Annotated in this window: 49 protein-coding genes and 4 pseudogenes; 25 read left to right on the top strand and 28 right to left on the bottom strand. The window is 57.1% G+C overall.

What is annotated here, in order from left to right:
• Positions 1-126 precede the first annotated feature (126 nt).
• From GV827_RS19795 to GV827_RS19770, 6 genes are all read right to left on the bottom strand, one after another.
• On the bottom strand, positions 127-798 hold the full coding sequence (locus tag GV827_RS19795; RefSeq protein WP_164355545.1) for an SDR family oxidoreductase: 672 nt from the start codon (positions 796-798) through the stop codon (positions 127-129).
• 10 nt (positions 799-808) lie between these two features.
• The gene (locus GV827_RS19790) at positions 809-1,144 is read right to left on the bottom strand and encodes an arsenate reductase family protein (protein WP_164355544.1); all 336 of its coding nucleotides are present in this window, start codon (positions 1,142-1,144) and stop codon (positions 809-811) included.
• Between the two features lie 82 nt (positions 1,145-1,226).
• Positions 1,227-2,279 carry a ribosome small subunit-dependent GTPase A gene (rsgA, locus tag GV827_RS19785; RefSeq protein WP_164355543.1) on the bottom strand — a complete coding sequence of 351 codons (1,053 nt, stop codon included), beginning with the start codon at positions 2,277-2,279 and terminating at the stop codon, positions 1,227-1,229.
• A 21-nt stretch (positions 2,280-2,300) separates the two neighbouring features.
• Entirely contained in the window at positions 2,301-3,731 is a 1,431-nt protein-coding gene (locus tag GV827_RS19780) for a DUF6880 family protein (RefSeq protein ID WP_164355542.1), read from the bottom strand.
• 629 nt (positions 3,732-4,360) lie between these two features.
• Positions 4,361-4,684 (bottom strand): hypothetical protein, encoded by a 324-nt coding sequence (locus GV827_RS19775; protein ID WP_164355541.1) that lies wholly within the window; start codon positions 4,682-4,684, stop codon positions 4,361-4,363.
• Between the two features lie 18 nt (positions 4,685-4,702).
• Positions 4,703-5,551 carry a VapE domain-containing protein gene (locus tag GV827_RS19770; RefSeq protein WP_268895767.1) on the bottom strand — a complete coding sequence of 283 codons (849 nt, stop codon included), beginning with the start codon at positions 5,549-5,551 and terminating at the stop codon, positions 4,703-4,705.
• A gap of 203 nt (positions 5,552-5,754) precedes the next feature.
• On the opposite strand from GV827_RS19770, the gene GV827_RS19765 reads away from it, so the two are divergent.
• Together GV827_RS19765 and GV827_RS19760 are read left to right on the top strand one after the other, a co-directional pair.
• The gene (locus tag GV827_RS19765; protein ID WP_204325990.1) at positions 5,755-6,222 is read left to right on the top strand and encodes a MaoC family dehydratase; all 468 of its coding nucleotides are present in this window, start codon (positions 5,755-5,757) and stop codon (positions 6,220-6,222) included.
• A gap of 116 nt (positions 6,223-6,338) precedes the next feature.
• Positions 6,339-6,815: a hypothetical protein gene (locus GV827_RS19760; protein WP_164355539.1), complete on the top strand. Its 477-nt coding sequence runs from the start codon at positions 6,339-6,341 to the stop codon at positions 6,813-6,815.
• Positions 6,816-7,032: 217 nt separating this feature from the next.
• Here the strand turns inward: GV827_RS19760 and GV827_RS19755 are convergent, their stop codons facing one another.
• From GV827_RS19755 to GV827_RS19735, 5 genes are all read right to left on the bottom strand, one after another.
• Positions 7,033-7,737: an IS6 family transposase gene (locus tag GV827_RS19755; protein ID WP_164355538.1), complete on the bottom strand. Its 705-nt coding sequence runs from the start codon at positions 7,735-7,737 to the stop codon at positions 7,033-7,035.
• A 128-nt stretch (positions 7,738-7,865) separates the two neighbouring features.
• Positions 7,866-8,150, bottom strand: coding sequence for a YciI family protein (locus GV827_RS19750; RefSeq protein ID WP_164355537.1), 285 nt, complete (start codon positions 8,148-8,150; stop codon positions 7,866-7,868).
• 9 nt (positions 8,151-8,159) lie between these two features.
• Positions 8,160-9,008 carry an MBL fold metallo-hydrolase gene (locus GV827_RS19745; RefSeq protein WP_164355536.1) on the bottom strand — a complete coding sequence of 283 codons (849 nt, stop codon included), beginning with the start codon at positions 9,006-9,008 and terminating at the stop codon, positions 8,160-8,162.
• Positions 9,005-10,438, bottom strand: coding sequence for a sulfatase-like hydrolase/transferase (locus GV827_RS19740; protein WP_164355535.1), 1,434 nt, complete (start codon positions 10,436-10,438; stop codon positions 9,005-9,007). The genes GV827_RS19745 and GV827_RS19740 overlap by 4 nt, the downstream gene beginning before the upstream one ends.
• Complete coding sequence (locus GV827_RS19735) at positions 10,435-10,899, bottom strand: MarR family winged helix-turn-helix transcriptional regulator (protein ID WP_164355534.1); 465 nt, start codon at positions 10,897-10,899, stop codon at positions 10,435-10,437. Before GV827_RS19735 ends, GV827_RS19740 begins: the two co-directional genes overlap by 4 nt.
• A gap of 82 nt (positions 10,900-10,981) precedes the next feature.
• Here GV827_RS19735 and GV827_RS19730 point away from each other — a divergent pair, with 82 nt between their 5' ends.
• From GV827_RS19730 to GV827_RS19700, 7 genes and pseudogenes are all read left to right on the top strand, one after another.
• Positions 10,982-11,932 carry a tripartite tricarboxylate transporter substrate-binding protein gene (locus GV827_RS19730; protein WP_164355533.1) on the top strand — a complete coding sequence of 317 codons (951 nt, stop codon included), beginning with the start codon at positions 10,982-10,984 and terminating at the stop codon, positions 11,930-11,932.
• A 28-nt stretch (positions 11,933-11,960) separates the two neighbouring features.
• Positions 11,961-12,500, top strand: coding sequence for a hypothetical protein (locus GV827_RS19725; RefSeq protein WP_164355532.1), 540 nt, complete (start codon positions 11,961-11,963; stop codon positions 12,498-12,500).
• Positions 12,500-14,077, top strand: a complete 1,578-nt coding sequence (locus tag GV827_RS19720; protein WP_164355531.1) for a tripartite tricarboxylate transporter permease — start codon at positions 12,500-12,502, stop codon at positions 14,075-14,077. The genes GV827_RS19725 and GV827_RS19720 overlap by 1 nt, the downstream gene beginning before the upstream one ends.
• Positions 14,074-15,600, top strand: coding sequence for a sulfatase-like hydrolase/transferase (locus GV827_RS19715; protein WP_164355530.1), 1,527 nt, complete (start codon positions 14,074-14,076; stop codon positions 15,598-15,600). The genes GV827_RS19720 and GV827_RS19715 overlap by 4 nt, the downstream gene beginning before the upstream one ends.
• Before the next feature lie 337 nt (positions 15,601-15,937).
• Positions 15,938-16,798 (top strand): annotated as a pseudogene (locus tag GV827_RS19710) (tyrosine-type recombinase/integrase).
• A 13-nt stretch (positions 16,799-16,811) separates the two neighbouring features.
• Positions 16,812-18,005, top strand: coding sequence for an IS91 family transposase (locus GV827_RS19705; protein WP_164355529.1), 1,194 nt, complete (start codon positions 16,812-16,814; stop codon positions 18,003-18,005).
• A gap of 470 nt (positions 18,006-18,475) precedes the next feature.
• Positions 18,476-20,047: an alpha/beta fold hydrolase gene (locus GV827_RS19700; protein ID WP_235930493.1), complete on the top strand. Its 1,572-nt coding sequence runs from the start codon at positions 18,476-18,478 to the stop codon at positions 20,045-20,047.
• 477 nt (positions 20,048-20,524) lie between these two features.
• Here GV827_RS19700 and GV827_RS19695 read toward each other — a convergent pair whose 3' ends face one another.
• Both GV827_RS19695 and GV827_RS19690 read right to left on the bottom strand, forming a co-directional pair.
• Positions 20,525-22,372, bottom strand: a complete 1,848-nt coding sequence (locus tag GV827_RS19695; protein ID WP_164355528.1) for an adenylate/guanylate cyclase domain-containing protein — start codon at positions 22,370-22,372, stop codon at positions 20,525-20,527.
• 66 nt (positions 22,373-22,438) lie between these two features.
• Positions 22,439-23,713, bottom strand: a complete 1,275-nt coding sequence (locus GV827_RS19690) for an adenylate/guanylate cyclase domain-containing protein (RefSeq protein WP_164355527.1) — start codon at positions 23,711-23,713, stop codon at positions 22,439-22,441.
• Between the two features lie 706 nt (positions 23,714-24,419).
• On the opposite strand from GV827_RS19690, the gene GV827_RS19685 reads away from it, so the two are divergent.
• A complete protein-coding gene (locus GV827_RS19685; protein ID WP_164355526.1) occupies positions 24,420-27,596 on the top strand; it encodes an ATP-binding protein in 3,177 nt (1,058 codons plus the stop codon).
• A 172-nt stretch (positions 27,597-27,768) separates the two neighbouring features.
• Positions 27,769-27,876 (top strand): annotated as a pseudogene (locus GV827_RS19680) (transposase); the annotation flags it as partial.
• Between the two features lie 2 nt (positions 27,877-27,878).
• On the opposite strand, the pseudogene GV827_RS19675 reads toward GV827_RS19680, so the two are convergent.
• Positions 27,879-28,094, bottom strand: a pseudogene (locus GV827_RS19675) (IS110 family transposase); the annotation flags it as partial.
• Positions 28,095-28,212: 118 nt separating this feature from the next.
• Here GV827_RS19675 and GV827_RS19670 point away from each other — a divergent pair.
• Complete coding sequence (locus GV827_RS19670; protein ID WP_164355525.1) at positions 28,213-28,602, top strand: nuclear transport factor 2 family protein; 390 nt, start codon at positions 28,213-28,215, stop codon at positions 28,600-28,602.
• 320 nt (positions 28,603-28,922) lie between these two features.
• Here GV827_RS19670 and GV827_RS19665 read toward each other — a convergent pair whose 3' ends face one another.
• The 5 genes from GV827_RS19665 to GV827_RS23715 form a co-directional block, all read right to left on the bottom strand.
• Positions 28,923-29,858: a homocysteine S-methyltransferase family protein gene (locus GV827_RS19665; RefSeq protein ID WP_164355524.1), complete on the bottom strand. Its 936-nt coding sequence runs from the start codon at positions 29,856-29,858 to the stop codon at positions 28,923-28,925.
• A gap of 605 nt (positions 29,859-30,463) precedes the next feature.
• Positions 30,464-30,688 (bottom strand): hypothetical protein, encoded by a 225-nt coding sequence (locus GV827_RS19660; protein ID WP_164355523.1) that lies wholly within the window; start codon positions 30,686-30,688, stop codon positions 30,464-30,466.
• The gene (locus GV827_RS19655; protein WP_164355522.1) at positions 30,663-31,547 is read right to left on the bottom strand and encodes a hypothetical protein; all 885 of its coding nucleotides are present in this window, start codon (positions 31,545-31,547) and stop codon (positions 30,663-30,665) included. Before GV827_RS19655 ends, GV827_RS19660 begins: the two co-directional genes overlap by 26 nt.
• A 142-nt stretch (positions 31,548-31,689) precedes the next feature.
• On the bottom strand, positions 31,690-32,136 hold the full coding sequence (locus GV827_RS19650; RefSeq protein ID WP_164355521.1) for a hypothetical protein: 447 nt from the start codon (positions 32,134-32,136) through the stop codon (positions 31,690-31,692).
• A gap of 241 nt (positions 32,137-32,377) precedes the next feature.
• Positions 32,378-33,013 carry a hypothetical protein gene (locus GV827_RS23715; protein ID WP_235930487.1) on the bottom strand — a complete coding sequence of 212 codons (636 nt, stop codon included), beginning with the start codon at positions 33,011-33,013 and terminating at the stop codon, positions 32,378-32,380.
• A gap of 96 nt (positions 33,014-33,109) precedes the next feature.
• Between GV827_RS23715 and GV827_RS19640 the strand changes: the two genes are divergently transcribed.
• Complete coding sequence (locus tag GV827_RS19640) at positions 33,110-34,114, top strand: hypothetical protein (protein ID WP_164355520.1); 1,005 nt, start codon at positions 33,110-33,112, stop codon at positions 34,112-34,114.
• 7 nt (positions 34,115-34,121) lie between these two features.
• Here the strand turns inward: GV827_RS19640 and GV827_RS19635 are convergent, their stop codons facing one another.
• A complete protein-coding gene (locus tag GV827_RS19635) occupies positions 34,122-34,703 on the bottom strand; it encodes a hypothetical protein (RefSeq protein WP_164355519.1) in 582 nt (193 codons plus the stop codon).
• A gap of 261 nt (positions 34,704-34,964) precedes the next feature.
• Between GV827_RS19635 and GV827_RS19630 the strand changes: the two genes are divergently transcribed.
• Positions 34,965-36,254, top strand: coding sequence for an O-acetylhomoserine aminocarboxypropyltransferase/cysteine synthase family protein (locus GV827_RS19630; RefSeq protein WP_164355518.1), 1,290 nt, complete (start codon positions 34,965-34,967; stop codon positions 36,252-36,254).
• A gap of 191 nt (positions 36,255-36,445) precedes the next feature.
• Positions 36,446-38,965 (top strand): hypothetical protein, encoded by a 2,520-nt coding sequence (locus GV827_RS19625; RefSeq protein WP_164355517.1) that lies wholly within the window; start codon positions 36,446-36,448, stop codon positions 38,963-38,965.
• A gap of 121 nt (positions 38,966-39,086) precedes the next feature.
• Here GV827_RS19625 and hppD read toward each other — a convergent pair whose 3' ends face one another.
• A complete protein-coding gene (gene hppD / locus GV827_RS19620) occupies positions 39,087-40,184 on the bottom strand; it encodes a 4-hydroxyphenylpyruvate dioxygenase (protein ID WP_164355516.1) in 1,098 nt (365 codons plus the stop codon).
• Between the two features lie 146 nt (positions 40,185-40,330).
• On the opposite strand from hppD, the gene GV827_RS19615 reads away from it, so the two are divergent.
• Positions 40,331-40,786, top strand: coding sequence for an Lrp/AsnC family transcriptional regulator (locus GV827_RS19615; RefSeq protein ID WP_164355515.1), 456 nt, complete (start codon positions 40,331-40,333; stop codon positions 40,784-40,786).
• A 32-nt stretch (positions 40,787-40,818) separates the two neighbouring features.
• On the top strand, positions 40,819-42,735 hold the full coding sequence (locus GV827_RS19610) for a cation:proton antiporter domain-containing protein (RefSeq protein ID WP_164355514.1): 1,917 nt from the start codon (positions 40,819-40,821) through the stop codon (positions 42,733-42,735).
• Between the two features lie 39 nt (positions 42,736-42,774).
• Here GV827_RS19610 and cobT read toward each other — a convergent pair whose 3' ends face one another.
• Positions 42,775-43,788 (bottom strand): nicotinate-nucleotide--dimethylbenzimidazole phosphoribosyltransferase, encoded by a 1,014-nt coding sequence (gene cobT / locus GV827_RS19605; RefSeq protein WP_164355513.1) that lies wholly within the window; start codon positions 43,786-43,788, stop codon positions 42,775-42,777.
• 81 nt (positions 43,789-43,869) lie between these two features.
• Between cobT and cobS the strand changes: the two genes are divergently transcribed.
• Positions 43,870-44,658: an adenosylcobinamide-GDP ribazoletransferase gene (gene cobS / locus GV827_RS19600; RefSeq protein ID WP_164355512.1), complete on the top strand. Its 789-nt coding sequence runs from the start codon at positions 43,870-43,872 to the stop codon at positions 44,656-44,658.
• Positions 44,659-44,712: 54 nt separating this feature from the next.
• Here cobS and GV827_RS19595 read toward each other — a convergent pair whose 3' ends face one another.
• The 5 genes from GV827_RS19595 to GV827_RS19575 all read right to left on the bottom strand — a co-directional run bounded on the left by GV827_RS19595 (position 44,713) and on the right by GV827_RS19575 (position 49,858).
• Positions 44,713-45,225: a CarD family transcriptional regulator gene (locus tag GV827_RS19595; protein ID WP_164355511.1), complete on the bottom strand. Its 513-nt coding sequence runs from the start codon at positions 45,223-45,225 to the stop codon at positions 44,713-44,715.
• A gap of 310 nt (positions 45,226-45,535) precedes the next feature.
• Positions 45,536-45,874, bottom strand: coding sequence for a ferredoxin FdxA (gene fdxA / locus GV827_RS19590; RefSeq protein ID WP_164355510.1), 339 nt, complete (start codon positions 45,872-45,874; stop codon positions 45,536-45,538).
• A gap of 51 nt (positions 45,875-45,925) precedes the next feature.
• Positions 45,926-46,312: an RNA-binding S4 domain-containing protein gene (locus tag GV827_RS19585; RefSeq protein WP_164355509.1), complete on the bottom strand. Its 387-nt coding sequence runs from the start codon at positions 46,310-46,312 to the stop codon at positions 45,926-45,928.
• Positions 46,313-49,288, bottom strand: a complete 2,976-nt coding sequence (locus GV827_RS19580) for a helicase-related protein (RefSeq protein WP_328823190.1) — start codon at positions 49,286-49,288, stop codon at positions 46,313-46,315. It lies immediately after the preceding gene.
• Positions 49,289-49,300: 12 nt separating this feature from the next.
• The gene (locus GV827_RS19575) at positions 49,301-49,858 is read right to left on the bottom strand and encodes a tetratricopeptide repeat protein (protein ID WP_164355508.1); all 558 of its coding nucleotides are present in this window, start codon (positions 49,856-49,858) and stop codon (positions 49,301-49,303) included.
• A 74-nt stretch (positions 49,859-49,932) separates the two neighbouring features.
• Here GV827_RS19575 and GV827_RS19570 point away from each other — a divergent pair, with 74 nt between their 5' ends.
• From GV827_RS19570 to GV827_RS19545, 6 genes are all read left to right on the top strand, one after another.
• Complete coding sequence (locus GV827_RS19570) at positions 49,933-50,223, top strand: SCP2 sterol-binding domain-containing protein (RefSeq protein WP_164355507.1); 291 nt, start codon at positions 49,933-49,935, stop codon at positions 50,221-50,223.
• Positions 50,223-51,170 carry an alpha/beta fold hydrolase gene (locus GV827_RS19565; RefSeq protein WP_164355506.1) on the top strand — a complete coding sequence of 316 codons (948 nt, stop codon included), beginning with the start codon at positions 50,223-50,225 and terminating at the stop codon, positions 51,168-51,170. The genes GV827_RS19570 and GV827_RS19565 overlap by 1 nt, the downstream gene beginning before the upstream one ends.
• 39 nt (positions 51,171-51,209) lie before the next feature.
• Positions 51,210-52,223: a ligase-associated DNA damage response exonuclease gene (locus GV827_RS19560; protein WP_164355505.1), complete on the top strand. Its 1,014-nt coding sequence runs from the start codon at positions 51,210-51,212 to the stop codon at positions 52,221-52,223.
• Entirely contained in the window at positions 52,220-53,818 is a 1,599-nt protein-coding gene (locus tag GV827_RS19555; RefSeq protein WP_164355504.1) for an ATP-dependent DNA ligase, read from the top strand. Before GV827_RS19560 ends, GV827_RS19555 begins: the two co-directional genes overlap by 4 nt.
• Before the next feature lie 59 nt (positions 53,819-53,877).
• On the top strand, positions 53,878-55,698 hold the full coding sequence (locus GV827_RS19550; RefSeq protein WP_164355503.1) for a M3 family oligoendopeptidase: 1,821 nt from the start codon (positions 53,878-53,880) through the stop codon (positions 55,696-55,698).
• Between the two features lie 61 nt (positions 55,699-55,759).
• Positions 55,760-56,218 carry a GNAT family N-acetyltransferase gene (locus GV827_RS19545; RefSeq protein ID WP_328823189.1) on the top strand — a complete coding sequence of 153 codons (459 nt, stop codon included), beginning with the start codon at positions 55,760-55,762 and terminating at the stop codon, positions 56,216-56,218.
• On the opposite strand, the gene GV827_RS19540 is transcribed toward GV827_RS19545, so the two are convergent.
• The gene (locus tag GV827_RS19540; RefSeq protein ID WP_164355502.1) at positions 56,166-57,194 is read right to left on the bottom strand and encodes a glycoside hydrolase domain-containing protein; all 1,029 of its coding nucleotides are present in this window, start codon (positions 57,192-57,194) and stop codon (positions 56,166-56,168) included. The two genes, GV827_RS19545 and GV827_RS19540, sit on opposite strands and share 53 nt — an antisense overlap.
• A 308-nt stretch (positions 57,195-57,502) precedes the next feature.
• Between GV827_RS19540 and GV827_RS23710 the strand changes: the two are divergent.
• Positions 57,503-57,671: pseudogene (locus GV827_RS23710) on the top strand (IS256 family transposase); the annotation flags it as partial.

Raw genomic sequence — 57,671 nt, 5'->3', positions numbered from 1 at the left:
TCAATCAAACTCCAGCAAATGCATGAGGTGCGAGGTTACGATGTAACTATGCCGGCGGGAGGGAAATGCATCTGCGTTTCTTCCCGCCGGTCAGACAGGTTTTCTCTGATGGGACCGGCGTAGAGCCTATTGTGTCGGCATCAGGAATATTTCGTTCACGGCACACCTCGGATCAGCGTTCAAAGCGTGCATCACCGCGTCAGCCACATCTTCGGGCTGGAGCTTGTCTGGTTTCGGCGTGTCGAAGAAGGGTGTGTCCACCATGCCGGGAGCCACCACGGTGCAACGCCCACCGAAAGACTTCATCTCCTCTGACAGGTTCCCACCGTAACCATGCACGAACCACTTAGAGGCGCCATAAACGGATCCCGATATATGGCGTCGTCCGGCAGCTGACCCTGTCAGCAGCAAGTGGCCCTTCCGTTCTTTGAGATACGGCATTGCTGCCTTCACGGTCCAGAGTACGCCGAGAATGTTGAGCCGGATCATCTGCTCCCATTCGCCGGGATCGCCTGCATCGGTCCCCGCCGCGGAAAGACCCATACCAGCGTTTGCGAAGGCCGCATCAATACCGCCAGTTTCATTGGCAAAGGTCTTCATCGCGCTATGCTGGCTGTCCAGATCAGTCGCATCACCCGGTAGGGCTGTTGCTTTGCTGCCCAGACTTTTTGCCAAAGCGTCCAGCTTGTCCTTGGAACGCGCAAAAAGACCTACCCGCCAGCTGGCGCTCACAGCTGCACGTGCCGTGGCTGCTCCAATGCCGCTTGAGGCGCCTGTGATGAAAAGTGTCTTATCCATGTGATTATCCTCATTCTCGTTGACGGGTTAAGGCTTTTTGAACTGCGTCGTCCCAACCTAAGTAAAACTCATCATGATCGCGTATCACGGGACGGGTCATCACCTTCGGCTGGGCGGATATCTGCGCTTCTGCCTCAGAGTTTTTAAGCCAGTCATTCAGCGCCCGATAGTCGTTCGAAGTTCGGTCTACCAAGCGATCTCCAAACTCAACAATCAACTCCGCAAGTTCTGCTTCGCTCAGAGGCTCCGCCCGAACATCGCGGAAACTGACGTCCCTCCCGGTTGCCTCCAACGCCTTCAAGCATCTTTGACAAACTGCGCAGGTCCTCAATCCGAAAATTATCACGCCTAAATCTCCTGTTCAGTGGTCTGAGATACTCTTCCACTTCATCGTTCATTCCGAACACAACCACAACGTTGCATCAGCTTCACCGCCGTTTACCGCGAGCCTTCGGGGGCTTGTTGCCGCGCGAACTAGAGCCAGATGGAGTGTTTTCGCGATCTTCTTCGCGAAGCTTCCTCCATCGGTCAAGTCGCGCCGGGTCGAGCATACCAGCTGCAACCGCGGCCTGAACTGCACAGCCCGGTTCGTACGCGTGGGTGCAATCTCTGAAGCGACACGTGGGTGCAAGTTCGCTGATCTCTGCAAACAGAATGTCCAGACCTGCGGCAACATCGCTGACATGAAGCGTCCGCATTCCCGGCGTATCAATTAGCCAACCGCCACCTTCAATAGCATGGAGCGAGCGCGACGTGGTTGTGTGGCGCCCCTTGGCGTCGTTCTCTCGAATGTCGCCTGTAAGCTGCGCTTCGTCAGGTGGCTTGGCAGCGAGTGTGTTCAGCAATGTTGATTTCCCCACCCCAGATGATCCGACAAGCGCAACGGTTTGCCCGGGTCTACACCAAAGAGCCAGAGCCGCTGCCGCTTCATGCGTTTTCGCGTTTAACGAAACAACAGCAATTCCGGATTGAAGGGCTGCTGCCTGCTGTTGATAGGACTCTACTTCAGTGACCTTATCTGCTTTCGTCAGAACGATCACCGGGGTTGTTCCGGCTTCATTTGCGAGGGCTAGATATCGCTCCAGCCTGGCCGGATTGAAATCATCATTGCAGGACGTCACGATGAAAAGCGTGTCCACGTTTGCGGCGATGAGCTGCTGGTTACGCGCACCCACGGTACGGCGCTGCAGAAGGGTGCGTCTTTCCAACCAACGAACAAGCATGCGGGTTTGAGGGTCGACCAGGACCCAATCCCCAACGGCAAAATCCGTCGTATTGGTTTGAGAAGGAAGGCTTAGCCTTACCGGACCTTCTTCGGATTCAGCTGTCACCCGGGACCGATGTACGGTTGCAATACGCATACGGGCATAATCTGCCTCGCCGGGTTCCAGTTGGACGGAAAAGAACTCCGACCATCCGAGGGCAGCCAAAGACCTTGAATTTTGATTGAATGAATGGGGCACGGTTGCTTGAATGCACATGGCATCAGATCGATGCAAGCCTTAGTGCACTCTCTGCCAAAAAGACGTCTTTCGGTCGTGCCGCGTGCGCAAGTTTTCCAGATAACTCAAATGCGGTACAAACGACCCGTAATCGCTGATTATGTCATCAACTGCCGCACAGTCCATCAGATGATCAGCTGCATGGCCATAGCGGGTTGAGCGACCCTCAGTGAGCGCATGATCAATCATGGCCCGCCACAGCAAAACCGCCGCCAAAGGATGCTTCTCTCGCAGGGCTTCAGCACCTGGGGTCAGGATGTGATAGAGATCCCCATCCAGTTCATCAGCACGGCTCTCGATCAGGCGCGCAGCACAGGTCAGGTCCGGCCAATCCAGAAAGAACATCAAAGCCAGGTGCAGGTTTTCAAAATCCAGAGCCTTGGCCTTTGCTTTGTCCTCCGCCTCAATATCATCAAAGTCGGGTAAGACCTTAAGATAGTCCCGCAAAAGGTCCGGATTAAGCGTGTCACTGAAGCGGGCCCAACGATGGGACTGAGCCTCATCAATCCGGTCAAGCGCGATCAGACAGGCAATATATGCCGCATCCCATTCCTTTTGGCCGAACGCGCGTCCGCTAAGGTCTGCGTCAGTCAGTGTTTTCAGCGCCTCCTTGACTTCACCCTGCGAAAGCAACAGTTGAGCAACCTCGGCAGCTATGTCAGGACGCGCTAAATCACGCGCTGAATACTGGGCAATATAGGCCGTTGTGTCGCCCTTCGCTTCTGCGATCTCCTGCAGGCACATCTTTATCAGGCGGTCTTTCTGATCGCTCACGTAGTTGCCGCTGTTGCTGCGCAGATCACGGAGAAAACGGAGCGCCTCATGATCGTCCTGCAACGCTTCTGCAGGCATCTCGCGATAGGCTTCGACCAAGTCTTTGAGGGCCTGTAGGCCGTCCTCTCTCAGTGTAGGCGCAAGAAGCCCGATGATCCCATCAAATTCGCCATAGCCGTTATCGCGCAGTGCATCCCACACGCGGGATGCCAAAGCTTTTGGATCGAGAAAAGCACGGGGCCCGATATCTTCAAATCGTGCCAGTGCTTTCCGGAAGACATCACCGACATCGCCACGGCTGTCATCCACCCGTTCATAGACTGACGGTGCAAGTTCGATGAACTGCCACAGCAAATCAAAGGCCTCTGTCGGCTCTTCAGGGGCTATCTTTTCGGTGATCATGTCAACTTGAGTGCGGAGGTCTTTGATAAGGGATTTGCGCTTGCGCCATCCCACAAAGCTGGTCGATTTGCGCAGCGACACGAGTCGCTTTCGTACGTCCCGTGCAAGCTCTGTCGCGCCAACATTGTGGCTCAGTTCAAGCCGCAGTCGACGCTTTATGTCGGCGCTGCCAGTGCTGACCTCGAGCAGTAAATCTGCCAGACGCTCTGCGCCCAGCTCGGTCAGGTTGTCCTTGTTGAGGGTCTTCTTTGACATGCCGTGTTTGTGACACCCGCCGTGGGGAATGAAAAGGATAGCTCAGCCAGGGGGCTGCGATCTCTGGGGACTGTGGTGCTGGGCAGATCCCTGTGCAGGGGTCGCTTGGGTCCTTCCCAGGGTACGGCCCCTCTCAGGGGGTGCGCTGAGCCTCGGTTCTCCGCAGTTTTTGGGGTATCCTGATACCACAACTTATTTTCCCTGTGAGGGGGATTTAATGCGCTGTGTGGGATCGAGATTACCCTGAGAGTGCTGCGGGGGGTTCTGAGAGCATCTAGTAGGGGGTAGTAGGGGTTTAGTAGCCCCCCTACTAGGGGTTTCGGCCATATAAACAAGGGGAATCTGAGAGTATTAGTAGGGTAGTAGGGGTATATAAGTTAAAAGTATATGATATATAGAGTGTGTATATAGGGGGGCGGGACAGGCCCACCCGGCCCGAAAAGCGCCGAAAAACCCGGAAATCTGCGTAGGTCTTTGAAGGCTTGCTACCCCCTACTACCCTACCAAACAGATAGTGTTTTTTTTCAAGGGGTTACAAAATTGACCCCCTACTACCCCCTACTACCCCCTACTAGACGAAAAATCCCCCTCACGGGGAGCCTGATACACTCAGATACACTGTGGGGGTGCTACAGGAGATCGTTATCCGGGACGGCCCTCAGATGGCGAGACCTTTTTTCCTCCCGGATGATCTCCACTTCGCCGTCATTCATCATCTGCAACATATGCTTTCTGGCCTCTATCTCGGCTGTTTCCTTGATGTTGCGAGCCATCTCGCAGACCCCCAACGAGTAGCGTGTGAACGAAAATTCGGTGAGCGACCCATCGTCCTTGAACAGTTCCCGGAAGTCAGCGAAGCTGAAAGAGGCGATCTTCAAGGCGGCGTCCTCCGTCACTTTGGTGCGGTGGGCGATCTCAGCGTTGGCCTGTTTCCATTTAGTCTTGCGTGTCATTGTAGTCTCCTGTCAGGGTTAAAGCAGGTCGTCGTAGTCGTCGTCGTCGGCAACTTGTGTGGACCCGGATTCGGGGGCCTGCGCCGGATTGCAAACACGGAACCCGCGCTTACGCTCTTCGTCTGTAATGTCGGGCCGGATCATCCACATCTTCTGCTTGCCGCCGATGGTTGCGCGGTTCCGGGTGGCTGGGACATTCTCTTTGCCTTTGCCGTGAATCCAGCCCTGCTCTTTCATCTTCGACACGACCTTGCTCCAAAACTGTTCGGCCTGTGCGGTGATGGGGGCATTGGCGTTCATCCCCAGGGCCTTCCGCATCGCATCCTGTTGGGAAAAGGCAACCCGGCACACCATCGCAGTGAGGGGGACTCCGTGGAACGTGTCGTCGCCATCGAGCAGCTTCTCCGTGTCGCGCTCTTGTCGGTTAAAGAGTTCTTGCAGCGTCAATCCTTCGTCCAACCATTCGATGATGGTCTCCATCCAGCCTTCCCATGCCTCGCTCTTACGGGCGCGCTCCTGCATCTGCTTGGCGGTCTCGGCAGCCTCGCCTTGGAGGAACAGCGGCAGGGTGCCGTAGGGCTGCTCTGCGCGCATCTCGTCGTAACCCAGTGCAGCGGCCTGCCAGATCGCGTCACGGTCGCGCTCGATGCGGTCCGTGTCGATCTGCTCGGCGGTCATCTCGACGATCAGGTAGCGGCGGCCACCAGTGGCGTCCCGGAGGTATTCCTTGTCGTTCGTGGTGCCCCAGATCACGCACTGGCGCGGGAAGCTGGTCCTGCTTCGGTCGTAGACCATCCGCACATCGTCCTGCTGCCGCGACATGAACGCCTTGGCGTCGTTGGCCTCGGACTTCGCCATGGCCGACAGTTCCGGCAGTTACTGAGTGATCTTTGCGATCGCTAGGCAATTGCGGCAAGTTGCTGGCGCTTGAGTGATGTCGAGTGCGCCTGATCGGCACATAAGGAGCCCTTGGGCGCTTTCTTGATCGATTGTGAGAAACCTGAACAGTGGGGCTCAACGGTGTCTATTTCGAGTGTTTGGCTAGATACAACAACCATGGAACCAGAAACGTGACTGAGAACTCCGCAAAGCTGAACTACATTCCTTTTGAGAGCTTCGAGGTTGGGCAAAAGCACACCTTTGGGGCATACGAGGTGACCGAAGAAGAGATCATCGAGTTTGCCCAGAAGTATGACGCACAGTTCTTCCATCTGGACCGTGAGGCAGCCAAAGACTCGCTGTTTGGAGGCCTTTGTGCCAGCGGGTGGCACACCTGCGCGATGACCATGGCAATGATGGTCGAGAACATGGATGGCAAGGGCCGCTCTCTTGGGTCCCCCGGAATTGACAGTCTTAGTTGGCTTCGACCGGTGTATCCAGGTGATGTGCTCTGTGTGGAGCAGGAAGTACTTGAGACCAACCCATCGAAAAGCCGTCCGGAGATTGGGATTGTGGTCAGCAAGGTCTCAGTGAGCAATCAGAAGAACGAAGTGGTCATGGAATTCATAAGCAAGGGAATCTTTCGTAGAGGTAGCTAGGGTCACCTGGTTGTGAAGCCGGTCGCGCTGATTGGACATCTCCTCTTCGATAGGTCATCCTAGGTCAAGTAGTCTCTAGGCTGGACCTTGCGCCACTATTTCTCAGGAAACCGCTTTTGAAAAGAATCCTTGTTTCATTCGCCGCTCTACACATGCTCTCAGCTCCCGCTCAGGCACAGTCTTTCGATGTAGATTTCATCGCCTATGGAAAGACGGAGCAATTCTTTGAGGCTTTGTCAGGAGAGCTGATGGTCGTCAGGAGCGGATCAACGTTGGATCGGGTTGAGGGCCTTGGGGGCACGCTCCTAGAGGGCATGACCATGCGATGCTTCGGTGCGACGACAATCCTGATGGGTCGCCCGAACGGCACAGGGAACTGTGTGTTGACAGATCTCGACGGTGACCAAGTCCTACAGGCTTGGACGGTTGATGATATTGCTCCAGGTGCTGCTTTCGGAACGTGGCACTTTATTGGCGGGTCGGGAAAGCACGAAGGCATCAGCGGTCGTGGCCATTATTCTCAAACCACGGAATCGATCTCAGGTTCACGGGAATTAACGGTCAGCGGCGTCGCTAACTGGCCGAAAGACTAGCCACGTCGGCTAGGGCGCATTGCAGTTTTCCGATTTGCATCATACTTGATCGTTGATCCGTCGAATGGCCGCTCTGTCCCGCTTCTGAGACATCAAGCACAACCGCAGCGAATGGCCGAAATTGGTGAGAGCAGTAGTTGCGGGCAAAAGCGGACTTTGCCGCGGGTGCTAGCAGACTAATTTGAACCAGCCTTCAGAAGGACAGTGAGACTGTCTGTTATTTCGTGCCGAGACCACGCCACTTGGCCAGAGCAACGGCGCGGTTGAGTTTGAAATTGGATCGTGAGTGAAGGCTTCTTTCCCAATTGAACAGGTTGTAAATTGAGGCATGGACGGCGGCGAATTTCTGCAAACTTCGCATGCGCCTGAAACGAAGCATCGCTCTCTCCCGTCGTCGAAACGGCAGATGTGAATTCTCTGCCCTATTATTCAGCCAGCGACCTGTTTCCTGCCTGCCAGATGCACCGATCTCCTTCAGCGCGGCACCGTATGAGCGCAACAGGTCCGTGACTATGACTTCCGGGCAACCATGCTTACGCATTGCTTTCTTGAGAAATTTTAACGCAGCCTTCTTGTCTCGCGTCTTTGTGAGGTAGCTTTCCAGAACTTCGCCTTCGTAATCGACAGCTCGCCAAAGATAGTGTCTCTCGCCGTTGATCTTGACGAACATCTCGTCAAGGTGCCAACGCCATCGGCTGGATTTCATGGCCTCGATCCGCCGTTTCCGGATCTCACTGGCGAACATCGGCCCAAAGCGATACCACCAAAATCGTACGGCTTCATGACTGACATCGATGCCCCGTTCGTGCAGGAGATCTTCGACATTGCGAAGGGACAGAGGAAAACGAACGTACATCATAACCGCCAGGCGGATCATCTCTCGGCTCGCTTTAAAGTAGCGAAATGGGTCAGATTTGGTCATAAACGGAGGCTACAAACCCGCCCGGCCCGTCTCAAGCCAGTTTGCTCTGACAGTGCCTCGCTGAGTGCTCTCGGACTCAGCTGAGACCTGGAAAGCGGCAACATCTCTGGGCCGCCAAGGTGAGCCGCCTATCCGAGGGACAGCACTTTTCCGGTGGCGTATATCTCATAGGTACGATGGCCAGATTGATACATTGGGTCTCCTTCGATCAGCCCTACAATGTCGTCCCTGTCCACAGCCTGTACGATCCACATACCTCCCTTTGGATCGGCATCTTCTTCGTCGGACAATGACATTCCCTCGACAAAGATCTCTGTGTGTGCGGTCAGGTAGGCGACATGATTTGCGAAGTGCTTCTCCCTTACACTGAGCATATCCGGGGTATCTCTGAACAATACAATCCAGTGGTTCACTTGCTTGGCCTATATCTGAATCAGTTGCAGGTCTTCGGCGATGGTTACACTTCGCCCAAAGGTGTCTGAGGCAGCTTGGATCGCGCGGTCAAAACGCTTAGGTTCATCCATGTGCTTCCGGAAATGGGTGAGCATCAATGCGCGCGCGCCAACCCGCTTGGCCATGGCACCGATTTCCGAAGGAGTTGGTGTCGTGGCCGCCATCTTGGGGTTCACATCCTCGCCATCCAGCCGGTAGCACCAGTGCAACAGAAAGTCGGCATTCTGGCAAATTGTCTCTACCGCCGGGCAAAGGCCTGCGTCGCCTGAATAGACGAATTTCTTGTCTGCAGTTGTCAACGAGAATGCCATGCATTCAAGAAACGGCTGCGCATGTGGCGCTTGGCAGGATTGGATTTGCCATCCGTCACCCTTCATCATCTGGCCGGGTGTGATCTCGCGCACCACTGGTTCGGGCCAAGGGCGTGGTAGGGTGCCGCCACGGGCAAGCCAGACTTCCTGGCTTTGGGGCAATTCGGTGCGGGCGCGCAGGTCATGGGATAGCACACCTTCGGGACCGAAATAGCCGTCAGTGATGGCTTTGATCGGGGCGGGCCCGTAGACCTGAATGGGCGCGCCACCTTCATCCCAGGCAGCATGAACCAAGCGGGCGTAGTCCATCATGTGATCGGAGTGGAGGTGGCTGAAGATAATATGCGTGATGTCTGAGGGGAGCCGTCCGGACCGCAGGAGATTGTCAAAAACGCCGCCGCCGCAATCGAAGAGGATGCGGTCGCGGCCGATCTCGACCAGATAGCCGCTAGAGGCACGCCTCGCGTAGGCTTCGGGTGAACCTGAGCCAAGGATCGTAAGTTTCATTGCGCCACCGCAGGAGGTGGTGTTGCCCCCGGCGCGCCAAGGGCGAGGGCGGCCTTGCGTCCGCCGTGGCGCTCGATCAAGGCGGCCTGATCCTTGAACGCCTGTGCGTCAGTCTGTTCCGGATCGCATATCTTGAGCAATTCGGTATGCAGATCCTCCAGGATCGCTACGCATGACGGATCGCTGGCCCGGTTTTTAAGTTCTTCGGGGTCGTTTTCCAAATCGAATAGCTCATCCGGAAAGCCCACATAGCGGATCAACTTCCAGTTCCCCTTGCGCAGCATGAACGCCCCCGAAACTGCACCCGCCGCGTGATACTCCGCAAAGACGACGCGTTCCTTATCGGTGGGCCGCTTGATAAGCACTGCCAGGTCGGTAACCCCGTCCGCAGTATCAATCTCAGCATCGAAATGCTTTGCGATCGTGGCTGACAGGTCGAGCAGGCTGACAGGGCTATCACAGACACCTACAGGCACATCTGGACCCGCCATGATTATCGGTACGGCAGCGCTTTCCTCGTACATATTCGACTTGCCCCAGAGACCGCGCGCCCCCACATTGTCGCCGTGATCGGACGTGTAGACGACCGTGGTGGTGTCGGTCAGTCCCGCCCGATCAAGCGCGTCCAGAATTTGTCGGACGTTATGATCCAGCCAAGTGCAAAGGCCATAGTACGCGGACATTGCGGCAAGCCTCTCATTCTCGTCCGTGAATTTGGCTTCGCTGTCCATGAACGCGTTCTGTTTCTCGATCCATGGGTGGCGTGGATGCCCGTTATCAGGGTGCAGCTTTGCCGGTGGCAACATGTGTGGAGGGTATAGATCGAAAAATTCCTGCGGCACGATCAGGGGGAAATGCGGTGCCACCAAACCGACATAAAGGCACCACGGCTGATTGTCTGCGGCGTGATCCGCGATCCAGTCCTTGGTCCGTTTGACGACAGCTGCATCATATTCGGTGTATTTGCTGTCGCCCGGTCCGATGTAGTCGCCCAACATGCGCTTTGGACCCAGAATACGCTCGTCCTCTTTTCGGATACTTGCCCAAACCATGCCGACACCACCCGCCACCATCATGGGAATATGTTCGATATCGAACCCGGCCGGGTCGCCCTCGGCGCGATAGTGTAGCTTGCCAATGCTTTCGACCGGTATGCCCTTTTCCTGCAGTGCATGCCCCCAACCCCGGATCGACCCATCATAGGGCATAGCATTATCCCATAGTCGCGTCTGGTGGGGATAAAGCCCGGTGGCGAAACTTGCCCGTGCGGGAACGCAGATCGGGCTGGGCGTGTACGCGCTGGTAAAGCGTGTGCCTCGCGCTGCAAGCGCATCGAGGTTCGGCGTTTGAACGAAGGGATGGCCCGCACACCCCATTGCGCGCGCCTGATGTTCATCAGACATTATGACGAGCAGATTAGATTTGGTCATTCGATATCCCTGATCTTCGAAGCCTCTTCGATCTTCTCAAGCACCCGGTAAAAGGTCGCGAGGTCGTCTTCTGGAACATCGGCCAAAAGCAAGGTCTGTCTCGCCTCCATTGTGGGCATCATCTGGTCGCTCAGGCGTTGGGCCTTTTCGGTCAGGTGAAGATGCTGCACCCGCTGGTCGTGCTTGTCCTTCTCGACCCGCAGCAACCCTTTCTTCACCATCGCACTGATCTTGCGGCTAAGCTGGCCCTTGTCCATTTGGACGTGACCCGAAAGCTCTGTCATTGAAGCGTTCTCGAACATGCGAAGTGATTGGATGAGGCGCCATTCTACAAGGGACAGGTCCGCTTTGGATCTCAGCAGAAAGGTGGCCTGTGCGTTCAGGCTGTTTTGTAGCCGCGCAAAGCGGAAGGTCACAAAGGACGATGGAGTCCGAAAGCTGGAGGCGATGTGTTTGTTCATGCGCCCAAGGTTCATGAAATAATTTGACAGGTCAACTAATTTGTGGATTCCTCTGCTTCAACAAAAAACGGGAGGAACAAACATGACGACCTTTTTGAAGGCGACAGCTGCTGCAGCGATCCTGTCGATCGCATCCGTTACATCCGCACTTGCGGAGGGGCATGGCTGGAAACCCGAAGGCCCGATCAAGATGATGATCGCCTTTGCTGCAGGTGGCGGTGCCGACACGCACGCGCGCTTGATCGCTGAAGACCTGCAAGCGGCAACCGGTTGGGAGATCGTACCAGAGCAGGTCACCGGCAAGGGTGGCGTGAACGCGCTGGTAGCGCTCAAGGAAATGCCTGCCGATGGGACGGCGATTGCAATGGTCGTGACCGAGTCGATTGGCTACAATGCTGCCGCTGCCAAGGGCGCCGGTATCTCCCCGTCCGATTTCACTGGCCTGACCACAACTGCGGGCTTCCAGATGGGCGTCGTGGCCAAGGCTGAAAAAGGCTGGACGTCCTTCGAAGACATGATCGCGGCTGCCAAAGAAGGTGAGCTGCGCTTTGGCACCATGTCCCCCAAGCTTTCGGATCTCGCCTACCTGCTCGGTGAGGCGCATGGCGTCGAGTTCAATATTGTGCAGGTCAGGGGCGGCAAGGCCGTCATGAACGGTGTGCAGGCGGGTGACATGGACCTTGGCTTCATGGCCGGCATCCAGGGCAAGGGCGTCGCCTCGGGCGATCTGGTCAACCTTGCGTCCGCCCTTTCCGAACCGCTTAAGCAGACGCCGGACGCCCCGACCTTTGCCGACCTCGGTGTGTCGTTCAACGCCGATGGCTATTTCGTCTTCGTGGCACCAGCAGGCATGGACCCTGCTGCGCGGGAGGCGCTTACCGCAGCAATTGTCGAATCCACCAATTCAGGCAAGGCTAATGGAATGATCACCAAGGCCTTTGGTGGACCCGTCAACATCCAGGGTGCAGAGCTTGACGCCTTGTTCCAGTCCGACTTCGAGGCCGCTGGCGCTTTGATGGAAGCGGCGCAGTAGCCCTTCAGACCCTGGAGAGGGCCAGCCTATGAAACCCGGACACTCTGCGGACATTTGGCTGGCCCTCTTCTTTTTGGGCTTTGCGCTAATCCTCATCTTTGTCTGGATACCCTTGGACACAGGCACCGGGTTGGTCGAAAAGGTCCGCCGTAAATTTGTCATCGGTGACGCCCTTGCACCCACCGTGGCAGCTGTAGCCATCGCGCTTGGCGCAGCACTGGGTCTGCTGCGGCCTGCGAACGGCAGGGCGCTGACCCGCGCGAACGTCATCTGGTGTGCATGCCTTCTTGGTCTGTTCACAGTCTCTCTCGTCCTGATGCGCTACGCGGGCCCCTTGGCCGCGGCTTGGACTGAGAGCGGCTATCGCCCGCTACGGGCGTCACTGCCCTGGAAGTACATCGGTTTTCTGTTGGGCGGCACAGTCATGATTGGTGGACTGACCGGGCTTACAACGCGCCGCCTGTCTCTCAAGGACTTCGCCATTGGTTTTGCCGCGACCCTGTTGATCGCCCTGGCCTATGACTTGCCTTTTGACGATCTGATCCTGCCCCCTAACGGAGACCTTTGATGGGCATCTGGGATCATGTCATCGCGGGTGTATTGGCGGTTTTCCAGTCCGACCCGGTACTGGGCGTACCGCTCACCATACTAATGGTTCTGGGTGGGTTCCTTCTGGGCATCACCGTGGGCGCCACACCGGGGCTGGCGGGTCCGATGGCCATGGCCATCTCCCTGCCGATCCTGATCTCGATCTTCGGGTTCTCGAACGACGCGCTGCTGCCGGTGCTGGGCTTCCTGATCGGCATCATGAAGGGGGCGACCGTGGGGGGTGCTGTGCCCGCGATCCTCTTTAACACACCCGGCACACCCGACGCTTATATGACAACGCTCGACGGCTATCCGCTGGCGCAAAAGGGCGAGGCACGCAAAGCTCTGAGGGTGGCGCATTTCGCGTCGGCCTCCGGTGATACCTTTTCGGACATTGTGCTGGTAGTCTGCGCCCCCTTCCTTGCGATCATGGTCGAAAGCTATCTCGACTTGCCCGAGAAAACCGCGCTGCTGATCCTGTCGCTGGCCTTCATTGCTTCCGTGATCGGCGGGTCGGTCGGGAAAGGGATCATCTCGATGGGTCTCGGACTTCTGGCCGCAATGGTCGCCACCGGAGAGGACTTCTATCCACGCCTGACCATGGGGCAGCCGTCCCTGTCCGAAGGCATCCCGATTGCCGCTGCCATTCTGGGCGTGCTGATTCTGGGCGAAGTTTTCAAGGCACTTGAGGACATCTATCTGGACGACAGATCGGCTAAAGCGCAGACCGGTGTGAACGTCCAAGAAAGCAAGGTTGAGTTCTTGGAGCTGCGCAAACTCTTTCCCTACATCGGTCGTTCCGCTGTCATCGGCACCTGCATCGGGGCCTTGCCGGGTATTGGCTCCACCCTCGCAGCAACACTCGGTTACACGACCGCAAAACGCCGCTATGCGATCAAGAAATCAGCTAGCGACCCTGAATTTGGCGAAGGTGCGCCCGAAGGCATCGCGGCGACCGAAGCTGCCAACAGCTCCGTCTCTGGCGCCAACCTCATCCCGGTCTTGTCATTAGGCATCCCAGGCAACGCGGCGGCGGTCTTTCTGATCCTTGCCATGGACTCTATCGGTGGCTTCAATCCCGGCCCTTCAGTATTTAGGCTGGACGGCGGGATCGGGGACGGCGCGCTCAATCCGGAAATGGTCATGGCCTTCGGGCTATTCACAACGATGTTCGTGGCGAATGGCTTCAACTGGACCATCGGCGGCATCTTTATGCGGGTCGTGGGCGTTATGGCGCGCATCCCCAAGGCGCGGCTTTTGCCCATCGTGTTGCTGCTGACTCTCACCGCGATCTACGTGCAGGAAACTTCCATGGTTGCGGTCTGGATTACCATTTTCTGCGGGTTTCTCGGCTACATCATGCGCCGTGTGGGCATGTCGCCGCTGCCCTTCGTCATCGCCTTCATTCTGGGCGGAAACCTTGAAGCCACGGCGCGGCAAGCATTCGCGGCAACCGGCGCGGACCCCTTCTTCCTTTTCAACAGTCCAATCGCACTGGTCTTCATCCTGCTGGCGATCGGCGTCGTGATCTACAGTCTCAGGAGCACTGCCCGATGACACGCCCCAACATTCTTCTAGTGTCGGCAGACCAACAACGCGCAGATTGTTTCGGGTTCATGGGACGCAACATCAAGACGCCGCACCTGGATCAGTTGGCGGCGGAGGCCACGCATTTCACCTCCTGCATCACCCCTTCGGTCGTGTGCCAGCCCGCGCGGGCTTCCATCCTGACGGGACAGCTGTGCCGCACCCATGGTGTGCACGACAATGGCATCGACCTTGATCCGGAGGTGGGCGAGAAGGGCTGGGCGGGGGCTATGGCGGCGGCGGGCTACCAGACAAGCTTTTTCGGCAAGGCGCACTTTTCGACCTATCACACCTACGAGCCTACGGGCACACCGGAATGCCTGCGGTCCTCCGCGCAATACGGTGCGGATTGGAACGGGCCCTACATGGGGTTCCAGCATCTCGAGCTGATGCTGGTAGGACACAACTGGTGGGCACCGGAAAAGCCGCCCGCAGGCCAACACTACGAGCGCTTCTATCACATGGACGGCCGTGGCGACGAAAAGACCAAGCTGATGTGGGAGAACGCTGGCGACACCAAGAATGCCGCACAGGTCTGGCACTCGCGCCTGCCCGTGGCCTGGCACAACACGCCCTGGACCGCCGACCGCACGATCGAATGGCTGAAACACGGGCGCGACCCGGATAAGCCCTTCTGCACCTGGGTCAGCTTTCCCGATCCGCATCACCCCTTTGACTGCCCTGAACCCTGGTCTTGGCTGCACAAGCCTGAGGACGTGGACCTGCCGAAGAACCGCACCCGCAGCTACGCAGGCAAGCCCTGGTGGCATGAGGCCGCGATGGAAGGTGAGCCCGCCGATCCGAAGTTTGCCGATATCCGGAAGGCCTATTCGCGCATCCAGCCGCAGACAGATGACCAGCTGCGCGAGATCATCGCCAACACCTATGGCCAGATCGCCTTTATCGACCACCAAGTTGGACGTCTGATGATCGCCCTGCAGGAGGCCGGGCTGGCTGAGAATACCATCGTGATCTATATCTCGGACCACGGTGACTGGCTCGGCGATCATGGTCTGATCCTGAAGGGCCCTATGCACTATGAAGGCCTTCTGCGCGTGCCTATGATCGTGCGCGGCCCCGGCATACAAGCGGGCGTCGCAGTCGATCAACCGGTCTCGACGCTGGACCTGGGACCGACATTCTATGACTATGGTTCGGCCACACCCTTGCAGACCCAACATGGATCAAGCCTGCGCCCCCTTCTAGAGACGGACATCGCCACCCGCGATTTCGCGCTGAATGAATGGGGTTTGCTACCCGGGCGGGTCGGTGTTGCGCTTGAACTTCGCACCGTGCGCACCCGCACGCATAAACTGACCGTCGATCTAAACTCTGGCGCGGGTGAGCTCTATGATCTTGTCGCCGACCCTGATGAGCAGGTGAACCTTTTCGACGCGCCCGAAGCGGCGGACATTCGCAGAGCTCTTGAAGGTTATATTTCCACGCGTCCCAACGATACCCGGCCCGATGGCACGCCCGTCGGAACAGCATAAGTTGGTTCAATGATTGTCGAGCCATTCCAGCTAGCCTAGAGGCGTGCGGTGCTCAAAGCGAGATATGCGTGATTTTCTTTTCAGGTGCTTCACTTTGGAGCATATGGCGTCCGCTTCGAAGCCTTCAGGCTCGCATTTACCACTAAGTTCCGCTTTCTGCCCTCGTTGACCGATGCCGCGCATAGGATAGCCGTCGGAAATGGGCTCGTGGACTAAGCCGCTCTCGCGGCATTGGCGCGTGTTGCCGCCGTCGTGATCCATTCCAGCGTGGCGCCAACTTTGCGATATAACGGACCTGCCTGACGATTGGGGTTTCTCAATCGGACAGGAGGTTTCCATGACACATGAGAAGATGAGCCCGCTGCGCGCGCGGATGATCGAGGACATGCGCATTCGGGGGTTGGCCGAGACATCGCAGAAGGCGCATATCCGGGCACTCAAGGACTTCACTGCGTTTCTTGGACGTTCGCCGGACACGGCGACGCCCGATGAGTTGCGCGCATATCAGCTTCACATGACCGATACTGAGGTCACGCCTTCGGTCTACAATTCCCGGATCACGGCGCTGCGGTTCTTTTTTGGCATGACCTGCGATCGGGAGGATATGAAGAAGTACATGCAGTTCCGCACAGAGCCGCGGAAGCTGCCGATTGTGCTGAGCTTCGAGGAGGTGTCGGCGGTGCTGGCTTCGGCACCGGGGCCGGGTCTCAAATACCGCGCGGCCTTGGGCATCGGGTATGGCGCGGGGCTCCGGGCCTCTGAGGTCACCAATCTGAAGGTGCGGGATATCGACAGCGACCGGATGCTGATCCATGTCGAGCGCGGCAAGGGCGGCAAGGATCGTGATGTGATGCTGTCGCCGTCTCTGTTGGCGCTGCTGCGCGACTATTGGCGCGAGGCACGTCCGCAAGGGTAGTTGTTTCCGGGCCAAAGCCGGGTTGAACCTCTGTCGCCCCGGTCTCTGAACCGCGCCTTCAACTCGGCAAAGGCGATGGCCGGGATCAAGAAGCCTGCGACGCTGCATTCGCTCAGGCACAGCTTTGCCACGCATCTGTTGGAGGCCGACACGGATGTACGGGTGATCCAAGTGCTCTTGGGCCATGCCAAGCTGACCACGACGGCGCGATACACCCATGTGGCCACCAAGACGCTGCGCAATGTCGCCAGCCCGTATGAGCATATGCAGGACGTGACCTGACAGGTGCGGCGGCGTGCCAAGGCACACGCTGGAGGTTGCCGACATCTTTCGAAGCCACGGCCCTGGATATCGCCGGGCCAATGCAGGGCATCTGAGCCTTTCGCAGCTCAAGGTCATGTCGGCCATAGAAGCCTGCCGGACCGAGGCGCTCGGTGGTCATGTGGCGGCCTGCACCAAATGCAATCACCAGCACATCGCGTATAACAGCTGCAAAAACCGGCACTGCCCAAGGTGTCAGGGACCGGCAGCAAGGGATTGGATGGCGGCAAGGTCTGAGGATCTGCTGCCCGTGGAGTACTTCCACCTCGTCTTCACGCTGCCAGCCGAGATCGCCCGCATCGCCTACTGGAACAAGCGAGCAATGTACGGCCTCTTGTTCAAGGCATCAGCCGAGACGGTGACGACCATCGCCGCCGATCCCAAGCGCCTCGGTGCACGCGTCGGCATGACCAACGTGCTCCACACCTGGGGCTCGGCAATGACGCATCACCCGCATGTGCATATGATCATGCCGGGCGGCGGGCTCTCGCCGGACGGCACAAGGTGGATCGCCTGCCGCCCCGGTTTCTTTCTGCCGGTGCGCGTCCTATCCAGGTTGTTCCGGCGCCTGTTCATCAATGGGCTGATGGCGCTGCATCACACCGGGCAGCTTGCCTTCTTCGGCGATCTGAACAGCCTGGAGGATGCCGAGGCCTTTGCCAGCTATCTCGCTCCGCTGCGCAAAGCCGAATGGGTGGTCTATGCCAAACCACCCTTTGGCGGCCCCGAGGCCGTGCTGGCCTATCTCAGCCGCTACACTCACCGCGTCGCCATCTCGAACCACCGCCTGGTCAGTGCCGATGCCGACAGCGTGGCGTTCCGCTGGAAGGATTACCGCATCAAGCGGGGCGACCGGATGAAGGTCATGCGACTGGCCACACATGAGTTCATCCGTCGTTTCCTGATCCATGTTCTCCCCGACGGCTTCCACCGCATCCGCCACTACGGCCAGCTCGCCAGCGCCGCCCGCAAAACCAACATCGTAAAGATCCGCACATTGCTCGGCGCGGAAGCGGGCGTGCAGGACGACGCATCCGCTGCTGAGATCGTCCCGCTTACCCTGCGTGAACCCTGCCCGGAATGCGGTGACCCCATGCGCATCATTGAGACATTCCGGCGCGGCGAGACCCCACGATCCCGCGCTCCACCGAGGAAACAGGCCGCATGACCGACTGCCCGTTCATCCCATCCACCGCAGACCGGTTGCTTCAGCAACACCGGCCGAGCCCGCCTGTCTGTAGCGGTCCGGAAAGTCGCAAGGACGGCGCAAAACGGCTCGTTTCCGGGTTGAAGGCTGACCAAAGCCTCGGGCAAAACCTGGAATCGGCCGCCCACAATACCCGCGCCAACGCATCAGTGCCGACCACAATCTCAGACGACCGCGCTCTTTCCCCATAGGCCGCACCCAGACCCCGCGGCTTCCTCCCTGAGAGGTTTGTCAACGCGGGCCACAGTCACCCCCAGCCGATAACGCGCACAATGGCCCGCATCGAAAAACCTTCATCGCTTGGGTCATCTGACTCTTTTCATCAGATGACTGGTAAGTTGCCGTCAGCGGCTACTGATGCCTAACCCATGCCGCAGCAACGTCCGCTTTCGCACCGCAACGACCGCCTTTGCCAACACCGGCCACTCGTTATGACTGCGTCCGATGTCTCAGAAGCGGACAAACCTGACTTTAAAGGTCTTGAATGTATTCAATTCCGAGGCGGATTGGTAGCAACTGTCCTGCTGTCGAGTTTCTTTTCTGACGAAAAAGACCACAGTCTGCTAAGCTTGCGATGCGAAGCTGAGACTTGGAGGTCAAAGATGGAACGCAGGCTGGCAGCGGTCTTAGTCGCTGATATGGTCGGCTACTCTCGCCTGATCGAGCGTGATGAGATCAACACTCTGAATCGGCAGAAACAGCACCGGCGCGAGTTGATCGACCCAGAAATTGAAAGAAATCGTGGCAGGATCGTAAAGACAACCGGTGATGGCATGATTGCTGAGTTCGCGTCAGCGCGGGATGCTGCCCGCTGTGCAATTGACATCCAGATTGGCATGGCTGGCCGCGAAGAAAGCCATGATGCAGACAACCGCATCCAATATCGCGTCGGCATCAATATTGGTGATGTAATATTTGATGGCGACGACATGTTCGGTGACGGTGTAAATGTGGCAGCCCGTCTCGAAAGCCTAGCCGAACCTGGCGGAGTATGTATTTCGGATATTGTTCATCAAACCATTTCCGATGGACTTAATGAAACATTCCGCGACCTAGGTAGTCAGAGGATCAAGAACATCTCGAGACCGATCCGGGTCTGGCAGTGGGCAATGAACCAACCAAAACAACTCGAAAGTCCGGTGTTGTCGCAGGGACAGAAGGTCCGGTTTTGTAGTTCGGAAGACGGAACGCAGATTGCCTGGGCTAGGGTAGGAGAAGGAGCCCCAGTACTCAGAGCACCTCATTGGATGAGCCATTTGGAATATGAGTGGAACAACCCTCTGTTTGGTCCATTCATTAACCGTTTTGCGAAGGCGACTGCCTATCATCGGTTCGATCAACGCGGGAACGGTTTGTCGGACCGTCATATCACAAACATCTCCATAGCGGCCATACGGCAAGACATGGAGGCAGTGGTGGCGGCAGCAGGCTTGGACCGTTTCGCACTCTTTGCTGCAAGCCAAGGCGCTGGTTTTGCCGTCGATTATGCAGCGCGCTATCCGGAGAAAGTTACGTGCATCGTCTTTCTTGGAGGCTATCTGCGGGGATCACTGGCCAGAAAATGCCCTGAGCAGGAGAAGTTCTACAATCTAAGCCGTCAGATGATTGAAGACGGCTGGGGATCGCCAAATCCAATATACAGGCACTTCTTCACCTCTGGCTTTGCCCCAGACTGCGACGCAGGAACCTTATCGATGTTCGACGAGCTTCAGCGTGTTGCCACTGACACGGGGGATGCACTTCGCCTATTTGATATGCTGTCCAATTTCGATTTCAAAGATCAAGCAGAGGGGCTCAGGGTTCCAACCTTGGTCTTGCATGCGCGTGGAGATCGCCGTGCACCTGTTGAGGAAGGCCGACTGATCGCTCGCACAATTCCAGGGGCTGAGTTCATCGAGCTGCCAGGGAACAATCACATGTTGACTGAAGGAATGCCGGATTTTGATCAGTTCTTCGAACATGCGTTGCCGTTCATTCGGGCTCATACCCTCCAACAGTCTTAGCGCAAAGATAATGCCGTATTCAGGAACCTTCTTTGGCAAGCTTTCCCCGTCAGATTAGCGCTCAAAAGCTTCCGCTCAGGGCTCTGCTGAAACATCCGAGTCTTTCTATCGGATGACCTCAAAGCCGCTGTCAGCAGTCATTCATGCCTAACTCGCGGCGCGGCAAAGTCCGCTTTTGCGCACAACAACCGCTCTTAATAACTTCGGCCATTCGCTGCGGAGACGATCGATGTCTCAGATGCGGACTTTGCTGAACTTCGGCGTTCCCGCTCGAACTGGGGCGAACGGCCCATTCCCGACATTCGTAGACCTGGCAAACTGATCAACTTTCCTCCCCGAACCGGACCTTCGTACATGGCGCAGCAATGCAGGCGTAGCTGCAACTGGGGGGCGGATACGCTACCGAACACAGATACTGCGCAGACCCGCCAAGTTGAAGCGTCTTTCAAACGCGCTTCAGATTGGACCAACATAGTGTTACTCTGGAAGGCCTGCTGCTCGGAGACCTTTCTGGAAGCGCTCCTGACCGACAGGGTCAGTGATCTGGATGAAGCTTGTAGAGATGCTGGCGCCGGGCGTGCGCGCCAGGATTGCAGAGACCGTTTGGCGCGCCTTGTCATCCTGTCCAAGCTGCCCGTAAGTCGCAGCGCGCCACCAGAGGTTCCCGATAAACTTTGGGTTCTTGGATCGCGCGATTTCGAGATGTTCTAGCGCTTCGTCGTAGCGACCCTGCAGATAGATGGACTGCCCTAGCAATTGGTCTGGCAGCCAGTTGTGATAAGGGTTCAAACGCACCGATAGATTCAGTAACTCTTCTGCCTCTGCACCGCGGCCAAGAAAAACCAATGCCAAAGCGGATCGGGTCAATAGATGCGGGTGGGCCGGTTCCAGCTCCATCGCGCGCTTGAACTCCACAAGCGCACCTTCGTAATCGCGCAGGTTCAAAAGTGTTTGCGCGAGAACTTGACGTGAATACCAATCATCCGGAGCCAGCCGGACAACCTCACGGCCAATTTCGAGTGCCCTCTCCAAAGCAGCTTGCGGATCATCTGCAACCCGGAAGTATCCGGTTTGCGTTTCGACAAAGCCGAGCAGGGCCTTAGCTCTGACGAAATCGGGATCCACGGCCAACGCCTGTCGCGCCAAAGCGCGCGCGCTTTCGTAGGAAACCGGCGTGTTGACCCAACTTGCCTCATCAGCGCGTGCCCAAAGCAAAAAGGCTTCCGGATTTTCTGTAAAGCGGTGCGGGTCTTGTACACGCTCTAGGTCTTCTGACAATTGTCGGGCAAGCTGCGTGACAAGTGCATCCTGCAGATCGAACACATCTTCGGAGGCACGCTCGATGCGGTCGCTCCACACAATGCGTCCAGACAAGGCGTCTATCAACTCGGCATCGATGCGCACTCGCTCACCGAAGCGGCGCAATGTTCCACGTACGACTTGCGCCACGCCAAGCTCCTCCGCAATTGTCGCGGGGCTGGTCGTCTGTCCGCGATAACGTTCGGTGGAACTGCTCGCGATCACGAATAGGCCCCTGACGCGTGCAAGGCTACGGGTCAGATCTTCGCTCACGGCGCGCGCGAGCAAAACGTCGTCTTCCGAGCTGGATAGCGACATGAACGGTAGAACCGCGACAGATGGTTCTTCAGGCAGCACCAGCTGCATCCGCGACAGCGACGCAGCCTCGACATCTGCAGGCCGCATTCGATCATAGGCCAGTATGCCGCCGAATAGCAGAGTAAACACCGAAACGGCGACAAGGACCCATCGTGGCACCCGTCGTGTCACGGTCCGTGTCTGAGCGGCAGGAGCACTACCCGGTTCCCCGACACTAAACACGCGAACCGGGCGAGAGATGTTCTTCACCTCGATCTCTCCCAGATCGTGCAGCGTCACACTCAGCTTGTCTCGGATCTGATCTCTGGCCGAGCGCGAGATTGCGATGCCTCCGGGTTCCGCTAACGCCTCAATCCGCGCGGCGACATTGACCCCGTCGCCATGCAGATCATCGCCTTCAGCGATCACGTCGCCCAAATTAATCCCTATCCGCAGGACCAGTTCGCTCTTATCCGAAAAGTCTTTCTGGATCACCCCAGCGCAATCGACGGCATCGACCACTGAGGCGAACTCGGCAAGAAACCCATCACCCATCGTCTTGAATAGGCGCCCCCGATGACGTTCGAGCGCCGGAGCAATAATCTTGTCAAATGCTGCGTTCAATCGTGCGCGGGTCCCTGTTTCGTCGCGCTCAATTAGACCAGAATAACCTACAATGTCGGCTGCGAAGACTGCTGCGAGTCGACGTTCAATTCTCTCTTCAGTCATGCAAGCCAACCGGTTGGATCATGCGGTAGTATTACTTTGGAACGTCTGTAACGCATATGATTATTATCACGAGAAGCCAACGTATTCGAGTGCGGCAACTTCGCCTATGCGACCACGTATCTTACCGCCTGCTAGCTCTTTCCATTCATGAGGGCGGTTCGCCAAAGCTCCAGAGCGCACCAAGAGATCCCGTGACACGACTAAGCCCGTGTCCGTAGCTTTGGCAATTTCCTGAAGACGGGCTGCGATGTTCACTGCATCGCCCAATACCGTAAATTCCATCCGGTCGTGCGCCCCTACAGCGCCTGCAAAAACAACACCCGCATGAGCTCCGACCGTCACGGCAAGTGCAGACGCGGCACCGTCGGATCGCCTTTGGTTCCAAGTGGCGACGCTATGCAGGATAGCGCGCGCAAATTCGACAGCTCTGGCTTCGCAGCCGGTGGTCTCGTCCGGCACACCAAACACAACCATGACAGCATCGCCGATGAACTTCTCGACAAATCCACCATGCCTGTCGACGTCGTTCGAAACCATTGAACGGAAGTCGCTGAGGAAATTGCTGAGCTCGGCTGGAGACATTGTCTCCGACATCCCGGTAAATGCTCTTACATCAACAAACACAACAGCTGCATTTTGCTGCCTTCCGGCAGAAAGAGCTTCAATGCCTTGTTCGGCTGCAAGACTGGCAATGCGTTTTGGAAAGTAGCGAGACAAGTTCGCCGTTTTGATGGTGGACGAGATCGCAGCCTCCAGCGTCTTTCGGCGACGAAAAACTGCTAAGACTGACAAAATGGTCGCGATCCCAACAAAACCCCATCGCGCCGCATTCTGAACCGGTCCAAAGAAGAACGCAGGGTCCACCGATGCTGCAACGCTTGCCTTGCTCATCTCGGCATCTCCAGTTGCGAATGCTGAAAACAGCCACAACGTAGCCGAGAAGCTGATGCACGCCACTATCGTTGGTCCGACCGTGTAACGCATCGTTGCCAGGATCAGTATCGAAAAGAAAAATATGTATCCCGGTACCGCAGCATGCAGCGACATCGATGATCCAGTCACAGTCAGCGCAAATCCGATCAAAAGGGCTAGTGAAACTCCGTCAACCGCGGTGAAAATGAGGCTCAACCACGGACGAAAGAACCTCTTCATTGAAAAGACGGCTGAGATGACCGAAATGGTCCCGTAAGAGACCAAATAGGTCAGTACCACAGGAGCGACAGGCAGGCGCGTGCCTCCAGCAATCAGAAAGATCGTGATTGCTATCGAGACAACTATAAGTCTTGCAAATGCGGAGAAGAATTGAGCTTCGCGTTCAGCGGCCATGATCTGCGGCTGCATCTGATCCGCCTTCAGAGTCTTGCTAAACATCCATTGACTTAGGACTGGAGGGCCAAAGTGAGCGAACTTTCTTTCATGAAACCTACTATTGCTTTGATGTTAATTTCTACGACTGTTCCACAGTAAGCCTCAGCAACGCAACTCTGCGTTCTTGATCGCCGACTGCATTGTCCAATCAATGTCAAGACTGGGCTCATTGCCGACTTGCGGCGGTGCAGAATAGCGCGCGGATACCCTGTTTTCTGAAGGTCTGCTTTTCGCTTCTGGGTTAATGTGGCTCGCGGGTGCAGAGAAGGTCCGGAATCCGCCCTTCGCGACGGATTTTGTACAGATCATGAACGTCGTAGAAGGGCTCACAGCCGTCGTTCCGGGGTCTGTAGACCAACGACTGATCCGAACAACCGAATGTCCGGGGATCGGGGCACGCCGCTGAAAGCGTTGAATTTTCTGTGTTTCGGGAATGGCCGCTTACGGAGCGCAGTCCAAGCTTACCCCGCTGCGCCGCCGCAAGTCCGCTCTGAGCCCGGACCGGACATCATCAAATCGCTCCTGTACTCATGGATATCGGGTTGCAAGTTGTGCATCCTGCATCCATCCATAGACGGCAGATCGGCTTCCAAAACGACGATCCAATCAAACACCTTTGCTATTTGCGCGGGATGGGTTGAATATGCTTTCGTAACTCTTGACCGGGAGCCTTGAAGCGATGTCGAATCTTTCCAGATGGCTATCGTCTCGCAAACTCAGCTCCCTGGAAGAGACGCTGACAGAGCATGAGATCGATCTCGACATCTTGTTTGACCTCACAGACGAGGACATGCGCGAGTTGGGCCTGTCTCTCGGCGCTCGGAAGCGGCTGCGCGCCGCGTTGGAAGCAGGCGCTGGAGAAACGATAACTGAGACAGAATTAGCGCGAACTGGCGGAGGCGCGGAGCGGCGGCACCTGACGACGATGTTTGTTGATCTGGTCGGCTCTACGGAGCTTTCTGCGGGCCTCGACCCGGAGGACATGCGCGATGTCATTACCAGCTACCAAAATACGGTCGCAGGGGTAGTAACGCGCTATGAGGGTCAGGTGGCCAAATATATGGGCGACGGAGTACTCTGCTACTTTGGCTGGCCTCGTGCGCATGAGGATGACGCAAAGCGCGCGGCGAGGGCCGGTCTGGAGATCCTTGAGGCAATGCAGGTCATTAAGGCACCGGACGGGCGTGATCTGACCGTGCGGATTGGTGCGGCAACCGGGCTGGTCGTGGTCGGTGACCTTATTGGGGAAGGAGCCGCGCAGGAGGAGGCGGTGGTTGGCGACACGCCAAATCTTGCGGCAAGGTTACAGACCTTGGCCGATCCTGGGCGCATCATCATTGCGGACAACACGCGGCAACTTCTTGGTGCGGATTTTGAGATCGTTGAGCTAGGTTCGTTCAATATCAAAGGAGTAGAGCATCCTGTCACCGCCTGGCAGGTTGATGCTGAACGCAGCCTCACAACACGTTTTGAGGAAGGCACGCCTGACCCGACATTACCGCTCATCGGTCGCGACCATGAGCTTGGGCTGATCATCGAGCGTTGGCGGCGCGCGTGCGACGGCGAGGGCCAGGTTGTCGTTCTGACTGGCGAGGCTGGCATCGGGAAGTCGCGCCTTACACGTGCGGCGATTGAAGAAATCGCGCAGGGCGAACACTACCGCATCAGTTATCATTGTTCGCCTTATCATTCGGACTCAAGTTTTTACCCGGTGATCCAGCAACTCACCCATGCGATGGGGTTGAGCGAGACTGATAGCCCCACAGACAAGTTCGAAAAGCTAAAGACGAACCTGCGTCATGCTGATCCGAGGATCATTGCTGAGCTTCTGCAAATTGACCTGGAAGCGGAGTTGGGTCCGCTTGGCCTTACGCCGCAGCAAACCCGGAACCAAATTATGTCCGAGACCTCGGAAGAGGTACGCGCGCTGGCCCGCGAGAAGCCGGTGCTCATGGTGGTGGAAGATGCGCATTGGATTGATCCGTCCACACTCGCAATGCTGGAAGCTTGCCTCGACCGCATTACCGGCGAGCGGGCCATGCTCTTGATCACTGGGCGACCGAGCTTCGTTCACGGGTTTGGCGGCCACCCAATCGTGAGCAAGCTGACGCTGAACAGGTTAGGATCAGAGCAGACAGCAGCCGTATTGTCGCGTATTGCCAGGGGTAAGAGCCTTCCCCCGGAGCTTGTAGCAGAGATCATCGCCCGCACCGACGGGGTCCCACTGTTCATCGAGGAGATGACCAAAACGATCCTTGAATCGGGCGATTTGCGCGAGACGGAGACTGCCTATGAACTTACCGGTCCCCTAAGCCGAGTGACCATCCCTGCGACGTTGCATGATTCCCTTATGGCGAGAATCGACCGCCTTCAGCCAATTAAGGAGGTTGCGCAGATGGCCGCTTGCATCGGGCGAAACTTCGACCGCGCTGCACTTGAAAAGATTGCCGGTGTCAGTGAGCAGACGCTTGACGATGCACTGGTTCAGCTTGAACAAAGCGAATTGGTCTTCCGGCGAGGCGCCCCTCCGGACGCCAGCTACGTCTTCAAGCACGCACTGGTGCGTGACGTCGCCTATGAGAGTCTGCTCAAGCGCCGACGACAGGACATTCATGCCCGTCTTGTGGAAGTCTTCGAGGCCGAGAATGCCGCGCCCGAATTGACTGCTTATCACGCCTCTCAGGCGGGATTGACAGAAAAGGCGGCAGAGTTTTGGTCTAAGGCTGGATCGCAGGCGCAAGCGCGGCCTGCTTACGACGAGGCAGCAAACCATCTAAAGACGGCACTTATCGAGGTCGGTGGCCTGTTGGACGAGCCCGTGTGGCGCGAGCGGGAGCTAGAGCTTCTTGTGCAAATTGCCCAAGTGTATATCGCGAAGGAAGGCTACGCCTCGGCTGAAGCTTCGGAAGCCTTCGGCAAGGCGATGCAGCGGATAGCCGCGACAGACAGCGCCGAACTTCGCGTTGCAATCTACTATGGCGCCTGGATCGCACCATATATCGGCAACCGCCTCTACCAAGCCTATGAGACTGCAAACAGATTGGTCGAAGCGATGTCGGGGGAAGCCGAACTGATCCCCCGTCTGATATCGCGCCGCATGCGGGCGGCCACGCTGATCTCTATGGGCCGTTCGCCAGAAGCGCTAGAAGACCTGAAAGTTGCTTATGATCTCTACCAGCAGGCAGAGATCACGGATTTTGCTACCAAATTTGCGCAGGACCCTGGCGTGCAAATTTGGTGCTACATGCATCTCGCCATGTGGATGTGCGGTGACCGTGAGGGGGCGCTTGTGGTGGCTGACCGATCAATGGAATTGGCGCGCCACCTGAACCACGCCAATACGTTTTGCTATGCTGGGCTGCACGATATCACGTTGGCCTTATGGGAAGGCGACATCTCGCGCGCGCGCAAGGTGACCGAAGAAATGCGCCAAGTCGCGATAGAGCACGACATGTCACTATGGAAGCTCTACGCTTGGATTTTCGAGGCGGTCACTTCCTGCATGGCCGATGAGGCTGACGGTCCCGCGCGAGTCGACGCGGCGCTGAAAGATTATCGAGCTACCGGTTGCTGGCTCTGGGCGCCTCTGTTCCTCGCGGAGCAGGCTAAGGCCCAACTTCGCGCGGGTGATGCCGCAGGTGCAGAGGCGGCTGTCAAGCGCGGGTTGGCTGAGGCAGAGGTCTGCGGCGAGAGGTGGGCCATACCGGAATTGCATCGCATCCTTGGGGACATCAGCCGCTCTCAAGGCGACAGTGCTGCTGCGGCCAAAGCCTATGAACAAGCTGCGGCTGACGCCCGCGCTCAGGGCGCAGTCTTGCTCCTGGCCCGAGCCGAAGCCGCCATCGAAGGCCTTTGAGTCATTGTCAGTTGGCCTGCAAGCGCGACAATATGTTAGTATCCACGCCGTGGAGCAAACCGACCGACTTCCAGTCGGTCTCGCTTTAGCGTGAATCGAGAAGTGGATGTCCTTACCCTCTGGAAAATGAGCCGTAGCCGGGTCGAAGGCACATTTTCCAGAGGGTAAGGACATGCAATACGACACCGGCAGCCACTGCGTGTTCTATCACCGCTATCACATCGTATGGTCGACCAAGTATCGCTACAAAGTTCTACAGGGCGACATTCGGCTGCGGGTCACCGTTGAGATCAAGGGACCAATACCCGAGATGGTCATCACATTGTCGCAGTTCTCCTCTGTCCGGCTGATGTCTTCGATCTCTTTGGCTATGGCCTCAATCCGTTCATCCAGCCACAGCCAGTCGCCGTAGAGACCGCTCAGAATGGCACGCATGCGCGGCGATATCTCATCCTGCCTTTCTTCCAGAATTGGCAGAAACGAGTTCTTCAAGGCATGACCCACCGGGGGAAGCAGCCGGTTCATCCCATTAGCAGACCTGCAAGCAAGTTCAGCATCGACTTCCCAGATACATCAGTGGCATCCTCTGGTCGAAAGAAACAATGGAGTTAGCGAGATGATTGATCCGCAGGAAGTGGAGCGAATTGCTGCCGATTACACGGCCGCTTGGAACTCAAAAGAGGCACAAGCTGTCGCCTCGTTCTACGCTGAAGATGGCGAGATCATCATTAACCGCGGAGAGCCTTGGACAGGCCGCTCGCGGGTGCAGGATATGGCCGCAGGTTTCTACGCTGATGTTCCTGATCTCTCGCTGACCTGCGACGATGTACGATGCTCTGGGAACCACGTGATCTACGTGTGGACCTTTACCGGTCACGATGCGACGACAGGTAAACCACTTAAGATACGCGGTTGGGAAGAATGGGAATTGAATGACAACTTAAAGGTTCGAGCCTCCCGTGGCTGGTTCGATGCAGACGACTACGCTCGACAGGCTGCTGGATAACGGCAACTAAGTCCCGCTCAGCAGAACTTAGTGCTGAGCGCAGCTAATGGCTGGAACGAGCCGATTGTGTTGAAAAACTCCTATTTTGGCAAAAACTGCTAAAAAAGTGGCCCATAGAAAGCCTGCCGGAAAATTCCACGAGGGGGGCGGTCGAAACGCTGACTTTGCAATGTGAGAGGTCCTCACGGCTTACACTGACCGTTCCGCGCGGACTTGGGTGATTCAATGGATTTTGGCGGAAGAATTTGGCGGTCGAATTTTCGAGTTTTTCAACAAAATCAGCCCGAAGCGGGCATTTTACACAGCCTTCTTTTGGCGGTTCAGTTAGTGATGGCCGACTTCGCGATCTGGTCAATGTGGCGCATGTCTGTGCCGCAGCATCCCCCTAGAATGCTGATCTGGGAATGATTTCCGTGAATTTCGGCGAGCTGTTGTCCAAGTTCCACTGGGTCACCGTCATCAAGCTCCGTTGCTTCGTCCAGTTCCGCATGACTGCATCGCGATGCGTTTGCCATGATGCCTCGTAGGCGCTGCATCCAGGGCTCGTCCGATAGGATGTCAACGAAGTGGTCGGGGTGTGCGCAGTTAATCATGAAATAGCTCGCATAACAGTCGGTTGCGGCGTCCACTGCTTCGATTGCTTCGCCCAGTGTTTCGCCAGTAGGTAGCCTGCCGTTTGTCTCAACTGTGAATGAAATCATCGCGGGCATGCCAGTGTTCTTGATCGCCTGAACCATACCAATTGCCTCAGCAGGATAGGCAACAGTGTAACCCCCGATGATGTCCGCCTCCGTTTCAGCCAGAACATTGACCTGTTCCGCGTGATAGGTCTCAGCCTCCTTCGCAGTCATTTGTTCCGTGGGGGCGTAGGCGTCGTCACGCGGCCCGATGATACCGCAGATAATCGTGGGAAGGTCGCCCGCCTCTGAGCGAACTTTTGACACGAGTTCGATGGCCGACCGGTTCAGAGCAGCTAGGTCTTTGGGCGAGTAACCCAAGGGCGCTGCGCGGTCCCTATTGGCCAGCCAAGTCGGGCTTTCAATGATGACGCCTGCACCTTGGGACTTGCCAACCTCTATGAATGCCCGCATGTATTCCGCGAGCATCTTGCGCCCATCTTTCGTTTCCAAAAGGGGGTAGGATGCAAAGCCGGGCAACTCCATGCCCTTGGAAAAGATTATTTCGGTTTCCATGCCAGCATAGTCGAGGAATACGCCGCCATTGATTTGCGGAATGCTGTCTCTGTGAAGAGCCATGATCACCTCCAAGTTTCTTTCAGATAGTAACCAATACCACGGGAATTTCGTTTGAACAAAAGAAGCCCCGAGTAGCTCCTTCGTCCGCAACTCGGTCTTAGCCGTGTTTTTCGCCAGTGTCTGGTCTGAGTCAAAGCAGCCGTTGACGCCGGGACCCGTTTATAGGTCCAGAGCCTAGTATTTAGTCAGACCCATCTGTCTTTGATGCTGTGGGAGGCGGCCTCGTAATTCTGCTGGAAGCCAGCACTTCCCTGCTCCGCCTTCTTCATTCCCTGTTCGTTAGAGTTCTTTCCCTGCTCGGGCAAAGATAATTCCCTGTTCCATAGTGCAGGGAAATCGCCTCTAACCACCTGTCATCGCATGAGTATTCCGGGTCAAATCCGCTGAAATTGACCGGAATCCTCCGATTTTCCCTGTAAATTCCCTGTTATCAGGAATTTTTTGCCAGAGACGAGTTCGCTCGGAACTGCGTCCACCACCACCATTTCCTTTCAGTTCAGATCCTGCGCCTAGGCAAGCTGCGGTGACCGCAGAATGTATCTTCAATGCAGAAAGGGCCCCCACCAGACTGGCAAGGGCCCCTTCATATCAGATGGTTGGATAGATCAGACGTCCATATCGACCAATTCCTCTTCAGGCTCAGCAGGGATGATCAGGTCTTCTTCGACCATCGGAACGGTTGGTACACCCGCGATGTACTGCACATCATATTGCGCGTCACAGTCGGCACCACCTGAATGACCGCCACCGTCTACAACTTCCATTTCGGTGGTTTCGATTTTCACATCGTCGATGAGAACACGCTCATCTCTGGCAGAAATATCGGACATGAACAGAGCTGGTCGCATCGTCAAGGATGCCGCCCTCGTAGCTCAATGTAGATGCGTTTTCCGTGATCTCTTTGCCAGTTTCGGACCCAACAAGCACGGTTTTATCTTGGTTCACGACGAAATTATCGAGCGTTTGCCATTCACCGCCGTCCAGACGCACCTGAAGCGCCAGATTATCGGCGTAGTAGCCAGACGCCTCGAACTTGCACAATTGATCGACCTGCGCCTCAAAGCTGATCGTGGCGGGACCTTCTGTCTCAACGCTCGCGAACATCAACTGACCATCGTTGCAGCCATCAGTATAGGCGCCGCCGTAAGCCGCCTCCCATCCATCAGCGCGCACAATGTCATGGCTGTCGGTCAATTCATGCAGGCCGTCAAAGTCTTCTGCGATCACTTCACTCCGGACCGCAACCGTCTCCGTTCCGCCGCTGGTTTCTTCCGAGCATGTGACTTCGATATTGTCGATGTAGATCTGTTCGTCGCTGGCAGTGATATCAGATACAAATCGGAACTGTGCCGTGCCTTCCACGTTATCCAGAATTCCACCCTCGTAGCTCAGGCTGCTTTCCTGCTCAGTGATCTGGTTGCCGGTGTTGGAGCCGACAAGCGCAGATTTGTCTGCATTGACGACGAAGTTATCGAGCGTCTGCCATGTGCCATCATTCAATTGCACTTCCAGCCGAAGCTCGTCCGCATAAGAACCGGTAGCCTCGAACTTGTACAGGTCACCGACCATGGCATCAAAAGAGATCCCAACCGCGCCCGCCACCTCGACCTCGGCCAGTGTCAGCGTGCCATCGTTGCAGCCATCGGTATAAAGCTTGCCATAGCGCACTTCCCAATTTCCATCGTACACGATCGCTGAGCTTTCATCCGGGTCAAAATATTGTTGAAGTTTTCGAAGAGCTTGACGGTATCGACCATCACCGGATCACCACCCGCTGTGTCGCCAGTTGTCAGCACCTGACCATTTCCGCCATCTGACTGGATCACGGTCGTCAGGCTGTCGAGGTCCAGATCGTCAAGTGTGAGTGGCCCATTGGCAGAGGACAGTGTGAAATTTGCCTGCGGCACAGATCCGGAGTGGAATCATCAACCGTTCCAAACTGAATGCCAACGTCATAGGCATCGTTCACCTGAGCACCGTTCGCGAGCGTGTTCACACTGTTTGCATTCGCCTGAATACCGGTAACCGGGGAAAAGATAGAGCCGTCGTTGGCATCCGGAAAGAAGATCAGATCATCAAGTGCAGAATCCCGCGCGAGATTGAAGAAAATACCGTCGATGTCGCCAACTGGCACGGCCGGGTCTGCAGATGCGACAACCACAAAGATCGTTCCTGTCGGAGTTTCTGACAGCGTGACATTAACTTGGGGGTCGCATCCAAGTGTGACTGTGACCGGGTCTTTGACGGCTGTGTTTGTCGTATCTAAGTTCGTATCCATGGCATTCTCCTGATCTCTTCAACATTTGGATCAGGCGTAACTTGAGTGATTTAGCCAGTCTTGGAAAAACACACATTGGCCATATTTCGGAACCATTCGGGCCGGATTTGGATCATTGAAATCGAAGTTTGTTTCACATCAGGACGCAATGCGAACACCCTAAAATTATTGTATCTTTCGCCACAATTTCGCTGCCTCATTCGTGCCGAATCAATTGATGACAGCCCGGCAAAGCGAACGATCAGGGGATCAGCACGTTCCCGCGCTCAAAGCTTGCCACGTCCATGCTCAGGTCGTCATAGACAACTTGGATCGTGATGGTCTGTACCGATCCTTGCCGAAACATAAGAACGGGAAGGCCATCGTCCTCAAGCACCGCGTTGGGCGTGGTGAATTGTTCATGGCAGGGAGGCATCGGCCAATTCTGCATGGTCTCTCCATTGACCGAGATCGCCATCGCCTTCAATCCGCAGCGCCAGCTCCACAGATGAGTGACGTAAAGCCAGTCCTTGCCGTCGTAATCCCGGACCGCCACCCAATTGCCTTTGGTGGCTTCAAGGATCGGCTTGACCTCAGCAGCCGTGGTGAATTTTCCGCTGGGTGTTTGCGGCTCTGCCTGAAGGCCTACCGGGACAACCGACATATTAAACCGCTCGTCACTGCCAGTTGGCTTCGGTGTGGCCCCGACGGCATTTCCACCAATCACAGTGCCCTGTCCCACAGCGACCGAACCCGGTGCAATTTGTACAGTTGCAGAACCGCTGGACTGGGCCTGCTCCTGTGCGACAGCCGCGGGCGCCACCGCCTGCCCCTCGCCCTCGGTTGATCCCGTCGCATTCATCCCGGCAGCCATCATGGCAAAGAAAACATCCAACATCAGCTTATCCCCCGATCAACGGCGTAATTGCCGCCTTTTGTGCTCAAACAATCGCGCCTATACTGCCAAAAAAAGAAAGCAGGGCGCACCGCAATTATGGCACGCAAAGAGGCAGGCTCGCAAATATTCAACGTCGCCATTGTCGGGCAACAAGGCAGGCTGGCATATGAAGCCTTGATTTTTGCCGCATCCCTGCGGCACTGCAGCCCCGATTTCAAAGGGCGTCTGATCGTGGCAGAGCCCCAGCCGGGTGTGATGTGGGACAATAACCCGACCATCAAGAACGGCGAAATACGCGCCGCCCTCGAAGATCTGGGCGCCGAGATTGTCCCGTTTGAGAACAATTTTTTCGGACAGCAATACCCTTACGGCAACAAGATCGAGATGCTGAAGGTATTGCCCAAGGACGAGCCGTTTGTGTTTTTTGATACGGACACCTTGATCACAGGCGACCTGACAAGCGTCCCCTTTGACTTTGACCGGCCCACGGCGTCCCTTCGTCGCGAGGGCACCTGGCCCGTGCCACAGGTCTATGGACCCGGCTACACCGGCCTGTGGAAATCGCTCTACGACAAATTCGATCTCGATTTTGACTCGAGCCTCGACCTGAGCCAGCCGGATGAATACTGGCGGCGGTATCTGTATTTCAACGCGGGCTTCTTCTTTTTCCGCTGCCCGCGCGAATTTGGCGCAAAGTTCCTGCATTACGCGCTCGCGATCCGGGATAATCCCCCGGTCGAACTTTGTGCGCAAAGCTTTGATCCTTGGCTGGATCAGATCGCATTGCCGTTAACCATCCACGCGTTAGGCGGTGGCCGCGATACCCTGCCCGAAGGCTATCTGGACGGAGAAGTAAGCTGCCATTACCGGTTCTTGCCGCTGCTCTATGCGCGCGAGAACGATAGAGTCGTCGAAGTTCTTGAGACTGTGACCGCGCCCAACAAACTGAAGAAGGTCTTGAAGGGATCAAACGCGATCAAGCGAATGATCTATCAGGGGCGGGGTCACAAGGTGCGTGCGCTTTTCGATCAGGATCACCTGCCCCGCAAGGAACAGATGATCCGAAACAAGATCAAGAAAAACGGCTTCTGGATCCGCTAAGACGGGTTCAGCTTGGCTTTTCAAGCAAAGTGTAGGTCGAGATGATCGAACCAGTGACCTGAGCACGGGCAATCTTGCCGTTCTCGTTTCGCTTGCTGCGCGCACCGACCGCCTTTTTGATCACACGCCCGACCTGCTGGTTCAGTGACACGCGCTGGCGTTCGCCGGCCCTGGTGCCTTCGGCATCCTTGCCGCCCAGCGCTGCCGCGTACTGCTTGGCAAACTCACCGTCTTTTTCGGCTTCTTTGATCACTGTGAGGATAAAGTGCTCATCAAACTTGCCTGCTGCGTCCAGTTGCGCTGCGGTTTTAAGCGCGTGATTGATCACATGGCGCTTACCCGCAAGGCGCATGGCGAGGGGGTCGTTTTTCGGGGCGGCGTCAATGACGTGCGTCTCAACCAGCTTTTGCATGTAATGTGTGAGGTTCATTTCAGCAGCCTTGGCCAGTGCTTCCATGAAGCGATGCACGGCGGGTTCAAGCGTGAAGGTCACAGTCGATGCCTTGGCCATGGCCTCCATCCGGCGTGCGCGCCCGACTTTTGGATCTTCTGACTTCTTGGTGGCTTTGATCTTTTCCGTTTTTCCCATTTTGATGTCTCCTGCTCAAAACATACTTGTGATGTATGCGATAAGCGCAGCGCCGACAACATACTCCACAAGTATGTTTCGCAGTGTGTCTTCTGCGCATAGGTAACATTCGTCCTGCAATCATCTTGTCGCCGGAACGTTTGTCTGGTCATCAAACTGATTACGGTTTCGATCTCCCTCACCTGCCTGCCTCTCTTGTCTGGCCCACACCATTGGCTTAACGATGAGCCAAACGGACCCTCGTCCAATAAGGAGACACTCATGAGCGATCCCACCTACGGCTTTGACACGCTGCAAATTCACGCTGGCGCCCGGCCCGACCCGGCTACCGGTGCCCGCCAGACCCCGATCTACCAGACAACAGCCTACGTGTTCCGGGATGCAGATCACGCGGCAGCGTTGTTCAATCTGCAAGAGGTGGGCTTTATCTACTCCCGCCTGACCAACCCAACTGTTGCTGTACTGCAGGAACGCATCGCGACGCTTGAGGGCGGCGTGGGCGCTGTGTGCTGTTCGTCTGGTCACGCGGCGCAAATCATGGCGCTGTTCCCGCTGATGGGGCCGGGCAAGAACATCGTGGCCTCAACCCGTCTTTATGGCGGTACGGTCACGCAGTTCAGCCACACCATCAAGCGCTTCGGCTGGGAATGTAAGTTCGTGGATTTCGACGATTTGGATGCGGTCAAAGATGCGATTGACGAGAACACGCGCGCCGTCTTTGGAGAAGCGATTGCCAATCCGGGCGGATACATCATGGATGTGCGCGCCATTGCCGACATCGCCGATGCTGCCGAGATCCCTCTGATCATCGACAATACCACAGCCACCCCCTACCTCTGCCGCCCGATCGAACATGGTGCGACACTGGTTGTCCACTCCACGACAAAATATCTGACAGGCAATGGCACCGTCACTGGCGGTTGCGTCGTGGACTCAGGTAAATTCGACTGGTCCGCCAATGACAAGTTCCCATCGCTCAGCCAGCCCGAACCGGCCTATCATGGCCTGAAGTTCCATGAAACTTTCGGCAACCTTGCGTATACCTTCCACGGCATCGCCATTGGTCTGCGCGATCTTGGTATGACCATGAACCCGCAAGCGGCGCACTATACGTTGATGGGGACGGAAACCCTGTCCTTACGGATGGAGCGACACGTCGAGAATGCCAAGAAAGTGGCGGAATGGCTCGAACAGGATGATCGCATTGAAAAGGTGACCTACGCCGGTCTGAAATCATCGCCCTATTATGATCGCGTGGCCAAGGTCTGCCCAAAGGGGGCTGGCGCGTTGTTCACCATTGGTGTGAAGGGCGGCTATGAGGCCTGTGTGAAACTGGTGAACGCCCTGGAGATTTTCAGCCACGTCGCCAACCTCGGCGATACCCGTTCACTGGTCATCCACTCGGCCTCAACCACTCACCGGCAGTTGTCGACCGAACAGCAAGAAGCCGCTGGTGCGGGACCAAACGTCGTGCGCATCTCTATCGGCACCGAAGATGCCGATGATTTGATTGCCGATCTCGATCAGGCCCTGACCAAGGCCTCGAGCTGAACCTTGACCGCCCTCGCGACTTTGGTTGCGGGGGCGTCTATCCGGTGCTGTCTCCATTTGCCACGGTCAACACCACGACAAGCAACGGATGAGCGGTGCCGCGACCCTTTCCTTGCGCTGGGTCACGCGCTATTCTTTAACAACTCAGGGCGTATCTTCTATCCGCCCTCCCTTGTGTTAAAGTCGCCTAGATGAAACCAAGCTTTGCCCTCTCCCTTTCTTTTGACGGTATCCGGCTTTTGCACCGGGCCGCAGGAGGATGGCGTGTTGTCGGCGAGGTCGGGCTTGAGTCAGCGGATATGGCGTCTGAGCTTGAGGTGCTGCGCAAGACAGCCACAGCCCTTGAGCAAGGCGGCCTGCGGACCAAGGTGTTGCTGCCAAATGAACAAATCAAATATCTGAGTGTCGAAACACCCGGCCTTGATGACGCGGACCGCCGCCAGGCCGCCGAAGCGGCATTGGACGGTGCCACACCCTATGCGGTAAAAGACCTTGCGTTCGACATCAGCGCCGATGGCGATCGGACGCATATTGCAGCCGTGGCCAGGGAAACCCTTGCCGAAGCAGAAGCATTTGCAGTCGAACACCGATTCAACCCAGTAAGCTTTGCTGCTGTCCCAGGCGATCAGTCCTATCTGGGCGAGCCTTTCTTTGGCAAAACCGCTGCTGCCGACGACTTTCTGAAACAAGGAGAGACGGTCGAGCCCGACGGAATTGCGGTTGTTGTCATAGGTGATATCGCACCACCTGAAGGGCCGGTAGCCAGCGAAGAAGCTGCCGTTTCTGATCACTTCGAGGAAGATTCCGAACCCGTCACAGAAACACCCGAGACAGAGGCGGCTGCCGAAGAACCGGAAGCTGTGTCCAAGGACGCAGCTTCTAAAGATGAAGCAGTTTCCACCTCGGGGCCATCACCGGCTGACACCGGCGAAAAACCTGCACAAGCTATCGCGGCCACATCTGCTTCATTGCCGGACGATGACAGCGCCCAGGTGCTGCCGCCGCTCCGCGCTGAGCAAGATGACAGGGTGGCAGAGCAGGCAAGCCCGCCCGCCGTGGGATTTGCCAGTCGTCGTGCACCCGATCAGAGCAAAACGCCGGTACTGGGGGGCGTCAATCGCAGCGAGGCCGGTCCTGCGACAAAAGCAACGGCCTTTCCCGACCCTGCTGTACCGACCACCGGGTCCGTCACCTCGGGCGAGATCGCAATTGAACCTGACAGCAGTTCACTGGCCGCTACCGCACCGGAAAAAGACCCGGCCCCACGTAGCGGGTTCCTGAGCCGCCGCAAAGCAAAGCAATCCACCCAATCTGCCGGTGAGGTAATCAGCGCCCCGGCCGCACCCGCCCTGGCCGACAAAGAAGGGTCCGAGCAGGAGCGCATGACTATTTTTGGCGCGCGCAAAACCGAGGTGGGCGGCAAGCCACGCTTTCTCGGGCTGATCCTGACAGCGGCGTTACTTCTCTTTCTTGCGGGTGTTGCTGCATGGGCGTCTGTCTTTCTGGACAATGGCCTGAAGCTTTCGCGCCTGTTTGGAGAACGATCACCAGAGACAGCGACGGTTGATCTTGCACCTGACCCGCAGCCTGTCGTTACGGCCGAACCACAAGTACAGACCGCCTCGCTTAGTCCCAGTCTCAGCGAAGAAGACGCCGCTGTGCTGGATGCCTTGCGAGAGCCGGTCCAACCAGTCGCTCCGGCAAAGTTGAGCGAAGCGGAGCTGGAAGCGCAGTATGCCACCACAGGCATTTGGCCGCGCGCGCCACAGGTGCCGCCGGAACCGGCCGGTCTTGTGGATATAGAGAATTTGTATCTGACCAGCATTGACCCGGTCAGCACCGCGTCCGACGCGATTGCCTTGCCCGACCCAAACGGATTTGGAACGGACCAGCTGCTCGCCTCTGTATCCTCTCCTGCTGCCGCAGGGACGCAATTTGCCTTGGACGCTGACGGTTTTGTAATTCCGACAGCGTTAGGGGCGCTCAGCCCCGATGGCTTTACGGTCTTTCTGGGCCAGCCACCCCTGGTCCCACCCGCAACGCCCACCCGTTTTCAGTCAGAGCCAGAAGACACAGCCATCCGGTCAGCCTTGGCCGCGTTGCGCCCTCAACCGCGACCATCCGACCTAGTAGAGAATACCGAACGTGCGCAGCTTGATGGACTGACCCGGTCAGAATTGGCGTCTTTCCGCCCGGCACTGCGCCCCCAGTCGTTGCAACAACAGGCCGAAGCCGAAGCCGTTATCGCACCAGCAGATACCGATGAAGCGGTTGCCGCGGCGCTGGCGACACCATCAGCGATTGAGAACGCGACCAGATTTGCAGTGCGCGCCTCTGTCAGGCCAGATCCACGCCCCCGCAATTTTGCGCGCATTGTACAGCGGGCACAACGCAGCACCCAAAACGACGAGGTGCGCGTTGCCAGCGCTGCGGCTGTCGCACCGCGCGTTGTGCAGCCCAAGATCCCTTCTAAGACCTCCGTCGCCAAACAAGCCACGGTCAGGAACGCGCTCAATCTGCGAAAGGTCAACCTGATCGGCGTCTACGGCAAACCCTCAAACCGCCGTGCCTTGGTACGACTGGGCAACGGGCGTTATCAAAAAGTTGTGGTAGGTGACCGGATCGATGGTGGGCGCGTCTCTGCGATAGGTGAAGGAGAGTTGCGCTATACAAAACGGGGCCGTGATCTGGTCCTGAAGATGCCCAGATAAAAAGACGCCGCAGAAGGGACTGCGACGTCTTCCGGTTTCTTACGGAATGAGAAACCTTGCAGCGCGGGTGATGCCATTGAACAGACCTTGGACGGCCGTCGTTGCACGCACCGTCAGAAGGTCAGGACGCCTCTTTTAACTCGCCCGAATTGATTTGCTCTTGTTCAATGCTTTCGAACAAGGCTTTGAAGTTGCCCTCTCCGAATCCGTCATCGCCCTTGCGTTCGATGAACTCGAAAAAGATCGGTCCGATGACGGTTTTTGAGAATATCTGCAGCAAGATGCGTGTCTCTCCACCGTCGACCACGCCTTCGCCATCAATCAGGATGCCGTGCTTTTTCATGCGGTCCAGCGGCTCTTCGTGACCTTTCACGCGATCCTTGCTGAGGTCATAATAGGTGTCTGGCGGACCGGGCATGAACTTGAGGCCATTCTCGGCAATCGCATCGGTAGACTCATAGATATCACGGGCGCCCACGGCGATGTGCTGAATGCCCTCACCTTTGTACTTTTTGAGATAAGCCACGATCTGACCCTTCTCATCCCGGTCCTCGTTGATCGGAATGCGGATCCGCCCGCAAGGAGAGGTCAGCGCACGGGACGTCAGGCCAGTGTACTTGCCTGAAATATCGAAGAACCGAATTTCCTTGAAATTGAATAGATCGCAATAAAACTTGAACCAAACGTCCATGTTCCCCTTGAACACGTTATGCGTCAGGTGATCGAGGTAATAGAAGCCAACGCCTTCGGGCTTGGATTGAGCAATCCAGTCGTATTCCCAGTTGTACGGCGATGTGTCGTAATATTGATCCACGAAATAGATCAGTGACCCGCCAATGCCCATGATTGCCGGGACATCCAACACCTTGCCATCGCCTTTATATTCCTCCGCGCCATTTGCGACCGCATGCACGAGCGCCTGTTTCGCGTCAACAACGCGCCATCCCATCGAAGGGGCGCAGGGGCCGTGTTCGGCCACGAATTTCGCGGCAAAACTGTCGGCATCCGCGTTCAGCACGTAGGTGATATCGCCCTGCTGCCATAGTTCGATTTTTTGCGTCTTGTGGTTGGCAACGTGGGCGTATCCCATGCGGGTGAACAAATCGCGCAGTTCCTGAGGGTCCGGGCTGGCGAATTCGACGAATTCAAAGCCATCGGTGCCTGCGGGATTCTCTGGCGAGATCTGAGATTTCGGGGCGTCGTGCGGGAAAGGACCCATTGGGTGTCTCCTTTTTAGGCGCTAAATGCGATCGAGGGAAATATATGCGCGACAGGTCGCGCATTCTGCGCATTCTCACCCTTGTTGCATTGAATCTTTGTACAGAAACCGCATACTGCAGGAAAAACATGCGAGAAGGCCGCGTCATGCTGGATGAAACAGACCTACGCCTGCTCTCTGCCTTGCAAAAGGACGCGCATCTGACCGCGCAAGAGTTGGGAGAGCAATTGAATCTTTCTGCGTCTCAGGCTGGACGCCGCAGGCAGCGGCTTGAGGCCGACGGGTACATACGTGGGTACACCGCGCGTCTTGATCCGCTGAAACTCGGCCTGAATGTCCAAGGCTTCGTTCAGGTCCACCTGGAGACCCACGGGCCAGAGTATTCGCGCAGCTTTGCACAGCTTTTGGCAACGCGACCGGAGATTGTAAGCGCGTGGACAATGACCGGCGATGCGGATTATCTGTTGCGTGTTTACTGCGAAGATCTGCCCAGCCTGAATCGCCTGATCCACGAAGTCTTGTTGCCCCATCGGGCCGTGGCCCGTGTTCACAGCCAGATCGTGATGGATCAACTTAAACGCGACGGGCCGCTGCCCACCTGATTGCGCCTCAACGCGCCCCAGAAAGGACCGAAATGGAAGGCTTCCTGTTCCAAGCGACCGTCTACCTTGCCGCCGCCGTTATTGCGGTGCCGATCGCATCGCGGCTGGGGCTTGGCTCTGTGCTGGGATATCTTGCGGCAGGCATTCTGATCGGGCCGTTGCTGGGGCTTGTGGGGTCCGAGACCAAGGACTTGCAGCATTTCGCAGAATTCGGCGTGGTCGTGATGCTGTTCCTCATCGGGTTGGAGCTTGAACCACGTGCGCTTTGGGACATGCGACACAGGCTCTTGGGCTTGGGTGGCTTGCAGGTAGCGCTGTCTTCGGCGGCGTTGATGGGCATTGCCATGGCCTATGATCAGCCGTGGAATGTGGCACTGGCCATTGGCCTTACTCTTGCGCTTTCATCCACTGCGATCGTGCTGCAAACTCTGTCGGAAAAGAACCTGATGCAGACCAGCGGCGGACGGTCTGTGTTTTCTGTGCTACTGACACAGGACATCGCGGTAATCCCGATCCTTGCGTTCCTGCCCCTGCTTGCGATCTCCACGATTGGCGGCGTGATGCCGGATGGGTCCATCTCTATCGATCCGGAAAAGGTTGACGCCGCGCACAAGGGCGATGATGGCCATGCCGCACCAGCAGCCGCAGAAGCAGCCTTTCATTTTATCGAGAACCTCCCGGCGTGGGGGGTGACGCTGGTCACCATCGGAGCCATCGCCGCGATCATCTTTGTGGGCGTCTTTTTCACACGTCCGGTGTTCCGCTTTATTCATTCCGCCAACCTGCGCGAGATGTACACCGCTCTCGCGCTGCTGATCGTCGTTGGCATCTCATTCCTGATGATCCTCGTGGGCCTCTCTCCCGCGCTGGGTGCCTTTTTGGCGGGTGTGGTTCTGGCCAGCTCTGAGTTCCGCCATGAACTCGAGACTGACCTTGAACCCTTCAAAGGGCTGCTGCTGGGGTTGTTCTTCATTACGGTCGGGGCCGGGATCAACTTTGAGTTGCTTTTCGCGAACACGGTGATCATCCTTGGGATGGCGTTGTTGGTCATCATCGTCAAAGGGCTGATTCTGTTCGCCCTTGCGCGAATCTTTCGGCTGCACGGACGTGACCAGTGGCTCTTTGCATTGGGGCTGGCGCAGGCGGGTGAATTTGGCTTTGTGCTGGTCAGCTTCTCGGTCACCACCGGGGTGATGCCCAATAATGTGGCTGAAACACTTTTGCTGGTTATCGCGCTGTCGATGCTGATCACGCCACTGCTGTTTATCCTCTACGACGTCATCAGCAAGCGCATGGAAGAGGCAAATGGCCCCATCATCCCTGACGACATTGACGAGGAAGGCCCCGTGATCATCGCCGGGATCGGTCGGTTTGGGCAAATTGTGAACCGTCTCGTGCAGGCAAGTGGCTTTCAGACCGTCGTTCTGGACCATAACCCTGAAACCATCGCCGTCATGCGCCGTTTCGGCTTCAAGGCATTCCTCGGCGATCCGACGCGCCCCGATATTCTTCGCAAAGCCGGGTTAAGCGATGCGCGGGTATTGGTGGTGGCGCTGGATGATCCAAAATCCGCGTTGGCGCTGATCGCCTACGCCCGCAAGCAGCGCCCCGATCTGCATATCATTTCGCGCGCCCATGACCGAACGGATGTCTACCGGCAGTATCAGGCTGGTGCAGACGATATTGTGCGCGAGATGTTCGACAGTTCATTGCGCGCCGGGCGCTATGTCCTTGAAAATATGGGCCTGTCCGAATACGAGGCACACGAGGCAGAACGCATGTTCTTTGATCACGACCGCATGTCGGTACGTGAATTGGCAAAGCTCTGGCGGCCTGACGTAGAGCCATCTGCAAATCAGGAATACGTTGCTCGCGCCAAGGAATTGCAAAAAGACCTTGAGACGGCCTTTCTTAAGCGTGGCGACGAAGACGAAAAGAAGCGGGCCTGACGTCTCTGGGTGAAGGCTAAGCCAACCGCGGCTGGGTTCTCATCCGTCGCTGACGCCCGCTTGCGCGAAAGTCGCCATGCCCGCATGACAGGCCATCGCCCCCGTCAGCACAGCAATCGCGAGCGCGCCGCCCGATGCTTCACCAAGCCGCATACCAAGCTGCAACAGAGGCTCTTTGCCAAGCGCCTCCAACATGCGAGCGTGACCGCCTTCAGGGCTCAGGTGACCGGCAACCGTGTGATCAAGCGCGCCCTCCTGCGTGTGCGCAAGGGTCAGAGCAGCGGAAGTGCAGATATAGCCATCCAGAATGACAGGAATGCGCAGGTGACGCGCACGCGCAATCGCGCCCACCATTCCCGCCAGTTCGCGCCCCCCAAGACGGCGCAACGTCTCGATCCCGTCGCCCTGCCCCATGTGCAGTGCCACGCCTTCCGCAACGACCTTCGTTTTCAAAGACAGGCCCGCATCATCCACGCCCGTACCGCGCCCTGTCCAGTCCGCTGCGTCGCCCCCCAATAACGCGCAGCTGAGCGCCGCAGCAGCGGTCGTGTTGGCGATACCCATCTCACCCACGACCAGCAAATCAGTGTCTGATTTCACCGCATTCCAACCTGCCAGCAGTGCGGCAACACATTCCGCTTCGGTCATAGCCGGACCCTTGGTGAAATCTTCTGTCGGCCGGTCCAGATCAAGCGCCACGACATCAAGTGTCGCACCAGTCGTGCGCGCGATCTGGTTGATGGCCGCACCGCCGTGCTGAAAATTCAGCACCATCTGTTCAGTGACTTCCGCCGGAAAGGCCGAAACGCCCCGCGCCGCCACCCCGTGGTTCCCGGCGAAGACAATGACCTGAGGAGACGCGATTTCAGCGTTCTCTCCGCCGCGCCAACTGCGGTACCAAAGGGCCAAGTCCTCAAGGCGCCCCAAGGCACCGGGGGGTTTGGTTAACTGCATGTTATGATCGGCTGCCTGCGTCAACACATCTTGATCGGCTTCTGGCAAGTCTGCGAGAATGGCACGAAAATCTGAGAGGGTGGCGAAGTCTTGGGTCATTTACATGCTCGGCGTTCTGGTTAGGTTGTGCCCTGTCTAGCCGCCCCATCACGGCACAGGAAGAGGCCGAGAGGCACAAAAATGACCGGAAACGACATCCCCGCGCCTGCCTTTCGCCCTCAGCCCCGCGACATTTTGGTGGCCCTTGCCCTGCTCACCCGATTGCCATTGCCATACGCTGACTTTGCGCCCAATGATCCACGCCCCGCAGCCCATGCCGCATGGGCTTATCCGCTTGTGGGTCTCGTGGTAGGTGCCCTGTCTGTTTTGGCAGCTTTCGCAGCACTTTCATTTGGATTGCCGACAGGCATTGCTGCGCTTTTTGCCCTTTTGGCGAGTGTCGTCAGCACAGGTGCGATGCACGAAGACGGGCTTGCTGATTGCGCCGACGGGTTCTGGGGCGGCTGGACCAAGGAGCGCCGCCTTGAAATCATGAAAGACAGTCAAATCGGAACCTACGGCGTCATCGCTCTTGTCCTATCATTTGGCCTGCGCTGGGGGGCCTTGAGCGCTTTGATCGCAACCGGCGGGATGATGACAGCCTTGCTCAGCGCCGCTGTGATTTCGCGTGCGGGCATGGTGCTTGTCATGGCGTACCTACCCCATGCGCGTGCAACAGGCCTGTCTCATCAAACGGGAAAGCCTCCGCGCAACGCAGCGCTTTGCGCGGGGGGCTTGGCCGCGGCAGCACTGGCTCTGCTGATCCCCGCGCCCCTGTTCGGCTCAATCAGCGCGGTCGCATTTGCAATGGTGTTGACGACGTTTATCGCCAAGGCGAAAATTGGTGGACAGACCGGTGACGTTCTGGGAGCAACGCAACAACTGATTGAAATCACAGTGCTGCTGGTTTGCTTGAGCGCCCTTCCATAAAAAAACGCCGCCTTTCAAAAAAGGCGGCGCATAATCATTACGAAGAAACTTTGGTTAGGCTGCGATGCGGCTTTCCAGCACGTCACCGACCTGCTTGGCTGCAGCCAGTTCGTCGCCGCCGCTGACGGCAGCAACTTCGCGGGTCAGGCGCTCCAACGCGGCTTCATACAACTGACGCTCGGAATAACTCTGCTCGCGCTGATCATCTGTGCGGTGCAGGTCGCGCACGACTTCGGCAATCGCGATCAGGTCGCCAGAGTTGATCTTCTGCTCGTATTCCTGAGCGCGGCGGGACCACATGGCGCGCTTGACCTTGGCCTTACCCTTGAGCGTCTTCATCGCGTGGCTGATCACATCAGGAGAGCTGAGTGCGCGCATCCCGATCTCTGTTGCCTTGTGCGTTGGCACTCGCAGGGTCATCTTGTCCTTTTCAAAGGCAATGACGAACAGCTCCAGCGAAATGCCGGCGACTTCCTGCTCCTCGATCGAGACGATCTGGCCCACGCCGTGCGCGGGGTAGACAACGAATTCGTTGGGGCGGAAATCAAGCTTTTTCGACTTACTCATGTATTGGCTCCTATGGCGCGGGCTGCCCCGCAGTTGGGTCGTAGGCGTGCCGAGACACGCAAAAAACGCAATCTGGCGGCGCATACGCGCGCGTCAGGGTGCGTTTTGTTTCGGGTTTTGGGGTCAACCGTAGCAGCTTGGTTGATCTGGCATACGCGTATTGTTGACCGTTAGTTCGTTTGGCATTGAGTAAATCATAGCACAAAAAGGAGGCATTCGGAAGGCGATGCCAGTTGGCCTATGAAAAGGCACGGAAATCCCAATGGCTTATGACGCTTTGGTCAACTGCCGATGCGGCTGTGGCAGCGAATCAGCCGCCCTCGCCCGGTGCTTCTGAGAAATACTTCTCAAGCTTGCCTTCTTCCCCATCGCGCTCTTCCGCGTCGGGCAGCGGGTCTTTCTTGGTGATGATCACCGGCCAAAGCTCTGAGTACTTGCGGTTAAACTCCACCCATTTCTCCATGTCCGGTTCCGTGTCCGGCCGAATGGCATCTGCAGGGCACTCAGGCTCGCACACACCACAGTCGATGCATTCATCGGGATGGATGACCAGCATGTTCTCGCCCTCGTAAAAGCAGTCCACCGGACATACCTCGACGCAGTCGGTGTATTTGCAGGCGATGCAGGCGTCATTCACAATGTATGTCATGGAGCGATCTCTGTCAGGTTGGCGTGTCGTTTGCTAAACCGGGGGGCGCAATCATTCAAGGTGGCGGACCTTAGAAAGATCGAGTGTGCGACGATCCTTCTTGGTTGGGCGTCCTTTCCCGTCAAACCTTGGATTTGACGCCTCTTTGCTCTCTGATTTGGGTTTTGGAGGTGACAAATCGGTATATAGCGCCTGTGCTTCGGGTGCCGGGCCGCGCCGCTCGCCCAAAGCATCGATCTGGATCACGCGAATATGATAGCCCTGCGCAAAGGTCAGCACGTCGCCGGGGCTGACATTGCTTGAAGGTTTATGGGTGACTGTGCCGTTGATCCGCACCGCACCTGTTTTTACCCGGCTCGCAGCCAAGGACCGCGTTTTGAAAAACCGCGCGTGCCACAACCATTTGTCCACGCGCAGCTTTTCAGCCGTTTCAGTCACTTATTTGCCGTCCTTCAACCCCATGAGGGCTGCAGCAAAAGGATTATCCGGATCAATCTGCTTTTCTTTTTTCGGCGGCCGCGCCGAGAAATTCTGCGCCTTTCCACCCTTTTCGCCGCGTGGTGCGCCCTTGCGCCCCTTGCCTTGAGGCTTGCCTTTGCCACGAGCGCCGCCGCCATCGCCGCGGCGCTGGTTCTGGTTGGCGCGTGCTGCACGGCCCCAGGTGAAGGTGTAAAACGCCTCCATCTCTGCCTCTGCCATCTCTGTGTCAGGCGCGGTTCCGGGGGTCAGTTCCTCGGCCGGGGTATCGCCGATGCCGGTTTCAACGGCTCCCAGCTCAGCTGGCTCTGCAGCGACGGGTGCGATGCCTTCGTCCGGCAATTCCGCAACAGCCTCCGGCACCACCTCGGTTGCCTCGGTCGGCGTCGGCTGCTCGGTGATTCCGCCCTCCGGTTGTTCTGCTGCGACATCCATCACAGGTTTGTCAGGGGCGTCGTCCGGGGCTGTGTCGCCCTGAACCTTTTCCGGTACCGTGTTATCGGCACTGGCATCCATCATTTTGTCAGTGCCATCTTTGGGGGTCGCCACATCCACTGGCTTTTGCTTGACGCGCTCCGCCTTTTCGGCCCGATAACCCAATCCGGTCATCAAGTCCGCAAATTGTTCAAGTGTCATGCCGGTGATCGACAGCATATCTGCCTTTGCCTCAAATCCGCCGCGCGAATCCTCTGCACGAAGCATGTCGGCAAGACGCTCCAGCATATCGATGCGGATCGCTCGGGTCCCTGCGTTGCGGTAACCCGCCATCGTGTCAGCCCCATCAGGCGCACCTGCTTCGACCGGAATCGTCACCAGACCGGGTGGCGGCGATTCAGGAAACTCGGACAGGCCTTTGGACAGCGACCACAACACCAGCCGCAGCCGCGTTGGCGCGGGCTTAAGCAGCAGCGGCATGAAGATCGTGAACTGGCCAAATCGAATGCCATGCTTGCGCAGCGCGCCACGCGCATCCTGATCAAGCGCCTTGACGTCCTCAGTCACCTGAGCGCGGGGGATGATGCCGAAGTTTTCGACCAGCTGAAAGGCAAAGCCACGTGCAAGGCCGGTTAGGGTTTCGTCCTTGGACAGCGCCATAAGAGGCTCGAACAGCGCCGCGATCTTGCGGTCAATGAAATGCTGCAACCGCCGCTCGACCTTTTGCGCAACCTCTGGCCCGGCGACATCGTCCACGAACACCTGCACTTGCGGCTTGAGCGGGTCAGACCCTGCAACCAGCTTGCCTACCGCAGCAGAGCCCCACATCAGGCCACCCTGTTCGGTGAAATCAATCTCTGTATCTGGCGCGTTGTAGAAACGATCTGCCCGCAGATGGAATTGTGGTGCCAAGGCCTGCAAGGCGGCGGACTTGATGGTTTTTTCCTCTGCCCCGCCCGCGCCCTTGTCAGCGCGGAAACGGAACCCGTCCAGCTTTCCTACGAATTCGCCCTCAACGGTGACTGCACCGGTCTCGTTTACATCGGCCACCATGGCCTCCTTTTGTCCTAGCCGGCGCAAAAGCACGGATGTGCGCCGGTCTACAAATCTTTGGGTCAGACGTTCGTGCAATGCGTCCGACAATCGGTCTTCTACGACACGCGTCGCCCCGCGCCAATGGCTTTCGTCTTTTGTCCAGCCTTTGCGCTGCGCGACGTAGGTCCATGTGCGGATAAACGCCAATCGTTTCGATAACGCGTCAATGTCGCCATCGGTTCGATCAATGCGCTTGATTTGTCGCGCAAGCCAGTCATCCGGGATGGTGCCGCGCTGATGCAAGTCGATAAAAATGCTTTCCAATAGCGACGCGTGTTCGACATGGCTGATGCCGCGAAAATCCGGAATGCGGCAGACATCCCAGAGCAGCTTGACCGACGGCCCGTCCGTAGAGCGGGCAAAAATTTCATCCACCTGTCCCAGCGCCTTGAGCGCGCGGAGATCGTCTGCCTCTCGCGCCCGGACGAGACGTTCATTATTGGACTTTGCCTCAAGCGTGGAAATCAGCCGGTCGATTGATCCGAATTGCAGCGCATGGTTGCGCCAGTTGATCTTGTTCTGTGGGGTAAAGCTGTGATCCATGATGGCCCGCGCCACACCGTCATCCAATGCCGGGGCATCCCCTGTCACACCGAACGTGCCGCTCCTGAAGCCCCGCCCTGCCCGGCCTGCAATCTGCGCAAGCTCGTTCGGTGCAAGGGGCCGCATGCGCCTGCCATCGAATTTGCTAAGTGCAGAAAAGGCCACGTGGTCCACGTCAAGGTTGAGCCCCATACCAATGGCGTCGGTCGCGACGAGGTAATCCACCTCGCCATTCTGGTACATATCGACCTGCGCGTTGCGCGTCCGAGGGGAAAGCGCGCCCATCACAACCGCCGCGCCGCCCTTCTGGCGGCGTATCAGTTCGGCAATCGCATACACATTCTCAACCGAGAATCCGACGATGGCGGACCGCGGCCGCATCCGGCTGATCTTTTTCTGGCCCGAATAGACCAGCTCTGACATGCGTTCGCGCTTGATGAACTGGACGCCCGGCACCAGCGCCGCAATCGTCCCGCGCATTGTGTCGGAACCGAGGAAATTAGTCTCTTGCAGTCCCCGTGCCCGCAAAAGACGGTCGGTGAACACATGCCCTCGTTCCGGATCGGCGCAAAGTTGTATCTCGTCCACCGCAACAAAATCCGCGCCCATGCCCTCTGGCATCGCCTCGACCGTGCAAACCCAATACTGCGTGCGCGGCGGCACGATGCGTTCCTCGCCCGTCACCAGTGCCACAACAGATGGCCCCCGCAACGCTACAATCCGGTCATAAACCTCGCGGGCAAGCAAGCGCAGCGGCAAGCCAATGACCCCGGTGCGATGCCCCAGCATGCGCTCAATTGCGTAGGTGGTTTTGCCTGTGTTGGTCGGGCCAAGAATGGCCACGACCCGGCTTTCGTTCGCCACTTGTGTCCCCGATCAGAGTTCCCGGCCGATGCCGTCGCGCTTGAGGCGGCTCAGCGCCTCGCGCGCGTTTTCGTGGTTGGGGTGGATTGCCAGCACTTTGCGATAAAGCTGCGCTGCCTTGCGCAGATCACCAAATTCCTGAAGCATCACTGCAAGCCCGAAGATCGCATCGTAATGATCCGGGTTCAGCGCCAGTGTCGTTTCAAGATCATCCAATGCGGGGCCATATAGGCTGGCACGAAAATATGCCTCGGCCCGTGCATGGAATCCTTCGGCAAATTGCGGGGCGTGGTCCGTCAATGCAGTGAAATGTTCGATCGCCAAAGCAAAATCGCCATCCTCCATCGCGTCTCGCCCCCGACGCAGCAGCAAATCCATGGCCGCGGAGCCGGATTTTGACCACTCCAGCTCAATTTCGGAAGCGATGCGCGGTGCTTCGGCCTCGGTCGCGGTTTTCAACCTATCCAAGAGTTCCTGGGGCGCAGCATCCGCCAAACCTGTGCTGCATAGCAACACCAGCGGGGCAAGTGCCGTAAGGTGACGTTTGAGGTTGACGGTCAAGATGCGCATAACAAATGTGAATGTAACAGGCTGCCGCCAATATTCCAGACATGCGGGAGCCATTTAGCCAAAAAGGGCCTGAGATGAGCGATATTGTGAACCAAGCGGTGATAGCACTGAACGAAAAAATGAACGGCGCCGATTTTGACGGTACCGCCAAGTTCGATATTGAAGGCGAAGGTGCCGTGATTTTCGACGGTTCCGGCGCGCGCGCGTCGGACGACGAGGCGGATGTGACCCTGAGCGCGGATGCCGATACGTTTCAGGAGATCCTTTCAGGTGAAACCAACCCGACATCGGCGTTCATGACAGGCAAGCTCAAGGTCGATGGTGACATGGGCATGGCAATGAAATTGGCCTCTGTCCTGTCCTGATGGATCTGACCCCGGCCCCCCTTTTTACCGATGTGCACCCCGGCCCTGCGGGCGGGGAGGCGCATTGGGCTGTCACGTCTGACGGCAAAAGGATCAGGGTCGGCCACTGGCCGTTGACCGGGGCCAAAGGAACCGTGCTGCTGTTTCCCGGCCGCACGGAATACATCGAAAAGTACGGGCACACTGCGGCAGAGCTAGCCGCACGTGGACTGGCCACGATTTCAATTGATTGGCGTGGGCAGGGATTGGCGGACCGCTTGCTTGACGACCCGCTGACAGGACATGTCGAGGCATTTTCGGACTACCAGAAAGACGTTGCGGCACTGATGCGTGCAGCACGTGAACTGAGCCTGCCGCGCCCTTACTTCTTGCTGGCCCATTCGATGGGCGGTTGCATCGGTCTGCGGGCCGTTATGGAGGGGTTAGGTGTGCAGGCGGCGGCCTTTACCGGACCGATGTGGGGCATCTATGTGAAACCGCATCTGCGTTTGCTAGCCTCCACCCTCTCGAAGGTCATGCCGCAGATTGGCAAGGGTCACAATCTGCCCCCCGGCACCAAAAGGGATCCTTATGTGCAGAGCGATCCGTTTGAAGACAACATGCTGACCACGGACCGGCAAATGTGGGATGTGATGTGTGACCAGATCGCGGCCCACCCCGAACTTGCGCTTGGTGGGCCAAGCTATGTCTGGTTGCGCGAGGCTTTCGCGGAAACCAAACATCTCAGTAACCGCGCGGCACCCAGCTTGCCTGCTATTACCTACTTGGGCAGCCAAGAGCGTATCGTCCACGTTCCGCCAATCTATGAACGCATGGAAAATTGGAAAGGTGGACGTCTTGAGGTCGTGCAGGGCAGCGAACACGAAGTTCTGATGGAGGGAGAGGCGATCCGATCTTCCATCATGGACGGATTGGAAAAGCTGTTTCTGGGTACCGTCACCACCTGAGCCCTTTGCAAATCGCAACGACGCCTTACGTCTGAGCGCATGAGCCGTGACCCCGTTCTTACCTTTACTGATAAGGGCATTTATTGTCCCGCTGGCGATTTTTACATCGATCCCTGGCGACCGGTGTCGCGTGCGCTGATCACACATGGGCATTCAGACCACGCGCGCTGGGGAATGGGGACATATCTGGCCACAGATGCTGCTTTGCCGGTTATGCGGCACCGGCTTGGGGATATCTCAGCCGAAAGCATCGCATATGGACAAGTTCGTCAGATTGGCGATGCCCGGGTTTCCTTCCATCCGGCGGGCCATGTGCCGGGATCTGCTCAGATCAGGGTCGAAGTGGCGGGCGAGGTTTTTGTCGCCTCAGGGGATTACAAAGTCATCGACGATGGTGTTTCTGAACCCTTCGAACCCGTCAAATGTCACCATTTCATCACCGAAAGTACATTCGGCCTTCCAGTGTTTCGCTGGACGCCCCAAGTCGACGTCGCAGCGGAAATCAACGCTTGGTGGGCGCAGTGTGCATCTGTAGGAAAGACAGCATTTCTAGGGGCTTACGCCTTGGGCAAAGCTCAGCGGCTGCTGTCGATGCTTGATCCGGCCATCGGGCCGATCCTGACCCACGGCGCGGTCGAAAACACCAACGCAGTGATGCGGGAACAGGGCATCACGCTACCTGACACGATCCAAGCAACCGCCGATATTGACCCAAAGGACTATCCCGGTGCGCTCGTGCTGGCCCCGCCGTCAGCTCTTGGGAGCAAATGGGCGCGAAAATTCGGCGCACAGGAAAGCGCTTTCGCCTCCGGCTGGATGGCGTTGCGCGGTGTGCGCAGACGGCGCGCAGGCGACCGTGGCTTTGTGATATCAGATCACGCAGATTGGTCCGGATTGCTTTGGGCGATCAAGGAAACCGGTGCAAAAAACATATACGTCACACATGGGTACATGGATATCTTCACGCGATATCTGAATGACAATGGTTGGGCAGCCCAAGTGGTCCCCACCCAGTTCGAGGGCGAAAGCCTTGATCAAGGGGAAGAGGTATGAAGCGTTTCGCAACCCTCTTTAACGCCATCGACCAAAGCACCAAGACAACTATCAAAGTTGCCGCTCTAGCAAGGTATTTCACCGAAGCCGAGGAGACAGACAAACTTTGGACGGTTGCGCTTTTTTCCGGTCGGCGACCCAAGCGGGCTGTGACGACCAAGCGGCTGCGCGAATGGGCGGCTGAGGTGGCTGACATCCCGCTGTGGCTGTTCGAGGACAGCTATGCAATCGTCGGTGATCTTGCAGAAACAATCGCGCTTGTTCTCCCTCCGAATAACTCTGTGGAAGATCGACCACTTTCTCACTGGATCAATGACTTGCGTGGCTTGGCTCATGTGGATGAACCGGCACGAAAGACCTTTGTACTTGATGCCTGGCAACGGTTGGGCGGGGCTGAACGGTTTCTGTTCAATAAGCTGATCACCGGCGGTTTTCGGGTTGGCATCAGCCAAAAGCTGATGACCCGTGCCCTATCACAGGCGACGGGTAAGCCAGAGGCGGAACTGGCGCACCGTCTTATGGGAAACTGGCACCCGGACGACGTCACATGGCATACGTTGATCGAAGCTGAAGACGCATCAGCCGATGCCTCGCGCCCCTACCCTTTTTACCTTGCCTATGCGCTTGAAGATACGCCCAACAGCCTTGGTGACCCGGAGGAGTGGCGCGCTGAATGGAAATGGGACGGTATCCGAGGCCAACTCATTCTGCGCGACGGTGAATACTTTGTCTGGTCGCGCGGCGAAGAGCTGATGACCGACCGGTTTCCTGAACTTGCTCGCGCCATTGATCATCTTCCTCCCGGTACTGTGCTGGACGGAGAACTGCTGGTTTGGCAACCAGAGAATGACAAGCCAAGCTCTTTCAATGCCCTACAGGCCCGCATCGGCCGCAAAACAGTTCCCAAGAAATTGCTCGCAAGCTCTCCTGTGGTGCTTCACGCGTATGATCTGCTTGAATGGCAAGGCGAAGACTTGCGAGACACGCCTTTCGCCATCCGCCGCGCCACGCTTGAGGAAGCCTGTTCTGATTTGCCCGCCGATGCCCCGATCAGGCTTTCGCCGCAACATACGTTCAAGGAATGGGATACGCTGGCCACCCTGCGCGGCACAGCAAGAGAAGAGAACGCCGAAGGTTTGATGCTGAAACGTGCCGACAGCCCTTACCTATCTGGGCGCAAGAAAGGTGATTGGTGGAAGTGGAAACTTGATCCGCTGACCATCGACGCGGTGATGATCTATGCCCAATCAGGATCTGGGCGGCGTGCAAATCTGTTTACGGATTTCACTTTTGCGGTCTGGAATGGCAATGATCTGGTGCCCTTCACCAAGGCCTATTCGGGCCTCACGGACAAGGAATTCCGTGAGATCACAGCATGGGTCAAGAAGAACACCCAGCAACGGTTTGGCCCGGTCCGCCAAGTTACGCCGCACCACGTTTTTGAAATCGCCTTTGAGGGCATCCAGGCCAGCAGCCGCCACAAATCTGGCGTCGCACTCCGGTTTCCCCGGATGAAGCGGTGGCGACAGGACAAGCCCCTGCAAGAGGCCAACACACTTGACGATCTGAACGAAATGCTGCGCGTCTACGGCTGAGCACCGCTTGTCCCTGTCCCGCTTGGCGCTTAGGTAGAACGAAACAAATGAGGTACCCCATGTTCCATCTTCCTTTCCCCGTCCATGACGCCAACGCCCAAGGTGGCGGCAAAGACCTTGGCGATTTGCCGGAATGGGACTTGAACGATCTTTACACTGCAGAAGACGCGCCTGAGCTGAAACGTGATCTGGATTGGCTGGAAGAAGCCTGCGCGAGCTTTGCGACAGATTACGAAGGGAAATTGGTTGATCTGGATGCAGCAGGCTTGCTGGACTGTGTACTGCGCAACGAGAAGATCAATCAGGTCGCAGGCCGCATCATGTCCTTTGCAGGATTGCGGTATTATCAGGTGACGACGGATGCCGACCGGGCCAAGTTCATGTCCGACTGTCAGGAAAAAATCACCAACTTTACGACACCGTTGGTGTTTTTCACACTGGAACTCAACAAGCTGCCTGATGATCATCTGGACAAACTGCTGGATCAGAACCCCGATCTGGCCCGCTACAAGCCCGTCTTTGACCGCATTCGTGCGATGAAGCCTTATCAACTGTCTGATGAGCTTGAGAAGTTTCTGCATGACCTTGGTGTCGTCGGCGACGCTTGGGAGCGTATGTTCGATGAGACGATTGCGGGGTTGGAATTTGAAGTGGACGGCGAAGTCCTTGGCATTGAGGGCACGCTCAACCTGCTGACGGACCCCGATCGCGCCAAGCGCGAGGCTGGTGCGCGCGAACTGGCTACGGTTTTTGGCAGCAACGTCAAAACCTTTGCACGTGTCCACAACACACAGGCCAAGGAAAAAGAAGTGATCGACCGCTGGCGCGGGATGGAGACCCCGCAAACCGGTCGCCACCTCAGCAATCAGGTCGAACCCGAAGTTGTCGAAGCCCTGCGCAACGCGGTGGTCGAAGCCTATCCCAAGCTTAGCCACCGGTATTACGAGCTGAAGCGCAAATGGCTGGGTCTGGACAAGATGCAGGTCTGGGACCGGAATGCGCCGCTTCCCATGGAAGATCCGCGTATCGTCGACTGGCCGACAGCGGAAACGATGGTCATGGATGCATACAATGCCTTTGATCCAAGGATGGGTGAACTGGCCAAGCCTTTCTTTAACAAGGGTTGGATCGATGCCGCGGTGAAGCCCGGCAAGGCCCCCGGTGCGTTCGCGCATCCGACAGTGACAAACGTCCATCCCTACGTAATGCTGAACTACCTCGGCAAACCGCGTGACGTCATGACGCTGGCGCATGAACTGGGTCACGGCGTGCACCAGGTCCTCGCCGCAGGTCAGGGCGAGATGTTGTCTTCGACACCCCTCACGCTGGCTGAAACAGCTTCGGTCTTTGGCGAGATGCTGACCTTCCGGAAAATGCTGGACAACGCCAAGACGGATACAGAGCGCAAAGTGCTTTTGGCAGGCAAGGTGGAGGACATGATCAACACTGTCGTGCGCCAGATCGCGTTTTATGATTTCGAATGCAAGCTGCACGCAGCCCGCCGTGGTGGTGAGTTGACACCAGACGATATCAACGACCTATGGATGTCTGTTCAGGCCGAAAGCCTTGGGCCTGCGTTCGAATTCATGGACGGTTATGAGACCTTCTGGGCCTACATCCCACACTTCGTCCATTCGCCCTTTTACGTCTATGCCTATGCCTTCGGCGACGGCCTCGTTAACGCTCTCTATGCCGTTTACGCAGAGGGCGAGGACGGTTTCGAGGATAAATATTTCGATATGCTCAAGGCGGGGGGCTCCAAGCACCACAAAGAGCTGCTGGCCCCGTTCGGTCTGGATGCGAGCGATCCGGCGTTCTGGGATAAGGGTCTGTCGATGATTTCAGGCTTTATTGACGAACTGGAGGCAATGGAGGGGTGACGCCACAACTCGTGCTCGCGCCGCTGGGTCCTCTGATCTGAGCCGCGTTGCGCATGTTCAGGTGTCGCCGGACCAAATTAAGTTCTCCGGCACTATCGCGGAAGCTTTTGAAGCGGCCGAGGACGGAGTGGGCTTTCACGGTATCTTTTTGGACAGGGGGGCGGTCGGGTTTTTCAAGATCGACCGCGCCTATTCCGACCGGTATCCCTTGGTACCTTTTGGCGCGCTTGGGCTTCGCGCCTTTATGGTCGATCTTGATCGGCAAGGACAAGGTATCGCGGCCCGCGCGGTACAGGCTCTGCCAGCGTATCTGGCCCGCCATTATCCATTGGCAACCGCGCATTATCTGACGGTCAACAAGATCAATCCCTGTGCGATCCGTGCCTACCTCAAGGGTGGATTCATCGACACTGGTGAGAAATGGCCCCTTGGGAACGCTGGACCACAGCACGTCATGCGCATGTCACTCAATCCTCCCAAGCGTAGCAGCCAACACCATCCCTCTTCAGAGGCCTGCTGAACGGAATCGCATAATCGATCTGGGTGTTACATTGTCCAAAGTTGCGCGTCCGTTCATTTACGACATTGAAATCAAAATGAAAATCACCACCTGTGCGCAACTTCCACCCCGGACAGATGGTCGTCAGTTCCTGCCGCATCACCCAATCCTGAGAGCCGTTGAAACGATCATACCCCGGCAGGCCTTTGGATTGTGACAGCCAGCAATGTGCCGCCAGTCCAAGGCCCATGAGATGCTCGCAGACCAGTCCGCCGCCATAGGCCCCCAAGCGATATTGGATGCCGGTCTGCCGTCCGAAATTGGAAAACACTGTCTGCAAATCACGGAAATAGCTTTCGATATGGGGCAGCATGTCATGGGCACGATGCTTGCCCAGCGTGCCGCCGAACAAGGACGCACCTTCTTCGCGGTAGATTTCATAGAATCTCTTGTGTTTTGCATAGGCCCCCGCCCCCATGCTGGACTGCAATGTCTGCTCACGCGTGCTGCTGATCGGTCCACCGCTGTTTTTGGCGTATTCGTAGTTGGCTGATTCCAATGCGCCATCCACGCCATCGACCCCGAAATAGATCGCCGATCCGGACGGTTGTCCATTGGCCAGCGCCAGTTCAATCGCCCGCTGCGCATCCATCGTGCCACGTCCGGGTGCAAGAAAGGTCATCGGGTTATCATTGTGGTGCTGAAATACGGCCAGCAGGCTAAAACCCGCGTCCAGCAATGCGCGTGTTTCTTCGGGTACGAGCGTTTTGCAAGGCAACGTTTCCGCGACATTGTCGTAGTAGCGAATGACAGTACGGATCCCCATATCACGCAGCGCGGCCAACCCCGATTTGTCGTTGCGCGGGGTCAGTTCAGTCAGCGGGTGGGAGGCATCTATCGCTGTCATCCCGCTTTGCGCCTGGCAAGCAGGCCCTGCGCCCAGCGGTATCGCCAGAGCGATCAGAAGGACCGCTGGCAAGGCAAGTCGGTAGATCATCAGCGGCGGCTTTCAAAAGGCATCGGATTACAAACATCTCAAATGCTACGCACTTTACAACAAGCGTCCGATTCCCGCCACGCAGGTACAAAGGCCATGCCTTAGCTACCGAATCCACGTAAAAAAGGGGACGACACGCCGCCGCCCCCTGCGTAACCCTTGTCGCTGGCGACTTAAGGCTTGATGTAAGTGTACCCCTGCTGCTGAAGATGGAGATATAGCTAAAAGTTGGTGATGGCCCCTGAGGGGCGGCATATCATGGCGTTGTTCACGCGCCGCAATTCTCGTCTGAGAAAAGGATATGCCACATGACGACAAATACCATTACCCAGCTGACCGATCCACAGGGGTTTTCACCTGATCCACTGACGGACCTGCTGCGATCGGGTGCGCAGCGACTGATCGAGCAAGCGGTTGAGGCCGAACTTGCCGTTCTGCTGGAGGCCTATGCATCTGAGAAAACGGATGATGGCCGCG

The organism is Sulfitobacter sediminilitoris (assembly GCF_010667575.1).
In the GTDB taxonomy this organism is placed as follows: Bacteria; Pseudomonadota; Alphaproteobacteria; order Rhodobacterales; family Rhodobacteraceae; genus Sulfitobacter; species Sulfitobacter sediminilitoris.
This window is presented reverse-complemented; position numbering and strand designations above follow the sequence as displayed.

Excerpts from the sequence above, each read along its gene's own strand:
- GV827_RS19795 (WP_164355545.1), bottom strand. The coding sequence starts at position 798 with ATGGATAAGACACTTTTCATCACAGGCGCCTCAAGCGGCATTGGAGCA.
- rsgA (WP_164355543.1), bottom strand. The coding sequence starts at position 2,279 with ATGTGCATTCAAGCAACCGTGCCCCATTCATTCAATCAAAATTCAAGG.
- GV827_RS19780 (WP_164355542.1), bottom strand. The coding sequence starts at position 3,731 with ATGTCAAAGAAGACCCTCAACAAGGACAACCTGACCGAGCTGGGCGCA.
- GV827_RS19775 (WP_164355541.1), bottom strand. The coding sequence starts at position 4,684 with ATGACACGCAAGACTAAATGGAAACAGGCCAACGCTGAGATCGCCCAC.
- GV827_RS19755 (WP_164355538.1), bottom strand. The coding sequence starts at position 7,737 with ATGACCAAATCTGACCCATTTCGCTACTTTAAAGCGAGCCGAGAGATG.
- GV827_RS19745 (WP_164355536.1), bottom strand. The coding sequence starts at position 9,008 with ATGAAACTTACGATCCTTGGCTCAGGTTCACCCGAAGCCTACGCGAGG.
- GV827_RS19740 (WP_164355535.1), bottom strand. The coding sequence starts at position 10,438 with ATGACCAAATCTAATCTGCTCGTCATAATGTCTGATGAACATCAGGCG.
- GV827_RS19735 (WP_164355534.1), bottom strand. The coding sequence starts at position 10,899 with ATGAACAAACACATCGCCTCCAGCTTTCGGACTCCATCGTCCTTTGTG.
- GV827_RS19730 (WP_164355533.1), top strand. The coding sequence starts at position 10,982 with ATGACGACCTTTTTGAAGGCGACAGCTGCTGCAGCGATCCTGTCGATC.
- GV827_RS19725 (WP_164355532.1), top strand. The coding sequence starts at position 11,961 with ATGAAACCCGGACACTCTGCGGACATTTGGCTGGCCCTCTTCTTTTTG.
- GV827_RS19720 (WP_164355531.1), top strand. The coding sequence starts at position 12,500 with ATGGGCATCTGGGATCATGTCATCGCGGGTGTATTGGCGGTTTTCCAG.
- GV827_RS19715 (WP_164355530.1), top strand. The coding sequence starts at position 14,074 with ATGACACGCCCCAACATTCTTCTAGTGTCGGCAGACCAACAACGCGCA.
- GV827_RS19700 (WP_235930493.1), top strand. The coding sequence starts at position 18,476 with ATGACTGCGTCCGATGTCTCAGAAGCGGACAAACCTGACTTTAAAGGT.
- GV827_RS19695 (WP_164355528.1), bottom strand. The coding sequence starts at position 22,372 with ATGACTGAAGAGAGAATTGAACGTCGACTCGCAGCAGTCTTCGCAGCC.
- GV827_RS19690 (WP_164355527.1), bottom strand. The coding sequence starts at position 23,713 with ATGCAGCCGCAGATCATGGCCGCTGAACGCGAAGCTCAATTCTTCTCC.
- GV827_RS19685 (WP_164355526.1), top strand. The coding sequence starts at position 24,420 with ATGTCGAATCTTTCCAGATGGCTATCGTCTCGCAAACTCAGCTCCCTG.
- GV827_RS19670 (WP_164355525.1), top strand. The coding sequence starts at position 28,213 with ATGATTGATCCGCAGGAAGTGGAGCGAATTGCTGCCGATTACACGGCC.
- GV827_RS19665 (WP_164355524.1), bottom strand. The coding sequence starts at position 29,858 with ATGGCTCTTCACAGAGACAGCATTCCGCAAATCAATGGCGGCGTATTC.
- GV827_RS19660 (WP_164355523.1), bottom strand. The coding sequence starts at position 30,688 with ATGTCCGATATTTCTGCCAGAGATGAGCGTGTTCTCATCGACGATGTG.
- GV827_RS19650 (WP_164355521.1), bottom strand. The coding sequence starts at position 32,136 with ATGGATACGAACTTAGATACGACAAACACAGCCGTCAAAGACCCGGTC.
- GV827_RS23715 (WP_235930487.1), bottom strand. The coding sequence starts at position 33,013 with ATGTTGGATGTTTTCTTTGCCATGATGGCTGCCGGGATGAATGCGACG.
- GV827_RS19640 (WP_164355520.1), top strand. The coding sequence starts at position 33,110 with ATGGCACGCAAAGAGGCAGGCTCGCAAATATTCAACGTCGCCATTGTC.
- GV827_RS19635 (WP_164355519.1), bottom strand. The coding sequence starts at position 34,703 with ATGGGAAAAACGGAAAAGATCAAAGCCACCAAGAAGTCAGAAGATCCA.
- GV827_RS19630 (WP_164355518.1), top strand. The coding sequence starts at position 34,965 with ATGAGCGATCCCACCTACGGCTTTGACACGCTGCAAATTCACGCTGGC.
- GV827_RS19625 (WP_164355517.1), top strand. The coding sequence starts at position 36,446 with ATGAAACCAAGCTTTGCCCTCTCCCTTTCTTTTGACGGTATCCGGCTT.
- hppD (WP_164355516.1), bottom strand. The coding sequence starts at position 40,184 with ATGGGTCCTTTCCCGCACGACGCCCCGAAATCTCAGATCTCGCCAGAG.
- GV827_RS19615 (WP_164355515.1), top strand. The coding sequence starts at position 40,331 with ATGCTGGATGAAACAGACCTACGCCTGCTCTCTGCCTTGCAAAAGGAC.
- GV827_RS19610 (WP_164355514.1), top strand. The coding sequence starts at position 40,819 with ATGGAAGGCTTCCTGTTCCAAGCGACCGTCTACCTTGCCGCCGCCGTT.
- cobT (WP_164355513.1), bottom strand. The coding sequence starts at position 43,788 with ATGACCCAAGACTTCGCCACCCTCTCAGATTTTCGTGCCATTCTCGCA.
- cobS (WP_164355512.1), top strand. The coding sequence starts at position 43,870 with ATGACCGGAAACGACATCCCCGCGCCTGCCTTTCGCCCTCAGCCCCGC.
- GV827_RS19595 (WP_164355511.1), bottom strand. The coding sequence starts at position 45,225 with ATGAGTAAGTCGAAAAAGCTTGATTTCCGCCCCAACGAATTCGTTGTC.
- fdxA (WP_164355510.1), bottom strand. The coding sequence starts at position 45,874 with ATGACATACATTGTGAATGACGCCTGCATCGCCTGCAAATACACCGAC.
- GV827_RS19575 (WP_164355508.1), bottom strand. The coding sequence starts at position 49,858 with ATGCGCATCTTGACCGTCAACCTCAAACGTCACCTTACGGCACTTGCC.
- GV827_RS19570 (WP_164355507.1), top strand. The coding sequence starts at position 49,933 with ATGAGCGATATTGTGAACCAAGCGGTGATAGCACTGAACGAAAAAATG.
- GV827_RS19565 (WP_164355506.1), top strand. The coding sequence starts at position 50,223 with ATGGATCTGACCCCGGCCCCCCTTTTTACCGATGTGCACCCCGGCCCT.
- GV827_RS19560 (WP_164355505.1), top strand. The coding sequence starts at position 51,210 with ATGAGCCGTGACCCCGTTCTTACCTTTACTGATAAGGGCATTTATTGT.
- GV827_RS19555 (WP_164355504.1), top strand. The coding sequence starts at position 52,220 with ATGAAGCGTTTCGCAACCCTCTTTAACGCCATCGACCAAAGCACCAAG.
- GV827_RS19550 (WP_164355503.1), top strand. The coding sequence starts at position 53,878 with ATGTTCCATCTTCCTTTCCCCGTCCATGACGCCAACGCCCAAGGTGGC.
- GV827_RS19540 (WP_164355502.1), bottom strand. The coding sequence starts at position 57,194 with ATGATCTACCGACTTGCCTTGCCAGCGGTCCTTCTGATCGCTCTGGCG.